Annotated in this window: 45 protein-coding genes and 1 pseudogene; 28 read left to right on the forward strand and 18 right to left on the reverse strand. The window is 44.9% G+C overall.

The window, feature by feature from the left end; translation table 11 throughout:
- Positions 1–240: 240 nt before the first annotated feature.
- Positions 241–999: a hypothetical protein gene (locus ACUVJL_RS08185; protein WP_445245388.1), complete on the reverse strand. Its 759-nt coding sequence runs from the start codon at positions 997–999 to the stop codon at positions 241–243.
- 390 nt (positions 1000–1389) lie between these two features.
- Here ACUVJL_RS08185 and ACUVJL_RS08190 point away from each other — a divergent pair, with 390 nt between their 5' ends.
- The 3 genes from ACUVJL_RS08190 (at position 1390) to ACUVJL_RS08200 (ending at position 2591) form a co-directional block, all read left to right on the forward strand.
- The gene (locus ACUVJL_RS08190) at positions 1390–1665 is read left to right on the forward strand and encodes a hypothetical protein (protein WP_445245389.1); all 276 of its coding nucleotides are present in this window, start codon (positions 1390–1392) and stop codon (positions 1663–1665) included.
- Positions 1666–1851: 186 nt separating this feature from the next.
- Positions 1852–2271: a XisH family protein gene (locus tag ACUVJL_RS08195; protein WP_445245390.1), complete on the forward strand. Its 420-nt coding sequence runs from the start codon at positions 1852–1854 to the stop codon at positions 2269–2271.
- Positions 2259–2591, forward strand: coding sequence for a XisI protein (locus ACUVJL_RS08200; protein WP_445245391.1), 333 nt, complete (start codon positions 2259–2261; stop codon positions 2589–2591). Before ACUVJL_RS08195 ends, ACUVJL_RS08200 begins: the two co-directional genes overlap by 13 nt.
- Before the next feature lie 139 nt (positions 2592–2730).
- Here the strand turns inward: ACUVJL_RS08200 and ACUVJL_RS08205 are convergent, their stop codons facing one another.
- A complete protein-coding gene (locus ACUVJL_RS08205) occupies positions 2731–3069 on the reverse strand; it encodes a hypothetical protein (protein ID WP_445245392.1) in 339 nt (112 codons plus the stop codon).
- 252 nt (positions 3070–3321) lie between these two features.
- Between ACUVJL_RS08205 and ACUVJL_RS08210 the strand changes: the two genes are divergently transcribed.
- Both ACUVJL_RS08210 and ACUVJL_RS08215 read left to right on the forward strand, forming a co-directional pair.
- Positions 3322–3696: a hypothetical protein gene (locus ACUVJL_RS08210; protein WP_445245393.1), complete on the forward strand. Its 375-nt coding sequence runs from the start codon at positions 3322–3324 to the stop codon at positions 3694–3696.
- Positions 3697–3802: 106 nt separating this feature from the next.
- Positions 3803–3967 carry a hypothetical protein gene (locus tag ACUVJL_RS08215; RefSeq protein ID WP_445245394.1) on the forward strand — a complete coding sequence of 55 codons (165 nt, stop codon included), beginning with the start codon at positions 3803–3805 and terminating at the stop codon, positions 3965–3967.
- 120 nt (positions 3968–4087) lie between these two features.
- Here ACUVJL_RS08215 and ACUVJL_RS08220 read toward each other — a convergent pair whose 3' ends face one another.
- From ACUVJL_RS08220 to ispE, 6 genes and pseudogenes are all read right to left on the reverse strand, one after another.
- Positions 4088–4852, reverse strand: coding sequence for a hypothetical protein (locus ACUVJL_RS08220; protein ID WP_445245395.1), 765 nt, complete (start codon positions 4850–4852; stop codon positions 4088–4090).
- 243 nt (positions 4853–5095) lie between these two features.
- A pseudogene (locus tag ACUVJL_RS08225) lies at positions 5096–5311 on the reverse strand (IS1 family transposase); the annotation flags it as partial.
- A gap of 258 nt (positions 5312–5569) precedes the next feature.
- The gene (locus tag ACUVJL_RS08230) at positions 5570–6304 is read right to left on the reverse strand and encodes a hypothetical protein (RefSeq protein WP_445245396.1); all 735 of its coding nucleotides are present in this window, start codon (positions 6302–6304) and stop codon (positions 5570–5572) included.
- 285 nt (positions 6305–6589) lie between these two features.
- Entirely contained in the window at positions 6590–7216 is a 627-nt protein-coding gene (locus ACUVJL_RS08235; RefSeq protein ID WP_445245397.1) for a DUF488 domain-containing protein, read from the reverse strand.
- A gap of 75 nt (positions 7217–7291) precedes the next feature.
- A complete protein-coding gene (locus ACUVJL_RS08240; RefSeq protein WP_445245398.1) occupies positions 7292–7645 on the reverse strand; it encodes a DUF3082 domain-containing protein in 354 nt (117 codons plus the stop codon).
- 183 nt (positions 7646–7828) lie between these two features.
- Positions 7829–8806 (reverse strand): 4-(cytidine 5'-diphospho)-2-C-methyl-D-erythritol kinase, encoded by a 978-nt coding sequence (gene ispE / locus ACUVJL_RS08245; RefSeq protein ID WP_445245399.1) that lies wholly within the window; start codon positions 8804–8806, stop codon positions 7829–7831.
- A 90-nt stretch (positions 8807–8896) separates the two neighbouring features.
- Here ispE and ACUVJL_RS08250 point away from each other — a divergent pair, with 90 nt between their 5' ends.
- Entirely contained in the window at positions 8897–10423 is a 1527-nt protein-coding gene (locus ACUVJL_RS08250; RefSeq protein WP_445245400.1) for a sensor histidine kinase, read from the forward strand.
- A gap of 274 nt (positions 10424–10697) precedes the next feature.
- On the opposite strand, the gene rsmA is transcribed toward ACUVJL_RS08250, so the two are convergent.
- Positions 10698–11519 carry a 16S rRNA (adenine(1518)-N(6)/adenine(1519)-N(6))-dimethyltransferase RsmA gene (rsmA, locus tag ACUVJL_RS08255; RefSeq protein WP_333133208.1) on the reverse strand — a complete coding sequence of 274 codons (822 nt, stop codon included), beginning with the start codon at positions 11517–11519 and terminating at the stop codon, positions 10698–10700.
- Between the two features lie 271 nt (positions 11520–11790).
- Here rsmA and galK point away from each other — a divergent pair, with 271 nt between their 5' ends.
- Positions 11791–12870, forward strand: coding sequence for a galactokinase (galK, locus tag ACUVJL_RS08260; RefSeq protein ID WP_445245401.1), 1080 nt, complete (start codon positions 11791–11793; stop codon positions 12868–12870).
- Here the strand turns inward: galK and ACUVJL_RS08265 are convergent.
- The 3 genes from ACUVJL_RS08265 to ACUVJL_RS08275 form a co-directional block, all read right to left on the reverse strand.
- Positions 12860–13234 carry a signal peptidase I gene (locus ACUVJL_RS08265; RefSeq protein ID WP_445245402.1) on the reverse strand — a complete coding sequence of 125 codons (375 nt, stop codon included), beginning with the start codon at positions 13232–13234 and terminating at the stop codon, positions 12860–12862. The genes galK and ACUVJL_RS08265 overlap by 11 nt on opposite strands.
- A gap of 397 nt (positions 13235–13631) precedes the next feature.
- Complete coding sequence (locus tag ACUVJL_RS08270) at positions 13632–14309, reverse strand: SRPBCC family protein (RefSeq protein WP_445245403.1); 678 nt, start codon at positions 14307–14309, stop codon at positions 13632–13634.
- Positions 14310–14798: 489 nt separating this feature from the next.
- Positions 14799–15251: a hypothetical protein gene (locus tag ACUVJL_RS08275; protein WP_445245404.1), complete on the reverse strand. Its 453-nt coding sequence runs from the start codon at positions 15249–15251 to the stop codon at positions 14799–14801.
- A 255-nt stretch (positions 15252–15506) separates the two neighbouring features.
- Between ACUVJL_RS08275 and ACUVJL_RS08280 the strand changes: the two genes are divergently transcribed.
- From ACUVJL_RS08280 to ACUVJL_RS08290, 3 genes are all read left to right on the forward strand, one after another.
- On the forward strand, positions 15507–16184 hold the full coding sequence (locus ACUVJL_RS08280) for a DUF2834 domain-containing protein (RefSeq protein WP_445245405.1): 678 nt from the start codon (positions 15507–15509) through the stop codon (positions 16182–16184).
- A gap of 113 nt (positions 16185–16297) precedes the next feature.
- The gene (locus ACUVJL_RS08285; RefSeq protein WP_445245406.1) at positions 16298–16897 is read left to right on the forward strand and encodes a class I SAM-dependent methyltransferase; all 600 of its coding nucleotides are present in this window, start codon (positions 16298–16300) and stop codon (positions 16895–16897) included.
- Positions 16898–16918: 21 nt separating this feature from the next.
- Entirely contained in the window at positions 16919–17056 is a 138-nt protein-coding gene (locus ACUVJL_RS08290) for a hypothetical protein (protein ID WP_445245407.1), read from the forward strand.
- 414 nt (positions 17057–17470) lie between these two features.
- On the opposite strand, the gene ACUVJL_RS08295 is transcribed toward ACUVJL_RS08290, so the two are convergent.
- Together ACUVJL_RS08295 and ACUVJL_RS08300 are read right to left on the reverse strand one after the other, a co-directional pair.
- Positions 17471–18199, reverse strand: a complete 729-nt coding sequence (locus tag ACUVJL_RS08295; protein WP_445245408.1) for a hypothetical protein — start codon at positions 18197–18199, stop codon at positions 17471–17473.
- Between the two features lie 237 nt (positions 18200–18436).
- Positions 18437–18700 carry a hypothetical protein gene (locus ACUVJL_RS08300; RefSeq protein ID WP_445245409.1) on the reverse strand — a complete coding sequence of 88 codons (264 nt, stop codon included), beginning with the start codon at positions 18698–18700 and terminating at the stop codon, positions 18437–18439.
- An 86-nt stretch (positions 18701–18786) separates the two neighbouring features.
- Here ACUVJL_RS08300 and ACUVJL_RS08305 point away from each other — a divergent pair, with 86 nt between their 5' ends.
- Both ACUVJL_RS08305 and ACUVJL_RS08310 read left to right on the forward strand, forming a co-directional pair.
- On the forward strand, positions 18787–19467 hold the full coding sequence (locus tag ACUVJL_RS08305; RefSeq protein ID WP_445245410.1) for an antibiotic biosynthesis monooxygenase: 681 nt from the start codon (positions 18787–18789) through the stop codon (positions 19465–19467).
- Positions 19468–19473: 6 nt separating this feature from the next.
- Positions 19474–20229: a transaldolase family protein gene (locus ACUVJL_RS08310; RefSeq protein WP_445245411.1), complete on the forward strand. Its 756-nt coding sequence runs from the start codon at positions 19474–19476 to the stop codon at positions 20227–20229.
- 313 nt (positions 20230–20542) lie between these two features.
- Here ACUVJL_RS08310 and ACUVJL_RS08315 read toward each other — a convergent pair whose 3' ends face one another.
- The 3 genes from ACUVJL_RS08315 to ACUVJL_RS08325 form a co-directional block, all read right to left on the reverse strand.
- Positions 20543–20821 (reverse strand): photosystem I reaction center subunit PsaK, encoded by a 279-nt coding sequence (locus tag ACUVJL_RS08315; RefSeq protein WP_445174417.1) that lies wholly within the window; start codon positions 20819–20821, stop codon positions 20543–20545.
- Between the two features lie 298 nt (positions 20822–21119).
- Positions 21120–21332, reverse strand: a complete 213-nt coding sequence (locus tag ACUVJL_RS08320) for a chlorophyll a/b-binding protein (RefSeq protein ID WP_006634547.1) — start codon at positions 21330–21332, stop codon at positions 21120–21122.
- A 404-nt stretch (positions 21333–21736) separates the two neighbouring features.
- Complete coding sequence (locus tag ACUVJL_RS08325) at positions 21737–21874, reverse strand: hypothetical protein (protein WP_293297880.1); 138 nt, start codon at positions 21872–21874, stop codon at positions 21737–21739.
- A gap of 37 nt (positions 21875–21911) precedes the next feature.
- On the opposite strand from ACUVJL_RS08325, the gene hflX reads away from it, so the two are divergent.
- A complete protein-coding gene (hflX, locus tag ACUVJL_RS08330) occupies positions 21912–23507 on the forward strand; it encodes a GTPase HflX (RefSeq protein ID WP_445245412.1) in 1596 nt (531 codons plus the stop codon).
- A 472-nt stretch (positions 23508–23979) separates the two neighbouring features.
- On the opposite strand, the gene ACUVJL_RS08335 is transcribed toward hflX, so the two are convergent.
- Entirely contained in the window at positions 23980–24264 is a 285-nt protein-coding gene (locus ACUVJL_RS08335; RefSeq protein WP_445245413.1) for a hypothetical protein, read from the reverse strand.
- A gap of 502 nt (positions 24265–24766) precedes the next feature.
- Between ACUVJL_RS08335 and grxC the strand changes: the two genes are divergently transcribed.
- From grxC to ACUVJL_RS08410, 15 genes are all read left to right on the forward strand, one after another.
- Positions 24767–25030 (forward strand): glutaredoxin 3, encoded by a 264-nt coding sequence (gene grxC, locus ACUVJL_RS08340; protein ID WP_445245414.1) that lies wholly within the window; start codon positions 24767–24769, stop codon positions 25028–25030.
- Positions 25031–25097: 67 nt separating this feature from the next.
- Positions 25098–26057, forward strand: a complete 960-nt coding sequence (gene gshB / locus ACUVJL_RS08345) for a glutathione synthase (protein WP_445245415.1) — start codon at positions 25098–25100, stop codon at positions 26055–26057.
- Positions 26058–26272: 215 nt separating this feature from the next.
- Complete coding sequence (locus ACUVJL_RS08350) at positions 26273–27412, forward strand: Gfo/Idh/MocA family protein (RefSeq protein WP_445245416.1); 1140 nt, start codon at positions 26273–26275, stop codon at positions 27410–27412.
- A 108-nt stretch (positions 27413–27520) separates the two neighbouring features.
- On the forward strand, positions 27521–29332 hold the full coding sequence (locus ACUVJL_RS08355; protein WP_445245417.1) for a CHAT domain-containing protein: 1812 nt from the start codon (positions 27521–27523) through the stop codon (positions 29330–29332).
- Between the two features lie 160 nt (positions 29333–29492).
- Positions 29493–30074, forward strand: a complete 582-nt coding sequence (locus ACUVJL_RS08360) for a hypothetical protein (RefSeq protein WP_445245418.1) — start codon at positions 29493–29495, stop codon at positions 30072–30074.
- Between the two features lie 592 nt (positions 30075–30666).
- Positions 30667–33168, forward strand: coding sequence for a glycosyltransferase family 2 protein (locus ACUVJL_RS08365; protein ID WP_445245419.1), 2502 nt, complete (start codon positions 30667–30669; stop codon positions 33166–33168).
- A gap of 521 nt (positions 33169–33689) precedes the next feature.
- Positions 33690–34313 (forward strand): AAA-like domain-containing protein, encoded by a 624-nt coding sequence (locus ACUVJL_RS08370; protein WP_445245420.1) that lies wholly within the window; start codon positions 33690–33692, stop codon positions 34311–34313.
- 239 nt (positions 34314–34552) lie between these two features.
- Positions 34553–36070, forward strand: coding sequence for a hypothetical protein (locus tag ACUVJL_RS08375; protein WP_445245421.1), 1518 nt, complete (start codon positions 34553–34555; stop codon positions 36068–36070).
- Between the two features lie 90 nt (positions 36071–36160).
- Complete coding sequence (locus ACUVJL_RS08380) at positions 36161–36811, forward strand: hypothetical protein (protein ID WP_445245422.1); 651 nt, start codon at positions 36161–36163, stop codon at positions 36809–36811.
- A gap of 91 nt (positions 36812–36902) precedes the next feature.
- Positions 36903–39164 carry a TOMM precursor leader peptide-binding protein gene (locus ACUVJL_RS08385; RefSeq protein ID WP_445245423.1) on the forward strand — a complete coding sequence of 754 codons (2262 nt, stop codon included), beginning with the start codon at positions 36903–36905 and terminating at the stop codon, positions 39162–39164.
- An 18-nt stretch (positions 39165–39182) separates the two neighbouring features.
- Positions 39183–40277 carry an amidohydrolase family protein gene (locus ACUVJL_RS08390; RefSeq protein WP_445245424.1) on the forward strand — a complete coding sequence of 365 codons (1095 nt, stop codon included), beginning with the start codon at positions 39183–39185 and terminating at the stop codon, positions 40275–40277.
- 124 nt (positions 40278–40401) lie between these two features.
- Positions 40402–41412: a methyltransferase gene (locus ACUVJL_RS08395; protein WP_445245425.1), complete on the forward strand. Its 1011-nt coding sequence runs from the start codon at positions 40402–40404 to the stop codon at positions 41410–41412.
- Between the two features lie 37 nt (positions 41413–41449).
- On the forward strand, positions 41450–43852 hold the full coding sequence (locus ACUVJL_RS08400; protein ID WP_445245426.1) for an ATP-binding protein: 2403 nt from the start codon (positions 41450–41452) through the stop codon (positions 43850–43852).
- On the forward strand, positions 43843–45270 hold the full coding sequence (locus tag ACUVJL_RS08405; protein ID WP_445245427.1) for a hypothetical protein: 1428 nt from the start codon (positions 43843–43845) through the stop codon (positions 45268–45270). The genes ACUVJL_RS08400 and ACUVJL_RS08405 overlap by 10 nt, the downstream gene beginning before the upstream one ends.
- A 171-nt stretch (positions 45271–45441) precedes the next feature.
- Positions 45442–46183: GAF domain-containing protein (locus ACUVJL_RS08410; protein WP_445245428.1), on the forward strand; the 742-nt coding region annotated here is incomplete at its 3' end.

Genomic DNA, 46183 nt, shown 5'->3' on the forward strand with positions numbered 1-46183 from the left:
CGAGGCTGCGGGGGGAAAACGGGCGATTCCCTGCGGGATAGCTGCGCTTCACGGCTGCGAGGGGTTTTTCCGGTTAACTGTTGAGGAGTTTTGCCAAAATGCGATCGCCACAATTAAACGAGTTATATAGCAATCCTTGCAGGAGTCGTAAATTTTTACCCCACCCCAACCCTCCCCGAACCCGCTGGGAGTCCGTAAGAAATTCACAAATGATGCGAGGATTGCTATATAACTGAAGCATTAAGATTTCTTTCTCATCCTTTTGTGGGACGCTCTTTTAGGCAGTCGCTTAATTTCACTTTCTCCTCCTTGAACTTCTACTTTTTTGATATTTTCTTCTACTTCTTCTCTAATTTCAAAATCAACCATTTCAACATCGCTATCGCTAATTTCTTCCTCTTCCTCAATCTCCTCCGAATTCTGTTGATTTGCGATTAACTGCACCGCTAACCCAGAAGCTTGAACCGACAATTCTTCGATTTTTTCATTAATTTCAACTTCTCCAATCCGATGCTCAATTTCCGCCGCCGCTAAATCTTCCTCCGAAGCCGGAAAATCATCAAGTTCTTGACTAATTTCAGTTTCTGTGATTTCCTTGTCTACTAGCTGCATTGATAACTGCTGCTTTTCCCTTGACAATTCATCAACCTTAGTCACAAGCATTCTAATCTGTTCGTTGAGAATGCGAATTTCTCGGTTTTGCTGTTGAATCATTTCTTCGGCATCAGCAAGAGTTCGATTTCTCTCTAATATCACCTCATTTTTAGTTTCTAATTCCAAAGCGCTCATAGCAGCTTTAATTACATTATAAAAATGCGGCTTAGATACATCAACTTGTTTAGCATTATGGCGGCTTTTCCCCAAAAGTCCAATCTTTTCTCCTTGCTTAACAGCCAAAACAAAACCTTGATGATTTTTAATTTTTAATTCTTTGACAAAATCAACTTGAACTAAACTGCAAATATATTTGTGACAGTCAAAATAAAATTCTGCTTTCATCAAAAAGCACCCCTTTCTGCTACAGTCCCGCAGAATTATAGCACGAACAGAGTTTTTGCGGGAAATAAAAATAAATAAATAAATAATTGATAGCCCATTTTGGTCAAAACAAAACTTCATCATGAACCAGACCTTCCGGCAACTCTATCACACCCGCAATCAACTTCCAACAAGGGTCATCTCCCTCCCAATCATTCGGCCGCCAAGGCATACTCAAACTCACTGTTACCAAACAAGGTTTTTGCGGTCGATAGCCCAACTCTAACCATTTGGGACATACTACTACTCATTCTGGAGAATGTCTTGGCTATTGCCATAAATTATATATGGTATGTATAAACATATTACTCGCTATTGCCTTAAAAAAAACAATTATCAAGACTAGATATTATGGAAACGAAAAAAATATTAATTGCCACTAAGACATATCCATCAATTAGTACAAAATACCGAGAAACCGTATGCACAGCGGGAGTTATATTCGATGAGGAAGAAAAACCACTTAAGTGGGTTCACATTTATCCTATTCGCTTCCGACAATTAGATTTCGATCGGCGCTATCCAATTTGCTCTAGTGAAATTGTCCCATCTTCTGCCCGAATTTGGTCGGCTCGATTGGTGATTGTCAGAGTGGCGAAAACTTTTCCCATTGCTTTGTTGGTTTGAGTTTGCATAGCTGTCTCATACTGGATAGTGGGACTGATTACGTCCTTTAATTATAACTTGTGTTGAGGGCGATCGCTCCAATAATGGCATTGAGAAATATTGGCGCGATCGTTGACGGGGATATCAATCTAATTTATAATTATGGAATAGATACTTTTTGTATCTAATAAAAATTAAATTTTAATCATGTCAGCCAAAGATATATTTCACAACACGGTGCGTTCGGCTTTGGAGAAAGATGGATGGACAATTACCCACGACCCTCTGTTTTTACAACCAAGTCAGCGAGCTAAAATGAAGATAGACTTAGGAGCAGAAAAGTTACTTTCGGCTCTTAAGGGCAATCGCCGGATAGCTGTGGAAGTCAAAAGTTTTGTCGGTTTATCGACAATTTCAGAATTCCATACGGCTGTCGGTCAGTTCTTGAACTATCGGATAGCGTTGGAAAAACTGGAACCAGAACGAGTCTTGTATTTGGCTGTACCTGCGGATGTTTATCGCAACTTTTTTACAGATTCGTTTATTCAAGAGGTAATTGAACGGTTGCAAATTAAGTTGTTAGTTTTTGTTGTTGAAAAGCAGGAGATATCGTTATGGACAGACTAGATTACCGCGAAGTAATTGAAAAAATAATTCAGCAACACGCTAGGGAGCAATCTGAAAAAGATTTGGAGAAAGTTGAAGTAGTTTTTGATGCAGAGCGCGATCGCTATTTGTTGTTGTATGTGGGATGGCACGATGAAGAACGAATTCATGGATGTCCGATTCATATCGATATCCAAGATGGAAAAATTTGGATACAGCAAGATTTTACTGAAGAAGGATTAGCTAATCAGTTGGTGGAACTAGGTGTACCGAAAACGGATATTGTTTTAGGATTTCGAGCGCCTTATGTTCGGCAGTTTACAGGATTTGCAGTGGCTTGAGTTTTGATTTTGAAGGGCGATCGCGTAAATTAAGAAACCGGGTTTCTGCCTAAATATTTCGGTGGGATGCAAAAGTTATCGCAGAAACCCGGTTTCTGCCAGAGGTGCGATCGCATAGATTAAGAAACCGGGTTTCTGCCTAAATATTGCGGTGAAATGCAAAAGTTATTGCAGAAACCCGGTTTCTGCCAGAGGTGTGCGATCGCAAATGCTTCTGTTTGTTGAATTTCTTGCCAAGGGCGATCGTGTAGGGTGCTGGGGGCGATCGCGACTCGCTGGTAAAAGGGAGTAAGAGTTTTTGATTTGTTGCAGGATGTTTTGAGAAGACATAATTACCTCTGAGTTTTTGATGAGATTTTCGGGGTTGGGGAAGTGCGCTCTGCGGGTAGGTTGGAGAAAGAGAGGGGGGCAATCGCCTAAGTTTTGGGAAAGGCGATCGCCATATCATCCACGCGATCGCTCTGGCAAGATAGTACAATAGAATTATTGAGTTGAAAAAAACATAAATGACCAGTACATCCAAAAATGAACCAACATTGGTAAATGAGCAACAACTCTGATCGGGACAATACCCAAGAAAACATTCATTCTGCGACCAGCCCCAAAAAATGTTTTGAGATGGAACAAAGGTATGGATGGAAACTAAAGGATATCCGTAAAACTAAAGACAGTATTCTAAAAGTAGATTGCGTTTTTTACGGGAAGCAAACCAGTTTTGAGGACGAACGATATGAGACAGACTTGGATTATTTACAAGAGTAACGATCCCGATGATTTTGGATGGGAAGAGCGCCAGCTTTTACCATCGGAAAGTTTAACAAGTATCCTTTCTGAGGAATGGCATTATTCTACCACTCCTGAAATTCCCAAAGTAGGCGATCGCGTTAGGGAATATGCCAATATTAAAGATCCAGGTAATGGGGTGACTCACGGACGAGATGGCGATTGGTTGGTGGCACGGGTTTGCCAATTCGCTAGCTTTGATACTGAGGAGCGGATTGTGGTTTGTTACTGCCAGTATCAGCCAATTGATGCCCGATGGGAGGAATTGCGGCGCGGAACTGCTGTCGATGAAATTCTGGAAGAGTCACATCAGACAGTATAAGTCAGTGCGATCGCTCGTGTCAACTGAGAGACAATTGGCGGGAAAAATGACGAATAATTGCACCTAAAAATGGGGGGCGATCGCACTTCGAGCGGGGATTGGGTAATTGGCAAATAAATCATCTTTATCTGTTGAGATAGTTGCTTGGCGATCGCAAATGCTTCTGTTTGTTGAATTTCTTGCCAAGGGCGATCGTGTAGGGTGCTGGGGGCGATCGCGACTTGCTGGTAAAAGGGAGTGGGAGTTTTTGATTTGTTACAGGATGTTTTGAGAAGACATAATTACCTCTGAGTTTTTGATGAGATTTGAGGCAGGTTGGGGAAGTGCGATCGCTCTTTGGGTAGGTTGGAGAAAGAGATGGGTTTGTGAGGAGTGTTCGCGCGATTTTTTATCAACTGCCAGTGGAAGCCAGGGTTTTTTGTTGCGGTTTGCGTTTCGTCCGCATTTTGGCAATAAAAGCACTAAACGCCAATCCACCTAATACAGTAGAAGGTTCGGGTACGGATTCGGAAACGGCTGCGGGTGTCGTTGAAATAGTGGCATCCAAACCCGTCGAGTCGGTCCAGTAAGTCTGGTTGCTGCCATAACCAACAGCAAAATCAATCGTGTCACCAGCTTGAACCGTCCCAGCCGTCGCAAATGACTTGGTACTAGAAGCACCAAAGCCGTTAATCAAGTTACTGAAAAGTACAATATTGTTATGAAGAACGTGAACATCTGTTGTAGTCGGCCCAACATGATCGAGGCCGGTAAACATTGTAGCAAGTGAGTAGGTTGCCGCTTCAGGCGCAATCCAGCGGACAATGCTATATTCTCCGTAATAACCGGGGTGAAAGTTTAATTCATTGGGTTGGTACGTTATTGTCGGATGAGAATTGTCTACAGTTGCAGTTGAGTTGTGGCTGACAGCAGGCGACCCAGTATTTGCAGAATCGTACCACGCGTCGATGGTAGGAGTCGCCTTTCCTACGTTGCTATACAGGTTGAAGTTAGACCCAAGGCTTGATGACCAGCCGTAGCGCCAAGCGCCATTGGGGTTATTGGTTGGGGAAAAGTCAGATGCGGCGTTGAAAATGGCAGAGAAACTGGGTTTAGGGGCCATACCCAAGATGAAAGCCGCCATCAACATAATTTTGGTTTTTTTGAGAAGAGACATATAAATTCCTTCAGATAAGTTTTGAACGATTATTCCTCTAATCTCTAAGTTTTGTTAAGGCGATCGCACAAGCGTAGAAATAGAGGGTTGGCGAGAGAGCGAGCGCTTACCAGGTATGTTGGCAAAAGAAAGGAATGAGCGCTCTTAGCTATTCTAACTCAGGATAATCTCATTCAGTAGGCTGGCGATCGCAAATGTTTCTGTTTGTTGAAATTCTTGCTAAGGGCGATCGTGGGTCGTGCATCAAAGAACTGTGGGGTAGAGAGCCAAGTCGTTCCAAGTCCATCTGCGCTCTGTTAATCCCGCTCTCTGCGCCGCCGTTGTTCCTAAACGATGATGAACCCAAATCCAGTTGACATAGCTGACCACCAGCCTGTTGATCACCTTTGTCTGTTCCCAAATTTTGGCAAATTTATTCTGTCGCCGATGCCATCGCCCTGTTTGTTGTCGCACAATCGCTTCCCTTATCTTTAAAGACCTTATGAACCGGGCTCTATAACTAGATTAAAAGTGCAGGGAAGTCCGCCTCCCTCTCTCATATAAATTGGATTTACAAACTTTAATAATTGTCAAATACGTGCTTTGCTTTTTTGGCATTATGCTAATATTTTAGCACACTAAGTACGGAAAAAATGAATATTTTTACTTTTATATGTAAGGTGAACAGCGCGCACCTTGCCGCTATAAGTACCGCGTCAAACTATAGAAAACATCTCCTTATTTCTTTCTCATCCTTCTCTGCGATCCTCTTTTAAGCAGTCGCTTAATTTCAGTTTCGCCTTCTTGAAATTCTACTTCTTCTCTAATTTCTAAATCGACACTTTTAACATCGCTTCCGGTCATTTCTTCCTCTTTCTCACTTCCCTGAGAATCCCGTAGATTTTCTATTAACTGCACGTCCAACCCAGGATTTTGAATCGGCAATTGTGCGATTTCTTGACTAATTTCAGATTCTCCAATTCCATTCTCAATTTCCGCCGCCACTAAATCTTCCTCCGAAGCGGGAACATCATCAATTTCTTGACTAATTTCAGTTTCTCTGATTTCCTTCTCTACTAGCTGCATGGATAACTGCTGCTTTTCCATTGACAATTGCTCAACCCGAGCCGCAAGGATTCTAATCTGTTCGTTGAGAATGCGAATTTCTCGGTTTTGCTGCTGAATGAGTTCTTCGGCATCAGCAATAGTTCGATCTCTATCTAATATCAACTCATTTCTAGTTTCTAATTCCAAAGCGCTCATTGCCGCTTTAATCACATTATAAAAATGCGACTTAGATACATCAACTTGTTTAGCATTATGGCGGCTTTTACCCAAAAGTCCAATCTTTTCTCCTTGCTTAACTGCCAAGACAAAACCTTGATGATTTTTAATTTTTAATTCTTTGACAAAATCAACTTGAACTAAACTGCAAATATATTTGTGACAGTCAAAATAAAATTCTGCTTTCATCAAAAAGCGCCCCTTTCTGCTACAGTCCCGCAGAATTATAGCACGAACAACGTTAAAACTCGAACAAAATTTATAAAAATAGGGTGGGCGCGGAGGGCTGTACCGTAATTTATAAATGTATGCGATGTCAAGAGTTGCTAAGAACGTATGCGAAAAATCGTTTGACGCGCTACTTCTAGCAGTAATAGGCCCCTTGCGCACCCTACAAAGTTAGGTTTTGCGTGCCGGAAAGTAAATATTTTAACTAAGCAAAATCCGCTACTAACAACAAATTTTATAAATTAATTAATTGCTTTTTTTGCTGATATAAGCGATTTCCAATCCGTGACGATAATAAGCTGTTTCTAAATCAACTATTTCCTGTTTAACTTGAGGCTCTAATTCAAACAAGCTTAGCTGAATTGGCTCATTATTTTTTTTTTCTTTGTTAAACTTGCTCAAAAGTCTTTCTTCTAAATGCTGGTGCGATTCTAAATTGCCATCTGACAGAATGTGATTAATTTGTAAATTAAATTCTCTGACTTTGTGGCAGACTAAAATAGTCCGATGACAAGTAATCGGGTCTTTTTCCGCACACATTAAACTGATTTTATAATTGGCTGCGTTTTTGAGCAAGCGCTGAATTCCTTGGGAAAATAGAGGAGTGGCTGCTATGCGATCGTATAAAGCTTTACCGCTAGTATCGTAACAGCTTAAATCTTCGGGTCTGGCGCCCAACTCTTTGCCTAAAAAAATATATTGAATACTGGCCCTTGACAGAGAAACTGTAATTTCCGATTTATTAAAATGAGGTAAATAGCGGCTGAAAGGATGCGATCGCACGTCCGCAACCGCCGTAATTCCGTGTTGTTGCAGCAGCAAAACAAACGCTTCAATACTCAGATTGGAGTGCCCGATCGTAAATAATTCCATTGCTTCGATCTTACTATTCAGTCTTTGCCTTGCGAAGGAGAGTTTGTGCAGTCCGATGGTTTCAACCTCTAGACTTCAACCTGTGGGTTTTTTCAGGAACTTTTGAATCACAAGTTGCAAAGCCAGCAGCATCAAACCCAAAGACGCAAAAGCAAAAACACCCGCACCCAAAGCGACAATCCCCATTACTAAAGTTCGCACAGCCCCCGCAATATTAATCGCAGTCACATTGTCAGAATGAATGGGCTTATTAGCAAAAGTTTGGACGATCGACAAAGTTAGCGCGTACAACGCCGCCGCAAACCCGCCCGCGATCAGCGAACCCATCACGCACCGCAAAATGGTCGGCGGTTCAGAAGATGCAGAGGTTGCATCTCCAGCCGAACTCAGAGGTTTAGAAGTAGAATTTGGATTAGTTAAATCAGCCATTGCGATTTTAGATTTTAGATTTTAGATTTTAGGTTTCTGGTTAATTTACCAAAACTAAAATCAGTGTTTCATGCCATTTTATCAGTTCTTTGATCTCAATAGACTCTGCGGAAAGTTAGATTAATCTTGACCATCGCCTGTGAGACGCGTTTAAGGGGCGATCGCGATCGCACCATCCGCAAGTTACACCCTCGAAATCGGCGGTTTCGTATCATTTCCCTCCGAAAAAATCCGAATTCCAGTATTGCTAAACTTTGCTACCCAAAAATCTAAATCGGGAGAAGCGATCGCACTTTTAACCCGTTCCAAAATCTGCTGAGCCTGCTCTGGAGACTCCGCCAGCGCAAACACAGTCGGCCCGGAACCCGACATCATCGTTCCCAAAACCCCCGCCGACTCAAAAGCCTGCTGCAACTGCAACACCTGCGGGTACACAGGTAAAGCAACTTTTTCTAAATCGTTGTGCAGCAATTCACCAATTTTTGATCGATCTTTTTGGGCGATCGCCCCCACCATCGGCCCCGAATGTAGCCGTTCCCGGCGGCAATCCAAATCCTGGGCTGCACAATAGGAACTACTGAACTGCTGGCGATAAGTTTGATACGCCCACGCCGTAGAAATACTGAGATTGCGGTACTTTGCCAGCACCACAGATAAACCGCCCAAATCCGGCAGTGGCGACAGTTTATCCCCGCGGCCGGTTGCCAAAGCCGTACCTCCAGTAATGCAAAAAGGCACATCCGAACCCAAAGTTCCTCCCAACTCTTGCAACTCCGACTGAGTAAGTCCCAATTGCCACAGCAAATCCATCCCGACTAAAACCGCAGCCGCATTTGCAGAACCGCCGGCGAGCCCCGCCGCCACCGGAATCTGCTTGTGAATGGCAATCTCGACTCCGCCGTATTTCGCCAAAGCATCGGGGAATTGCTTCGCCAACAAATCCGCCGCCCGGTAAGCCAGGTTATTCTTATCAGGAGGGACTTGGGGGTGATCGCAGCGCACGCGGATCGTGTCCGTACCGATCGCGCGCAAGTCAATTCGATCGGCTAAATCTATGCTTTGAAGTACCATCGCCAGTTCGTGATATCCGTCGGGGCGATCGCCTATGATTTCCAGATACAGATTGATTTTTGCTGAAGCTAGTAGAGAATATGAACGCATAGGTGATTAAGCCGCGGGTGAAAGAAACCCCTGGTTGAAATTAATTGACACCAGTCCGAGTCCATTTTCTCACAACTCAAAGGAAATATTATGCAGGAAATGTGGAAAACTTTTTTTAGTTCAGGGTCATTTATTCCTCACGGTCACTGCTATCTCTGGCATACCCCGTTAGTCTGGCTTCACGTTGCCTCAGATTCTATAATTGCACTGGCGTATTTTTCCATCCCGATTACATTGGTTTATTTTATTTCCAAACGTGAAGATTTGCCCTTTGATTGGATCTTTGCCCTGTTTGGGGCCTTTATCGTCGCCTGTGGCATCACTCACCTCTTTGAACTCTGGACACTTTGGCATCCTACCTATTGGCTTTCAGGAACAATGAAAGCAATTACTGCCCTTATTTCATTTGCTACTGCCATACTTTTGGTAGACTTAATGCCTCAAGCCTTAGCACTTCCCAGTCCCGCACAGTTAGAATCCGCCAACCGACTCCTAGAAGCTGAAATTGTTGAGCGCCAATTAGCAGAAGCTGCCCTACAAAAAGCTAAAGAAGAATTAGAAATTCGAGTTGAGGAACGCACCGCAGAGTTACAGTCTCAAACTCAACATTTAGCATTTGCCAACCGACTCCTAGCAGCGGAAATTGTCGAGCGCCAATTAGCAGAAGCTGCACTACAAAAAGCTAAAGAAGAATTAGAAATGCGAGTAGAGGAACGCACGGCAGAGTTACAGTTTCAAACTCAACAGCTAGAACAAGCATTGTCTGAATTGAAGCAGGCTCAATCCAACCTAATTCACAGCGAAAAAATGTCCTCTTTAGGGCAATTGGTCGCTGGGATTGCTCATGAAATCAACAATCCGATTAACTTTATTTACGGCAATATTACTCACACCCGCCAGTATGCAAATAGTCTGCTAGAACTGGTGAATCTCTATCAAGAGCAGTATCCGAATCCCCTACCCATAGTTCAAGAAAAAATCAATTCTGTAGATCTATATTTTATCAGTTCTGACCTGCCAAAAATATTAACTTCTATGAAAAACGGCGCCGAGCGAATTTTTGGTATTGTGAAGTCGCTGCGAATTTTTTCTCGCCATGACGAAGCAGAAATGAAAGTAGCCGACATTCATGAAGGAATTGACAGCACACTGATGATTTCGCAAAGTCGATTGAATGCTAAGCCCGGTTTGTCGAGCATTCAAGTTATCAAAGAATATGGCAATTTACCGAAAATAGAGTGCTATCCCGGACAGCTAAATCAAGTATTTATGAATATCATCGCTAATGCTATAGATGCTTTAGAAGACGACAGCCACAGCGAATCGATTGCAGCCAATGAAGCTAATCCCAGCATCATCAAAATTGCTACTAAACTTTTAGACAGTGAAGTGGTAGAAATCCGAATTAGCAACAACGGGCCAGAAATAAAAGAAGCGGCGATGAAGCAGTTATTTAATCCATTTTTTACCACTAAACCAGTAGGTAAAGGCATGGGATTGGGTTTATCGATCGGCTATCAAATTATCACAGTAAGACATCAAGGCGAATTGCAGTGTATTTCTGCACCGGGGAAAGGTGCGGAATTTATTATTAAAATTCCGATTAGGCTGCAATAAACTTTTAAAAATCCACAACAAACCTAAATGCAACAATTTGTAGTCATGCCGAAGAGTCCTTATTTATAAAAAAACAGCAGATCCAGATCCCAGACTTATTTAACAATTCGAGTATCTATAGCGGTTCTCAAGCGTGGTGAGGTATGCCCTATTTGGCCGATGCCCTATTTGGCCGATGCCCGATGCCCAATCCCCGATGCCCGATGCCCAATCCCCGATGCCCGATGCCCGATGCTTTATGTTACTGAGAAAAACTATAACAGAATCGTTAACTTCAAACCTCGCACATAATATTATTACTCAAATTTACCCATTGCTCCACGCTTAAATCTTCAGCGCGAGATTGAGGATTTATTTGTAACTCTTCTAGCAATTGAACGAGTTTATCTAAATCCACAGCCCCTTTCAAATTATTTCGCAGCATCTTGCGCTTGCTACCAAATCCCAACTTAACTAAATTCTCCAAATAGCGCGGATTAACCGCCGCAGTTTCTATCTGTCTGGGAAGCAGCCGCACCACGGCGGAATCGACTTTTGGCGGCGGAAAAAAGTCTTTAGAGGGCACATCGCAAATTAACTCGCATTCTGCTAAATACTGCACCCGCACCGACAAAGCGCCAAAAGCTGTCGAACCCGGTTTAGCGTAAAGCCTTTGGGCCACTTCTTTCTGCACTAAGAGCACGATCGAATCGAAGGGTTTAGCAGCAGGAACAGATATCGTTCCCAGCAGTTTTTGCAGGATAGGTCCGGTAATATTATAAGGAATATTGGCAACAACTTTATTGGGATTTTGGAATTTGGGAAAGGCTGTTAGTTCAGCCTCTAAGTCCATTTCCAGGAAGTCGCCTTGCAGCAGTAAAAAATTGTCGGTTTTGCCGAGTTGTTTGGCTAGCTTGAGACACAAATCTCGATCGATCTCCACAGCAACAACAGACTCAGCCGCAGGCAGCAAACGCCGAGTCAAAATCCCCGTACCCGGCCCAATTTCCAGGACGCGATCGCCATCCAAAGAAGCCGCTTTCACAATCTTATCTAAGGCTTTCTCACTTTTGAGCCAATGTTGAGCAAACTGTTTCCGGGGTCTGGTCGATCGCATTTTTTGAATTATTGGAGAAATCTTAGCCTGTCATTCTATCACAGCTCAATATCTTTTCCTAACCTACGGTCAATCGATTTGAGATTTGAGATTTTAGATTTGAGATTGAAGCATTGACCCCACGGGTGAATCCGGGGGCTTGTATCCTGGATGCATTCGGTCATGTTTATTTTTGTTAACAGGGGTTGAATTAACCAAAAAACTTGGGCACTATAAAAGGATAAACGATAAAAAATAAATTAATTTCTTCCCAATTACCAATTCCCAAAAAATGCAATTCCAACGAGTATTTGGTACATTACCCCAAACCACAGCCAGCGCACCCGGAAGAGTAAACCTGCTGGGCGAACACACAGACTACAACGATGGATTTGTACTTCCAACTGCGATTCCCCAGTGCACAACAGTAGAAATCGGCTTCAGCAGCGACCCTCTACACCATTTTTATTCAGAAGAATATGACGAACTCATAAATTATTCAGACGAGGATACCATACCGCAACAATTCGTCAGTTATATCTGTGGCTGCCTGAGACTTTTAGAAAAAGAAGGATACAAAGTACCGCCAATAAATCTCTACATTAGCTCGACTGTGCCGATCGGAGCCGGTTTGTCCAGCAGCGCCGCTTTAGAAATAGCAACCCTCAGAGGACTGCGCGCGCTGCTGGATCTCCCCCTAGAAGACGTGCGGCTAGCTCAAATCGGACAGCAAGCCGAAATCCAGTATGCCGGCTTGAACTGTGGCATCATGGATCAAATGGCGTCGAGTTTAGCAGATACCAACACCATGCTATTTATCGACACCCGCAGCCTGGAATGCCGCGCGATACCTTTTCCCCCAAGCACAGAAATTTTAATAATTGACAGTGGCGAAAGCCACAAACTAGCAGCAGGAAGCGGCTACAACCAGCGGCGCGCCGAGTGCGAGGAATCCGCCCGGATATTGGGAGTTAAGGCTCTCAGGGATATCGCCGATCCGCAAGCAGTGGAAGTATTGCCCGAACCCCTCCGGAGGCGAGCGCGCCATGTCGTTACCGAAAACAACCGCGTGCTCGAAGCGGTAAAATCTTTGCCAGCAGAGCGTTTTGGCGAGTTAATGAATGCTTCCCACGCCAGTCAGCGCGACGACTACGAAGTTTCGGTGCCGGCAGTAGACGCGCTCGCGGCCATCTTGCAGTCAATCCCCGGAGTCTTTGGCGCCAGGCTGACGGGCGGAGGTTTTGGCGGTGCTTGCGTAGCGCTGGTGGAGAGTGGGAAAGCCGATGCGATCGCATCAGAGGCGATCGAGCGCTACCAGCGCGCGGGTTATAGCGGTCGCGTTTTGGTTCCCGAAGTTAAAGTTAATTCTTAACGCCAGAACTATCTCCCGACAGGGAAGGCCAGCGCACAGTGACAATAACCGAATCCTCCTCGGCGGACCAATAATGAGGCACTCCCGGCAGCCAGAGAGCATAATCTCCTTCGCGAGACAGCAAGATTTCTTGCTCGGGAAATTGCAGGCGAAACCGCCCTTTTACCAAGATAGAAAGCGTGGTAGCCTGCGCATTTACCGCCCACTGAGTCCTACAATCTCCGGCGGGGTGAGTGCCCCATTTTACCTCTAAAACAGAAGTCGATCGCGCGTCGTCGCCCGGCGTAATAAAGTGACCCGCAAACCACCCGCCGCGACTTGCACCTTCAGCGCCCGCATTTCCAAAAACCACTTCTGAGGACATCAGTTAATCAGGTAAACAACAAATAGCTTGAGATCACAAACTCTACGTTTTTTACTCAAGGACATCCCGCTCGATCGCTCATGCCGTAGGGACACTCCCAGAGTCAATAGGTGTCAACTTAACGTACAACCGAACGTACAACCGAACGTACAACCGATAGTCCGACAGGGGTTGAAACCCCTGCCTCAAAGCTAAAGTCGTCTTCAGACGACTAATGAGTTTTTCAGTCCTCTTTGAGAGGACTTTAGCTATTAGACAGGGAATTCATTCCCTGGCGGACTAACGGGTGGGCGGGAGGACTGGTGGACAAAAAGCTTAAGTTGAAAACCTATGGGCTTGGCCTAAGTCCCTACACTCGCCGGGTCCCTACAAGGGCTTACCACCAAAAGTGCTATACTTACTTGCGGCCCGAAGGTTGACCTTCCGTAGTCGCTATTTCCCCAGCTTCCATAAACTGCTTAAAGCGGCGCAAATCATCTGCAATTTGCTGTTCGGGAGCTTCGCCAAATAGTTTAGCAGCACCAGCAGCAATTGCACCGCCGGGAGGGTTGTATTCGATGACAACTTTTACCTCTGTACCGCGTCCTGCAGGCGCCGGTTGAAAGCGCACAAAACCCGAATTGTCAACATCAGCCCCTTCCACAGACGCCCAAGCAATTAAGCGATTTTCTTCTTCGCGGACAATCTCTGCATCCCATTCCACACTATTGCCCATCGGCGCGCTGGCAATCCAGTGAGAACGTTTTTCATCTATTACCGTGACGTGTTTGAGATGCTTCATAAACCGAGGCAAATTTTCAAAATTGCGCCATAAACGGTACAATTCATCAGCCGGTTTGTCGATCGTCACCGTCTTTTCAACTTTAATGCTTTGATTCGGATCTGCCGCCGACTGCAAACCCTCCACAACCCCCAGCCCGCGCGCCGCTAAACCGCCGCCCGCAACCGCCAGCAAAGCACCTCGCAAAGAACGCTGCGACAAACCAAAAAGCACCAGCGCCCCGCCGCCAATTAAAGATGCCCAGCGTTCGGTATCGCCGCTGCTAGTTTGGTTTTGTTTGTCAGAATTTGTCATTGATGTAGATTCCATTGGTTTAAACCTGGTAAAGTGAAATACCCAAACTAAACGGAATACCGTTATAATTTGGGCTTCGTGTCTCGTCTGCCGTTGCTCTGTTGGGGATATCCATTGCTGAATATTCGTCACCCAAGACGATCCGAGTCTGACACAGCATCTCTGGGTTTTTACACCCTTTATCCCTTCATAGGGAACCCACGCAGAAGTCCTATTTCCTAAGACCAAAAACTATGTTCGTACAACAAACTTGGATTGTATTTCACATGTTTGACGTATCCCAATAACCAGCGGTCTGTTCTTTCCCCCTTTCTCTCGCAGTTGTCCGAGGCCAAGCATATAACTGCTACTGTAGCCTGTTGTTTGCAGTCGAGTGGGTGGGTCGCAACCATTTATATCTTACAGGTTTTTTTGCTAGAGAAACAGTAAATTGTCGCTCTTTTTCATAGACATTGCTTGGCTTATATCCCGACGCCCAATTGAGTACAATTACAGCGCGGGACTGTAAGCCGTACACTCAATCAGCCTCACTTCCTTTTTACTGAGAGCTAAAACATAAAATAAATTATTTCCTGTCAGCATAGGCATCAGCGGTTTGACGTGAAAATTGTCGCTCACAACCACTAATTCATCAAAATTCACCGGACAGGTATAGTAGCGGAAAAATCCCGAACCGACAAAAATCGCCAGCAGGTTGCTTTGATTTTCCCAAAAGTTTTCCTGGTCAACTTCTGCTCGGACTGGCTCTAGCAATTGGGCAGCTTCTTTTTTGTCAAATCCGTACTCTACTATTTTGTCTTCAGCCTCTCTGATTAAATTTTTGAACCGAATCGGATTTTGTTGAATTTCTGTTCCTTGAGCGACTGGCATATAAATTGATACGCACAATCCCGGAGATTGTTGTACCAGTGCTTTGAGTTCCTCTGCCGATATTAAGTTCACCGCTGAAACTCTTTTTCTAATAAGGGGTTGTGTAATGAAAACAACCGATTCTTTAAAATGTATCTCTCCTGACGCGACTCCTGCGTCTGCCTAAAGTAATGATCGGCTGCTGTAGAGCCTTTCCTCCCCGGACTAAAACGGGGTTTCCAGCCGCTGTTCCAATCGAACTGCTTATGACCTAAGATAGACGGCGCTAACTCGGCCGCTACTTTACCATAATTTACTTTAGTCGGCTTCCACTACTCGTTATATCTGATGAAAACAAAAATGTTTCTGGGGTTGCTGTGGGCAATATTTATTGCCTACACCTTGCTGCTAGCTCCTCTCGATCGGCCCGAAACGCTACCACTTATTGCAAAAATGCTCAAATTGCAGCTAGAAGGAATCAACCCCTACCTTGTCACTATATTCGCTCTCATGGGAGTGTGGCCGATGGTCTACGCTTGCCTCCTATTCATTGATGAGAGAACCCAAAATATATCCGCTGGGCCTGCTTTCATCGCTTCCAACGGCGCGGGTATCATCGGCTTAATTCCCTACTTACTCCTCCGCCAGCCCCAGCCACAATTTTCCGGCCGCAAAGATATGTTGCTCAAAATATCAGACTCCCGCTGGACAGGCATTGTACTTTTACTAACTACTATCTGGCTGTTAGCTTGGGCTTGGTTAAATGGAGATTGGGGAGATTATGTCAGGCAGTGGCAATCAATTCCTTTTGTGCATTTAATAACTTGGGATTGTTGCTTGATGGCTGTAATATTTCCCTCACTTTTGGGAGACGACATGGCACGCCGCGGACTCTCGGACGATCGCATTTTTTGGGCAGTCTCTCTACTTCCGCTGTTAGGGCCGCTAGTTTATCTTTGTCTGCGCCCCCCTCTGCCAGAATCTGCAACCGAAATCCCTACTTTCCCACTAACAGCCCGAAATTGAAACATTGAAAAATTTTATTCCCTGGGTTAAGGCTAACTGTCACTCGTTGTAGCTGTAGGGTGCGGCCGCCTGCATCATAATCTCGATTTTCCAAGGTTTTATAAGGTCACTCTATGGAGCCAAATGATACATCGGCCCGCTACGACCGAATTGCCCAATGGTGGCAAACTGAGCATCAAGATTCAACCTACGGGATTGCCCAATTAGAACGGGCGATAAAATTTACTTCTAAGCAGCACGCAGCACTTGATGTCGGGTGTGGAAGTAGCGGACGTTTTATTAACAGTTTATCCAAGCATGGATTTCAGCCTGAAGGACTTGATATTTCTAGCGAAATGATCGATTTAGCCCAGCAGCTACATCCAGAAATCACGTTTTACCGCGAAGACATTTGTGATTGGCTGCCGCCGAAACTTTACAGCCTGATTGCAGCGTGGGATAGCACGTTTCATCTGCCAATCAACAAGCAAGCGCCTGTGATACAAAAGCTATGCGATGCGCTTGAACCTAATGGAGTGATCCTGTTCACTTGTGGCGGCGGACATACAAGCAGCGAGGTTTCGGGAGCATTTCAAGGTCAAGACTTTGATTACAGCACTTTGGGTGTAGATACTTTCCTGCAAATTCTGGTTCAGCATCATTGCACCTGCCGCCATCTCGAATATGACCAGTATCCTGAAAATCATGTTTATATAATTGCCCAAAAGACCTAATTTATCATTCGCACCATTAAAGTGTGGGATGTCGCAACTGGTGGCTGTATTAGGACGTTGATGGGCGATCGCTTGTATGAAGGCATGAATATTCTAGGCGCAACGGGATTGACGATCGCTCACAAATCGACATTGAAAGCGTTAGGGGCTTTGATTTGACACTCGATCGAGATTCCGACTCATCTCCAAGGTCAGGCAGCGTTTACGAGATAACGGCAAAATGCAGCGGTGGCAAGTAAGCTTAAACTCAGCACCAAAAGTTTTTGACCCTCCGCTGCCATGACGTGTTAGACACGCCAAGCTTGGCTCTACACTCATTTAACAGGGGGAATAACGAGTAACAGGACTCATTCTACAGTGTCCTAAATTCTGCTGTCTTAGACTATAATATAGTCTGAAGATGTTATTCCACTTGCGTTTCAATAATCATATTTAAAGTTTAGCCTGCTTTACTTAGCAGGACACAGCGCAACTCCCTGACTGTCTACCACACGATACAAGTTACTTCATGGGCAGGTCCAGATGACGACCTGATAGCTCGAAAGGGTTATCAGGTTTTGGGGTTTTAAAGGGTTATAGTAAGCTCCTGAGTTTTCTAGCTGTCTCGTAATGTACGTCAGCTAAAGTCTCTTGAAGGAGAGACGCATATTCGAGGAATCGGGAATGACTTCCAAAACAACCGTGTAGTGTATTGCCATGCACAGACCAGTTTCGGAATTGGTATAAAAGGGTAGGCATATCAAGAGAGTTAGCATTTCCTGCCTGTACTGCTTGCTGGATAGCTCTTGCAGTACGCCCACGAATGTTGTTTGGCAAGTATTTCAGGTAGATAGCTTCCAGTGTTGAGACGGAATGGTTACTGGTGCTGGGCAACCGTGTTGTAATTTGTGTGTTCAGTAGCAGATGAAGTTTCTCCAAGCGTACTGTTGCATTTGGGGGTACAGCACTATTGTACAGAAGAGAAAATGCTGAGTATTCACTGCGATCAGAAGGAGTTCCGAACAAAGACAGCAAATCATTTCGAGTAAAGATTGCATTAAGAGCAAACCACGAGAAGTTAAATCGTAAAAGTTCAATAAACAAATCGTTCTTTTTCGATTTATTGAACCTCTTGCCCATGTAATGAATGTTATCCATCTCTACCGCACGTCTTACCCATTCAGTCGCAACACCTATTCCAATAACTTGGTTTGAGAGCAATGCAGTAAGCCCTTGGGCTGCAATACTTTGTTCTACTTTGTTCGCACACTGTGAATAGACTTTACGTGCATTTAAAAGAGTATCTCTGTGTGGAATTATCATAGTAATTCAATTACATATATATCTCTTATGTCGGTCTAACTTATAATTAGGTCGCCGTTGCGGTACAATACTGCATATAGTCTAAAGATACCGCCTATCGATGATGTATGTCAACCCCCTTCTTAATCCCCATCAGAATCTCCTTTCCTAGATCGATTTCGTCGCACGATTAGACTCAATCACTTAAGCCGTCACACTGAAAAAAGCTATCTTTATTATATTTGGTAAAAGTCAAATTTATGGGTGAAAGAGAGTCGATATAACACTGGGTAGATAAAAAAAAATGAGACATTCATCAGAACTTACTCCGGATTGAATTACTGTAATTATTTGCCCCATATTCGTTGTATAAATTTCAGTATTCAACCGTTCTTCCAACTCCGGTGCATTCTCGCGGCGATCGAATATCACCAACCACCCTTCATCTTGTGCCATATTGACGTCATCCAAGCCGATAATCTCATGGGTGGAGAAGAGACTCGATCGCAGGATCTCGCCCATGGCCAAGCTGCCTTACAAGCTGCTGGATCTCGCTAGTCATTTCATTTCAGGCCCAACCTTCGCGATCGCATTAGTTAATCTCCCGAATGTTTCAAGACGTGCTGCCGAAAATTGCCCAGCAATTTGGTATCTCTAGGGTGGTTGTTCTCAATAAAACTTTTCTCTCAGTTAATTCTCTAAATTCTATGTTGGAAGAACCGTTGGCCAGCAATACCAGTGAAGAAAACTATCTAGTCACCGCTGTGATCTCTCATGTAGTGAAACCGGGGCGCGAGCAAGGTTACGAAGCATGGTTTCATGGCATCGCCGCAGATGCACGAAAATTCAAGGGACATCTGGGTGTCAGCACTATTCGACCCCAGCATCACGCTCATCCTGAGTACGTGGTCATTCTCAAGTTCGATTGCTACGACAATCTCAAGACATGGCTAGAATCTGATGTTCGGCGAGAGTGGATTGAGCGATTGCAGCCATTGATTGAAAAGCCAGAAGATATTCAAACCCTCACCGGATTGGAAACCTGGTTTACGCTGCCCAATAAATCGATGAAGGCTCCACCCCCTCGCTACAAAATGGCGTTAGTTACATGGTTGGGAGTGTTTGTTACCATTTCTATTCTCAATCGTTTGCTGGTACCGCTACTATCACGGCTTCCTGCCTTGCTCACATCTCTGATGATCACAGGTCTCACTGTTATCCTGCTCACCTATTTGGTCATGCCGCGCTTAACACAATTATTTCGCAAATGGCTATATCCCATTCCCTAAAATGATATGAACTTGTGGCGCTGCGGCGACGGGGACAATCAGTTTGGCTGGATAATTTTGAGCGAAGTTGGATTACTCACATCTTGCACTATTCTCGCTGAACAGGCAAGATGCCTGTTCCACAAGAAAATCTACTCTTTGTGGAACAGGCATCTTGCGCTGAACAGGCAAGATGCCTGTTCCACAAGAAAATCTACTCTTTGTGGAACAGGCATCTTGCCTGTTCAAAAAAGGATTATTGACAATGGTGCAATATCTCAGATTACCAACAGTAAGTTGCAGCACTACATTGACGATGGACTACGAGGGGTGCTGTCAAACTTTCAAAGCTTGCAAGCTACAATTGAAGAGAAGAAATACGCGATCGACTTCAGTACACTAGCCCACCAAAATATCAGGTGGTCTCCTGGGCATAAATACGATTATTTAATCAGAGGAGACCTACAATTAGCAGCCGACTTGCTGAAACAAACCCATTCTCACACTCGCGGTCGAGATGGTTATGTTCAAGTCGATCTCCCTCCTCACTCGCTATTGCAGGCCCAAAGTGCGATCGCTGAAGCTCAAATCCTTTGGGATTCAGTCGGCTGGCGTAATTTAATGCTCAGAATCCCAGACACTCAAATCATGCTGCCGGTGATTGCACAACTAATTTGCGCTCGTATTAACGTCAATGCAGCGTTCGTGTTTTCTCAGACAACCTATGAGCAAGTAGGGGATCCTTATCTCCGAGGACTAGAAAGCCTCATTCAGCAAGGATAATCTGTGAGTGAGATTGCTTGTTTTACCAGCTTCTCGATTGCTCGTTTAGATGCAGTTATTCATCCACTTATAGATAAAATTAAAATTAGGGGTGAGTGCTTTTCACTTACCCCTGCCATTTTTTGTCGGTCTTTTAACCTACCTTTTGCACCATTCTCAAGAACAGGCAAGATGCCCGTTCCACAAAAGATAAATTTTCTTGTGGAACAGGCATCTTGCCTGTTCATCAAAGCCTAATTGAGAATGGTGCAAGATCTAAGTTTTAACCTACCGATTATAGCAATAAGTCGCCACAGAAGCGACGCAACTGCTCCTAAAAATACTTGTCGATGTGGAGGGTCAAAATCGCGAATACTCCCAGCAAATGACCAGCGCTCATGCAAGCCAGAAATGCCGGTACGCTAACATTGTTGAACAGAGAGGGGAAGGGCAAAGGCATTTTCGGCCCGACGTGGGGATACCAAATTCTGCGACTGATAACTAGCAACGCTAAGATATTGCAAACAAACATCACCAGAGGCTTTTGCCAATTTCCTGATGCTGTGTCAGTCAGAGTCGATTCTACTACTGCCAGTAAATTTGAGTTAATCATCGTGGATGCTCCTATTTTTAATAAAGTATCAGAAATGCTCGATGAGATTTCTTGCCAAAAATACAGCAGGGGCGATCGCCTTTACGCAATAAATATCTGTTGCTGTCAATATTCACCGCGCCAGCGACAGCGCCCCCACCCATAATCATCGAATCACAGCAAGAATTCTTTTAATGCCATTTAAAAGTAACGAAAGATACAAAGGGACACAACCATACTTGCTGCCATTTGTAACTTTTAGCCTGTCTGGCAGTGGCGGCATTTTCTCACGCCGCCAGACAGGAAAGACTGCTCGTCATTAGTGAGCAATGTAGGTAGGCAGAAAGTGGAGAATGTCGCGCAGAACGCTATATCCAGCAGCATCCCAGAGCAAATAAGCTAAGAAACCGATCATCGCTAAGCGACCGTTCCAAAGTTCTGCTTGCGGGTTGAAGCCAAACAGAAAGGCATTCCGATCTTTGCCGTTGTAAGCATTAGCCGTAGGAGGCAGATTAGTAGGACGAGTTTCCATGTTTTACATTCCTTAACAATGTTTCGCTTCTCATAGTAGCGACCTAATTTCTGCTTTGCTATCTGTCTCTAGGCTCAAGATACACACAAGTCTAAAGGAGGATTTTGAAACAAAAAATAAAGTGTTAAGTATTGTTGAGCGAGATTTTTTCAGCGATCGCCTGTATCTGTAAATACTAAATACAACTGCAAGTTGAGGTGGCCGCTGTGAAAGGCTCGATCGCAGCAGAGCGACAAACAACGGCGTTGGTGACTCGACAAGACTGAATCCGCGCTCTGCTAGAGGCAAGAAAATTTAGTAAATTTCAACTTAAAACCCGAACACGATCGCCCGTGAGTTAACTAAAATAGGAGATAAATAGATCGATCGGGAGAAACAGTTATCGAAACCATCTACGGCAATCTTCAGGGTTTAAAGTCCAGCCAGCTCAAGCAACTCGAAAAGCTGTACCACCAGCGACTACCGGGCGATCGCATCACCACTGCAGAATTCGCCCAGCGCGTCGCCGCCATCAGCACGGAAATAGACAAACCAATCTGCACCTACATCAACCGCCGCGGACAAGTAATTCGCGTCGGCGTGGGTACACCCCGCCAAACGCAGATTGCGCCCTTAGAATTGCCCCGCTACGGGGGAGGTCGCCTCAGCGGCATTCGCTGCATCGCCACCCACCTGAAGCCAGAAACCCCAAGCGAAGCAGCTCTCACAGCAATGGCAATTCAGCGCCTAGACGCCCTCGTTTGGCTGACACTGAGCGGCGGAGGATTTCAGCGTCGCGGCGGCGGTGCGACTGGTTACATCCAAGAAACTTATCTCGCTCACCTGATACCCCAGGGAGATCAGCCAAATTTTGAGTTCTCTGTTTTGAGCGCTCAGTTAGAACCAGATGCAACTGATGAAATAGAAGAGTCTTCAATTCCAAAGTCACTGATTCAAACTCCACACTTTCCCTGGAAAATATCAGAACCGCTGAATTTGGACGAACTCGCCGACCAAGACTTTCTGGATTTGGTGGAAGGACTCGAAGCAGAGTTTGAAGCAGAGTTTGTCGCGGGGGAGGTCGATGCAGACCAAGACAAAGTGCTGTTGGTAGGTGTAATGACTCAGCACATGACTCAGTTGGAGTTTGAGGACGGGCTCGCAGAAATCACGCGGCTGGTTGAAAGCGCCGGGGGTCAGGTACTGCAAACAGTGCGCCAAAAACGATCGCGCCCCCATCCGCAGACAGTCGTCGGGGAAGGCAAAGTTCAGGAAATTTCCCTCGCCGCTCAGACGGTTAGCGCTAACCTCGTGGTATTCGATCGCGACCTGGCCCCCGCACAAATACGGAACTTGGAAACTCAGATAGGTATCCCGGTAGTCGATCGAACAGAGGTAATTCTCGACATCTTTGCCCAAAGAGCTCGATCGAGCGAGGGTAAATTGCAAGTCGAACTCGCTCAGCTAGAGTACGCCCTGCCCCGGCTCAGAGGTCGCGGTCAGGCAATGTCGAGACAGGGTGGCGGCATCGGTACCAGAGGCCCCGGGGAAACCAAACTAGAAACCGAACGGCGGACAATCGCCAAACGCATTTCTCGATTGCAGCAAGAAGTAAATCAATTGCTGGCCCACCGCTTCCGGCTGCGGCAGAACCGACATCATCACGAGGTACCCTCAGTCGCGATCGTCGGCTACACCAACGCCGGTAAATCGACTTTGCTCAACCTGCTCACAAATTCCGAGGTCTATGCCGCCGACCAGTTATTTGCCACCCTCGACCCCACAACCCGACGGTTGACCATTCCTAACGATGTCACGGGCGAACCGCTGTCGATCGTCCTCACAGATACAGTGGGCTTTATTCGCGAACTCCCCCCCGCCTTGATCGACGCTTTTCGAGCTACCCTCGAAGAAGTGACTGACGCCGATGCTTTGCTGCACCTTGTTGATCTCTCCCATCCCGCGTGGCAGAGCCAAATTCGATCGGTCATGAATATTTTGACAGATATGCCCGTAACTCCCGGGCCAGCCCTTGTCGCTTTTAACAAAATCGATGCCGTAGATGGAGAGACTCTCGCCCTCGCCCGAGAAGAGTTTCCTCAAGCCGTATTTATTTCGGCGGCCAAAGGTCTCGGGATGGAAACTCTCCGCGACAGACTAGCTCAGCTCATTCAATACGCTCTCTACCCTCGGTAAATACTTAAGTATTCCTTTTAAGTAGTTGACATTCTGGAATACACGTAAATATACTGAGGACACACATCGTAGAACTATGAGACTATAAAAGAGTAGTCAAATCGTGCATTGCAAAGTACAATACAGTAGCTCGACTTTTCGCTCGGTTAAAGAATTAATTTCAGGAGGCGGCGGTTAAGGTAAAAACACTCTGTGTTAATAGCTGTAAGGGCTGTTGGTTCAGAGATGGCAAAAAGATGTTGCTTTACGGGAGTGCAAACCACGGTACGCGACGTCAAGGTGAAAGAGAAGAAGAATGTGATTAAAGTGTTTGGGCGATCGCCTCAAGCGCTATACTATCTTTTACAGGCGCCCGCGAGAGACAACATCAATTTATTGTAAGAACTCTAAAATCCTTGCCCGTCGTGCAGCGCTACTCTTTAGGACTATTTCTATTTTCCGATCTTACCACTGTTTAACTAAATAGTTATGTTTACGCCACTGGCAAAACTAGCAATTGGACTCTCTGCCACAATGGCAACAGCGTTTTACTATCTAGCTGCTGCCCCTCCGGCTGCTGCACAATACATCTGCGGGCCAGGAAATTTTTCCCCTGCCTGCATGAACCGCCGGCAACCATCACCATCACCATCACCATCACCATCACCATCACCATCACCATCACCAATAGCAGACCCGCTACCGGTAGAGCCGGTAGTTGAATCACCAGCACCAATAGCAGACCCAGTACCGGTAGAGCCGGTAGTTGAATCACCATCACCAGTCATAGTAGACCCAGTACCGGTAGAGCCGGTAGTTGAATCACCATCACCAGTCATAGTAGACCCAGTACCGGTAGAGCCGGTAATTGAATCACCACCAGCAATAGCAGACCCGGTACCACAGCCCACAACCGATCAACTAACGGTGTCCACGGGGGGGTTTCAAAACATATACACCAACCTCAGCGTGAGGCCACCAACAGCTATCCCAGAACCGGGTACTGTGGTAGCACTCCTGGTGACAGGCGCAGGAATCATCTGTTCCGGCCGAAAACGAAACAAGCAGGTTCGTCAGCAACGGTAGGCAGACCAAATTTGCTGCTTGTTTTGAAAATCTCTGCGTTTCTTGAAGCGTGGGTGCATTTTTACTTATGGAATAAAAACAAAGAAAATTGTATAAATAATAACTTTACAGCTTGCTGGCTGCAATTATATAAAAATTAAAATAAGATTGGTTAAGATTAAAATAAAAAAATATTGTTATTGTTTGAGCGTCCGATGACCCCTAAAGTAGAAATTTACACTTGGAGAACCTGCCCGTTTTGCATTCGTGCCAAAGCATTGCTGAAGCGAAAAGGGGTGGATTTTACAGAGTACGCGATCGACGGAGATCAAGCAGCACGAGATAAAATGACCGATCGAGCCCACGGAGGTCGCACCCTGCCCCAGATATTTATTAACGACCAACACATAGGCGGCTGCGACGACATCCACCAACTAGATACTCAAGGTATGCTCGATCCGCTGCTAGCAGCAAAATGAGGCATTCCCTGTGGAATTTTCAGTTAGCCCAAATTTTCCGGCGACCAATTCTTAATTTTAACTGACAATGAAATTTGCATTCATCATCGATCCCCTCGCGCGACTAATTCCAGGACACGATACCAGCGTAGCGCTGATGGAGGCAGCTCAAGAGTTGGGTCACGAAGTCTGGGTGACTCAAGCCAACGAATTAAGCGTCATCGGCGGGAAAACCTGGGCAATCCTCAGTCGGGTAGCACTCACCCCAGTAAAACTGGTAGATGGACGCTGGGAGGCGGCTTCGGCTTGGTACGAGGTGGAACAGTCTACTTTGCAGCCTCTCGAAGCAATGGACGCAGTATTTATGCGGACAGACCCCCCAGTCAACGTTCCTTACCTCTACGCTACTTACCTTCTAGACGGGATCAATCCGGCTAAAACTTTGGTAGTTAACAGTCCCAAAGGATTGCGGGCGGCGAATGAAAAGATGTATGCTTTGCAATTTGAGGGAGCGATCCCCGAGACAATTGTTTCTCAAAACAAGCAGGTAATTCGGCAATTTGTTGAGAAAAAAGGAGCGGCAGTTCTTAAACCCTTGGGCGGCAAAGCTGGCGAGGGGATTTTGTTTTTGGAACCGGGCGATCGCAATCTCAACTCCCTGGTCGAAATTAGCACTCAACAAGGGCAAATTCCAGTCATGGTTCAGACTTATCTGCCGGAAGCAAAAGAGGGAGACAAGCGGATTATACTGTTGGATGGCAAGCCCATCGGTGCTATCAACCGTATTCCCACCGGCAATGAATTTCGCGGCAACATGGCCGTCGGCGGCCGAGTCGCAAAAACAGAAATTACCGATCGCGAAGTGCAAATTTGCACTCAGTTAGAACCAGTTCTGCAACGGGACGGGCTGTACTTTGTTGGCATTGATATCATTGGCGGTTATCTCACGGAAGTTAATGTCACCAGCCCTACAGGGATTAGAGAAATTGATTTATTTGACGGGGTTAGTTTGGGCAAACAAGTAATTGAATGGGTGGTTAGTCAGTAGTCAGTAGTCAGTAGTCAGTAGTCAGTAGTTATTAGTTATGAGTTATTAGTCATAGATTAGTCGTTATTAGTTATTAGTTATTGGTCATCAGTTACTGGTCGCAGCTAACAAATAACAACTGCCAACGGACAACTGCCAACGGACAACTGCCAACAGCCAACAGTCAACAGCCAACAGTCAACAGTCAACAGTTAACAATTCCCCATTATTAAATTATGTCAAAAATTGGCGTGGCAGTAGTCGGTACAGGTTTCGGTCAAAAAGTGCACCTTCCCGGATTCCAGGCACATCACCGGACAGAGGTGGTGGCTGTTTACCACCGGAATTTAGACAAAGCAAAGGCGATCGCCTCTAGCCACAATATCCCCTACGCTTGCGACTCGATCGCCGATATAGTAGCCATCCCCGAAGTAGCAGGCGCCAGCATTTCCACGCCGCCATTTTTGCATTTTGAAATGGCAAAAACTGTCTTGGCAGCAGGCAAGCATTTATTATTAGAAAAACCCACAGCCCTGACAGCAAATGAAGCCAGGGAACTTTACCGATTGGCAAACAACGAATATCAAACCGATTTAAAACAGGTTGGTGCCACAGCAATTGCCACAATGGACTTTGAGTTTCGCTTCATCCCCGCATGGCAAATGCTAGCAGAATTATTGGCAGCAGGATATGTGGGAGAAAAGCGTTTAATTAAGGTTGATTGGCTGGTGTCGAGCCGTGCTGATGCTACTCGCCCTTGGAATTGGTACGCGCAAAAAGAGCGAGGCGGCGGAGTTTTGGGCGCGACAGGTTCTCACGTTTTTGATTATATTAGCTGGCTGTTCGGCGCGCCGCAGAGGCTTTCTGGGCAATTGATAACAGGAATTTCGGCGCGCCCAGATCCGAATGATTCGGGAAATTTAAAATTAGTTGATGCCGATGATTCTTGCACGTTGATGTTGGAATTAGCCGAGGGAACGCCTTGTCAAGTTTGTTTGAGTTCTGTTACTTATCAAGGGCGGGGACACTGGGTGGAAATATACGGGAGTAAGGGTACGTTGGTGTTGGGAAGCGACAACCAGCAAGATTACGTCCACGGATTTCGCTTGTGGGGTTCCCAAGGTGGAGAACCTTTAGCTGAAATAAAAATTCCTCAAAGATTGGAGTTTCCTCAAGTTTATCCAGACGGGAGGATTGCACCGTTTATTCGAGTAGTAGATAGGTGGGTAGAAGCGATAGATGCAGGTACATCGTTGATACCGTCGCTCAGAGAAGGGGTTTACTCGCAGTTGTTGATGGATTTGACCCAGGAGTCGAATGCTACGGGAACTTGGGTTGATGTACCGAATTTAGATAAGTTTTTGGGCGGCAGGTAAAAGTAAAAACTCACAAAGCAATCTCTCGCACTCGATCGCACCCTAAACCCGATAAACTACGAATAGATAAACTCAATCCAACCCTATATCCAGAGTCGGTAGTTGTGAATGGCGCGCCCTCAAAGTCCTTGCCTCAGTATAGCGATCGCTCGCCTGAGAACCGCTGGGGCAAACCATTTTGCCACTTGGGTTCTACAAGCTCCCTATCCCAGCGGGTACGTTCACCACGACTGTATGTGGCCACATACCCTATCCCAATCATGGAAAGCTTGGCAGGAAATGTTTTCGCCCTCCGGGACAATTCACGAATTGCCCCTAAATCCAGATGGCAGTTTCGTCTCGCCGGAAAACAACCAGAATATACTGGCAGAAACTGAACAACGAACACCGACGCCCTCTGTGCCGCTCCACCTCGGTCAAGGGGGGTGGGAGGACAGGGGGAAGCAGAATCCGCCGCCACCGGCCAGCTACAGCAGTCGCCTGATGCAGCATTTGGGGATTAATCTTTGGCAGTGGCTGTTTGAAGGGCCGATTCAGGGTAGTCTCCAGGAAAGTAAAGGTATCGCGATCGGGCAAAATCTACCCCTGCGAGTCCGCATAGACTTGCGCGAACCGTATTTAATTGCTTTACCTTGGGAAATTATGCAGCCTCAAGCCGGTCAACCGGCAATTTCTCTGTCGCAGCAACTGCTTTTCAGTCGCACTACCAGCAATGTTGAACCTTTGCCACCTCTGCAGCCTGCAGAGTCGCTCAACATTTTGCTAGTTTTGGGACAAGCAGAACCCGGCCGCGGTGCTAATTCTCAATTTTCCAGCAGCAATAACGGTCATTTGCAGTTGGGAGAAGAAGCACTAGCCCTAGCTGGCGTTCTCGAAACCGCTTTTCAAACCGACGACAGCGGCAAATATTCTGACATCAGCGTTCCGACTCGCGTAGATACTCTGATCGAACCTACTGCAGCGGAACTAATTTCTCGGCTGGAAACGCAAGCTTACAACATTCTGTTTTACGCCGGCCACGGGATACCGGGCCCCGACGGCGGCTTGCTGTTTTTGGGGCCGGACACCGCGATTAATGGCACTGAACTGGCTCAGGTTTTAGTTCGGTGCCGCGTGACTCTGGCGGTGTTTAATGCCTGCTGGGGAGCTCAGCCGGCGGTGGAGAGGTTGCTCTCAACAAACGGCCAGCAACAGGCGATCGCCCGCAGCAGTTTGGCTGAGGTACTGATCCATCACGGGGTGCCCGCGGTGTTGGGGATGCGGGACTCGATCGCCGATCGCGAGGCCCTGAGTTTTATCCAAAGTTTTGCTCAAGCTTTGGCCAGCCGGATGTCAATTGATCGGGCCGTCGCCGTCGCCAGACAGCAGCTACTAACCCTCTACAAGTTCAATCAACCGGCTTGGACGCTGCCGGTGCTGTATATGCACCCTGAGTTTGACGGTCAACTAACTGAGCCGGTAGATGACCTCAAAACAGAATTACCTTTAAATTCTTCTACTTGGCTGGGACGCTTGCCGTCTTGTGCTTACTTGCGGGCGCGCGATCGACCCAATGTCAAATCCACCGAATCGACCAATCAGGTTTGGCCGATTCGCGCTGGTATGGTTCGAGTCGGACGCTGGGAAGAAAACGACGTAGTGATTCGAGAACAGTGGGTTTCTCAAAAACACGCCGAGATTTTCTGCCGCAACAGTATCGGAGATAGCCAGGGCGAACCTAGCTACTTCCTGCGCGATTTTTCTCGTTATGGGACTCTAGTTTTGGGGCAGTCGGGATGGCAGAGAGTTCACCACCAAGAATTGCTGCTGCAATCGGGCACTCAGCTAAAATTTGGCAGTTCTCAAGGTCAGATTTTTGAGTTCACTATTGAGGTTCCCAAAACTTCGGGCTACAGTGAGACTGATTGCGGAACGAATTAAGGTGCGGGTGTAGCTAATGAAGGCAATCGGCGATCGGGACAGCAAAGTTCTGGGCGTTGAGTCGAAAGTCTGAAGTTAAAAGAGTTATTCACAACTCGCAACTGGCGTTTTGCTTTCGTCCCGGTTCTGTATTTTCTTTTTCCCACTTAGGTATTACATCATGGCTACCCAATCTCCTGATTCTCAATATTTTCGCGACTCGCAAACTCAGGCCCAGATGGAACTTCTCGCCACAATTGTTCAGACTGATGTTGCTTATCCCTGGAATCCCGCACAGCTTGAATCAGAATCTTATTTCACTGCGCTAGAGGAGGAATTTGCACTTTCTGATTCCTTCAGCGACAGCGATATTGCCCAGAAGTCGCAAGTTCTATTCGCGCAATTAGAACAAGTTTGGCTGACGACTGCTCTGCAAAAGTCTTTGCGTGAGAAATTTGCTCGCGTTCCTCAAGATTTTCTGGTCCGCATCGCTCAAAGCGTTCAAAACGCAACTGTTAAGTATCAATCTTTAGCTGACCAAATGGTAGAGTGCGTGTTAGATATTTTGCCTCAGTGGGCTGAGGAAGATTTGCAGGTGTTGGCGCGTCCTTTGGCTTATGCAATGCGAGAGGTTGATTCGGAAGGGGCCCAATTGGTCATGGCGACTAGAAGACCTTGGGCCCAATTGTCGGAAATAGAACAGGCGAGAGTTAGTTTGGCTGTCGCCCGCTATGCAATCTCGCAATTACCAATCTCTGATTAGTTGTTTGATGACTGGCTTTTTGTACTGCGATCGCGGTAAAAGTTTTTAATTAAAATAAAATATATCTACCTTTAGTTAGATGTGAAGTTCGTCTAATTATTAACGTATATGGATTGCTATAGTTTGATCTAGCAATCCTATTTGATTTTTGACACAATAATTTGTTGTTGAACGATGCCAACCGCGCCCGACGGTGAGGACGTTCTTAATTGCACAAATATGAGTTGTTATATTAGACAAGATTGCATACATTCGCTCTCAAGGGTTGAAATGCCTCTGCGTTGCATCTACGTTGCATCTGCGGTTTCCCTATCCATCAAAGATTTATGCAATAAATCTATTGCTTCTTCCCTCTCTCCTCAATAACTCAAGCCTTCTTCCTTCTTCCTTCAACATCTGCTATACCTTGCCGGGATTGGACAGGCTCAGCGGTTTGGCAGCAGGAAGCAAGATGAATTATCATACAATTGTCAAAATGTTAAAGAATGTAAATGTAGTGTTAATGGGGGTATGTCGGAATTTTCAACTGGATTAAAAAGCCGACAGCAGGAAACCCTGACTGTTGCAGGTACGATCGGGAATTTCACATTTTATGACAACTTCAAGATTTGACCTTCAAGAGTTAAAACGCCGCTTTTTGCGGATTTCGCGGGTGCCGGCGGCAACGCTAGTGGTGTTGGGGGCGGTTGCTTTCGCAGGTGCGATCGCCGGGGCATGGTTTGGAGGTGAAGGTCTAGTCAGCGGTATTTTTGCCACAATCAACTCTTGGCAGCAAAACCCGCCTGTGTGGCTGCAAGTGCCTGCTACGAGCAAGATGTATTTGTTAGTGCCGACTGTCCTGCTTGTCTCAGTTGCTTTAGCTGCAATTAAAATTTCGCCTCAACCGCATAAACGATCGCGCGCTGTCATAGTTGCAATAGTTCTAGCTTTAACCATTCGGTACGTTTTGTGGCGATCGCTCGCTACTCTCAATTTAAGCGACCCCCTCAACGGTATCTTTAGTTTAGGGCTGTTTTTCCTAGAAATGTTAATGGTGTTCACCAGCAGCATTCAACTGTATTTAATGCTGAGAGTGAAAGACCGGCGTCGAGAAGCCGATCGCATGGCAGTTGCAGTTGAATCTGGAAACTTTGCCCCGCCCGTCGATATTTTTATCCCAACTTACAACGAACCCGCTTTTATTTTACGGCGCACTGTCATCGGCTGTCAAGCTTTAGATTATGCCAACAAAAAAGTATATTTGCTCGACGATACCAAGCGCCCTGAAATCAAATTGCTGGCAAAAGAACTGGGATGCGAGTATATAACCAGACCCGATAATATTCACGCCAAAGCTGGAAACATCAATCACGCCACAGCCCTAACTAATGGAGAACTAATTGTAGTTTTCGATGCCGATTTTATTCCTACTAAAAACTTTTTAACCAGAACAGTGGGATTTTTTAAAAATCTCGAAATCGCCCTCGTTCAAACACCGCAAAGCTTTTACAACCACGACCCCATCGCCCGCAATTTAGGTTTAGAAAATGTACTCGCGCCGGAAGAAGAAGTCTTTTACCGGCAAATTGAAATGATCAAAGACAGCGCCGACAGCGTGATTTGTTGCGGTACATCTTTTGTAGTTAGGCGCAGTGCTTTAGAAACAGCGGGAGGCTTCGTCACAGATTCAATCTGCGAAGATTATTTTACCGGAATTCGGCTGTCAGCAACCGGGTATCGCTTAGTTTATTTAGATGAAAAATTGAGTGCTGGTTTGGCCGCTGAAAATATAGAGGCTCATCTAACTCAAAGGTTGCGCTGGGCGCGAGGCACGCTTCAGGCATTTTTTATTGATTCCAATCCTTTAACGATTCGCGGCCTCAGATTAGTACAAAGGCTGTGTCACCTCGAAGGATTGCTGCACTGGTTTACCAGTTTAACCAGGGTTTTGTTTCTGTTGATGCCTTTAGCTTATTCGTTTCTCGGCGTACTTCCTTTGCGGGCAAGTGCACAGGAATTGCTGTACTTTTTCCTGCCTTACTATTTGGTGCAAGTTACTGTGTTTTCTTGGCTGAACCGCCGATCGCGATCGGCTTTGCTTTCCGATGTTTATTCATTTGTCCAGTGTATACCTTTAGCGGTGACGGTGGTGAGTGCCATGCTGAATCCCTTTGAGAAAAGGTTTCAAGTGACGCCGAAAGGAATTGCGAGCGATCGCTTTCGTTTTAACTGGAAGTTGGGATGGCCTCTGATTGTCTTGTTCGCAGCTACAGCCTTCAGTTTGTGGCAGAATGTAAACATTCATTTAGTTAAAAAAGTTGGCAGCTTACAGGTAATATCAGAAAGTGCAGATTTGTTAAAAGGTATAAGTTTGGGATGGATTTGGAGCGCTTATAACCTGCTGATGCTGGGGATTGCACTACTAATTTTGGTGGATATTCCTAAGCCGGACATTTACGAATGGTTCAATTTACGCAGAGTTGTACAACTGAATATTGGCGGTCAAAGTTTTTGGGGTATAACTACTGTAATTTCCGAAAGTGGCGCTGAAGTTGCTCTGACACAGTGGCCAAGTTTTGCGGTGAAAAATAAAGGCAGTAAAGAGAGTTTTACCGTCGCAGAGATTTTGCCAAAATATGCCGTTCAGACAAGTTTATCGCAGGGTAAAATAAAAGCTATTTCTCCCAGAGAGGCAGTCAAAGCGAGGAAATCGATAGCGCCGTCTGTTCTTGAGTTGGGCACTGAGGGTCGTTTAGCCAAAGGTTTGATTGATTGCAATTCGGCGACTCTGGAAATTATGGAAGAGAAATGTTTTATTCCTGTGGCTAAGATTAAGTTGGTGAGCGATAAATCTCAGTTGGAGTCGAGTTTTCGGGATGCAGCCGGGTGCAGTTTGGCGGAATTTCCCACTGTGCGAATTGTGTTCGATCGCCTGAACATTAGCCAGCACCGCTGTTTGATCGAAATGCTGTACTGTCGCCCGGGCCAGTGGAAGCGGCAGGAAACTCCCGGAGAATGGCGATCGCTGTGGCTGTTGTTGAGAATTGCTTTGAAACCGAGGGCTGTTTTTGAGAGACACAGACAAGTTAGACCGATCGCAGTTTCGCAACTTTAGAGCGAATTTCCCCGAGTTGGGAATTTTTCACCGCAGAGATTAGCAGATCAAGGCTGATGGATTTTTAGCTCGCCTTACCTCATATCTTTTAAGTAATCGTGCAAAAATATTTATACACTTTATCATAAAATATTAACTCGTCAAACAGGATAAAAAGATACAGGTGTAAGTATCCGTTTTATTATATCATATCCGGTCGATTACCCTTCATCAGGTAGGGGCGGGTAAACCTGCCCATATCTGCCAATAATTGACTATCTCAAAAACCCGCCCGACCGGGATATTATGGTCAATCGATCGGACATGATATTAGAGGGTTAAGCCTGGAGACTATCAAAATACTGGAAAGGATTTATAAACAAAGTAAATATCATCAAGTAAGGCAAAGGGCGCAGTGTATTAAATGCGGTTTATTAAATATCATTGGCTGGAAATAGAGGCCTATGAAAGTTGGGATAATTTAGTTGAGGTAGCGTCAAATATCTTTCGAGACTTGGGCGAAAAAAAATATATAATAAATTTTGCTTGACTACTTAGCTTTAGACGATATCGATCGCTTATTTCTCTATCCCAACCAGGCGATCGACTTTTGCGGAGTTTTGCGAACTTCGCACGAGGAAGCAAAAAAAAATAGGGAAATTTGGCGAAAACTGCGGTTAGTCGTGATACAGTCCACTAAGCTGTATATCCCGCTGAGCGCAAATAAATCGCCGTTTAATCTGGGGTTACGGCCCTTTAACAGCCACCAAGTCCAGGATTGGGCGAAACGGCAAGGGCAGGATTGGTCAGGGGAAGATGCCCAGCAACTGACGGGTTTTGTAAACGGGAATCCCTATTTAGTACGGCTAGCTATTTATCATATCGGGCGTGGGGATGTCACTCTAGACCAAGTGTTGCAAAACTCTCCCATTTCTGCCGGAATTTATGGCGATCGCCTAAAACGACAACTGTGGAACCTACAACAGCAGCCAGAGTTGCTGGCAGCATTCGTGGGAGTTGTAAAAAGCAACACACCTGTGGAGTTGGATTTAGTGGAGGTATTTAAGTTGGAAAGTATGGGGTTGGTAAATTTACAAGCCAATCTGGCGACGGTAAGTTGCGAGTTGTATAGGCAGTATTTTGGCGATCGTTTTAGTAGCAGTTGATTCGGATTCAGAAGTTGTCAGGGTAATCAAAAGAGAGCTATGAAAATTATTCAGTTACTGAGTTTAGTGTTCCTAGTAACGATTAAGCTGTTCAGCATCTAAATTACCTATTCCGAAATCGTGAAACCTCTGTATTGTGAGCATCTTGCTCAATGTGATAGTATCGTTTCAATGCAGAACAGATTATTTCGGGTTTTTCATGGTTTTTATTCTCCTATAGTGCAGAGGCAGTATTAGATATGAGGTATAACCCCCCAGAAATAACCCTGGAAAACTTCAAACAGCCACCAGAAAAGGTTATTTTTAATGATGCTTTTGGTTTTGCCGACGTTGCTTGGAAAACATTTGTAACTTTGAATTGGCCTGCTAATGATGGCAAACCATTAGAAGAAAGTGCCTTGGGTCAAGCACCGTCCGCTCCACGGGTATGGGAGTTTTATAGAACTCCTGAAGAAGTGTTTCTTGCTAATGGTGAAAAGCCGCTAAATATATCCAAATTTTTTACCAGAACCTTAAACTTAGACCTAATCGAGGGGCAAGGAGCGTGTTCAAGAAAAGATTTTAACTTGGCACAAGATAATTTACAAAAAAGCCGCAATTGGATCAAAAAAGTTATTGATAGTGATGAATGTCCGGACAAAATTCCTGTTAGTCATGAAGAAGAAAATTTGTTACTTAACAGCATTCCTATTGTCGATCAACAAGGGAACTACATAGTAATTGAAACTCGTTTGAATCCAAATGAATTTCAGCAAATACTAGATAACAAATGGTACGATGCTGATACATTAGCTGAGTACAATGACAATAACAGGTTTCAGTTTGAATCCACCAGTTCAACTGACGCACCCATAGAAATTAAGGCAGCTTGGCGGGTTTTTGATGAAAACTCTAGCGCCGAGGAAAAAGCTCGGTACTATACCACGAAACGGGTATTAGCTATCCCCGCAAAACAATATGTTTGCACTACCGGTAATTGTATTACTGGCGATCCTGTTCTTGAGGAAGTTGAAGTGGGCCTGATCGGCTTCCATATTGCCTATAAAATACCTCAACAGCAAATCTTAACTCCTGGGTACTCAACTCCTGGATGGGTTTGGGCTACCTTTGAACAGGTGGATAATCTGAAAGTGGATAATGGGCCTCCAGGATTGAAACCAACCCTATCCAACCCAGATTGCGATCCAAACGCTCCAAATAAGGGGAATTGCCTACCTAACTATCCATACGTAGAATGGCCTTTTCTTTGGCGCGATCGAGCTCCCCATGCGGTGACGAAATCCCAGGATGGGCAAATACAGCAGCAAATTCCTACCCAGGTTGTACGACTGTCCGAACAGCGCAATTGCAGAGACAGTAACCTCACTTCTACAGTAAAGGAATCTCTCAAACAACAGAACAAAAATTGGCAGGAAGCATTTAAAAAAGTGACTCCTGATTCTGTATGGCAATACTATCAACTTGTAGGAACTCAATGGCTGCAAAATCCCAGTATTGTTACTCAGACTCCACTTTTACCAAGAGATAGTTTAATCTCAAATATTAGACTTCAACAATTGCAACCAGGAGCGCTATTCAATGTATCTATGGAGGCTTATTCGCAAACCCAGGTTAACGGTGATTCCTGTGGTGGCTGCCACGTAGTGGCAATTCTACCAAGTTCTAGGGATAATTCTCAAAAAGTCATGTCTGATTTTAGTTTTCTCTTGAAACGTGCTAAAAGTTCCAGCAATAATTTATCAAAGGAGGTAGAATAAAATTCTATAACTCGATAATGTACAAATTGTCCTGAATTATATCGACCGTAACATCATCTTTCTAAATACCATCAAAAGGAGAAGATAGTCATGTCTGAATTCAATACAATTCCCAGCTTACTCGGTGTCTATCAGGAAACGGATGCTGAAAAGCGGCTGAAGGAAAAAATGGGGTCTGAAGCAACTCAGAAAACACGGCAATTAGTCGGTCAATGGTCGCGATTAGTGGCTTGGTCTTGGCTTGAGCCTGATGATTATGAGGAACAAGAAAAGCCTAGCGCCGAGCAGGAAAGTCTCCGGAAAGCGTTTATTGAGGCAGTCAAAGATCTAGCCCGTTCCTGCATTACTGAGCATTACTCTCCGGGTACGTTTATCGATCAAATATTGATAGGGAGCGATACTCTGTCTCAATATTTGAATGGAGATATATCAGAGAGTGGCCTAACATTGCCCGCTCTTTACAAGCAGCTCACTGGGAAAGATGACTATGTTTTTGAGAAAGAGTTTACTCAAAATTTTTTGTGGGCGATAACTCTCGAGCGATTTAATGGCTGGTTGGGTGGTTACATTGAGGAGAATGGTAACATCAAGGATAAGTTTGTGTTGGTACTCGCTTATCCACCGCGCCCCGCACTCAGTCCATCGGTTTTGACAGCATCCGAGCTGCGCGATTGGAGTCAGGGCAAGGGAGATGGGAATTATACACCTCCTAATCCTTATATTCCCACCTGCAATTGCTAAGGTCTGGTTAGGTACGTTGTTGCACTTTAGCGCTAAAGCGCAACAACGTACAAAGAAATACTTAAATTAATACAATAAATTTGCTTACAGAATGTATCGCGATTACCAGCCAAAATTTAAGAATTGCTTTCGCCTCGAAACAGAAAGAACAGAAGGAGTTTTCCTTTTGTCTGAAAGGAATGCGGCTCTACTGAGCGACCCTATCTACGCCCAATTAGCTCCGTTGTTGGATGGCAATCATAGCATTGATGAAATTGTCAATCAATTGCACGATCGCCTGCCGGCATCTTATATCTACTATGGCCTAAATCAGTTAAAAAATCAGGGTTATCTGAGCAACGGTGATGAGTTTCTGTCACCATCGTTACAGATTTTTTGCCACCAACTGAATATTAGCTTGGCAGATGCTCGCGATCGCTTACAGACAACCAAAGTCGCAGTGAGGGCGATCGGTTCTATGGACGCTGCTGAATTGATTCAAACTCTCGAATCGCACCAAATCCAGGTCAGCGAAGATGCCGATTTGGAAGTCGTTCTGTGCGATGATTACCTGCAACTCGATCTAGCCGCGCTCAATCAGCTTGCCTTACAACAATCGCGTCCCTGGTTACTTGTCAAGCCCATTGGCACAATTATCTGGCTGGGCCCGCTGTTTTCTCCCAAAAAAACTGGCTGTTGGGAGTGTTTGGCGCAACGCTTGCGATACAATCGACCCATTGAAGGGTATCTTAAGAGACGCACGAACGATACAGCACCACTGACGCCACCCCTAGCGAAAATACCTGGTGTCTTGCAAACGGCTTTGGGGATGACAGCTATTGAAGTCTTAAAATGGATCGTGCAGAATCGGGAAAATAAACGATTGCAAGGCGTATTAATTACTCACGATACTTTGACTCTAGAGACTCAAAGCCATATTCTCACCAAGCGTCCTCAATGCCCAATCTGTGGATTGAGCAAAACCCAGAACAGTGCAAAACCACTGCCATTAATTCTCGGTAGCCGTAAAAAAACATTTACTGCTGAAGGCGGACACCGTTGCAGTTCCCCTGAAGCCACTCTCAGCAAATATCAGCATCACATTAGTCCCATTACAGGCGTGATTCGAGAATTACAAAAGTTACCCGATCGCCTAGATGGTTTTCATAATTATGTAGCCAAACATCATTTTATCTCCATGTTTGATGACTTGAGAGCATTGGCTCAAAACATTGGCGGTAGAAGTGGAGGAAAGGGAAGAACGGATATTCAGGCGCGAGTTAGCGGTTTTGGAGAAGCTATAGAGAGATATTCTGGCGTTTTCCAGGGAGATGAAATCAGAATTAAAAGTAGCTACCAGCAACTCGGCGATCGCGCCATTCATCCCAACGCTTGTATGAATTTCAGCCAATCCCAATATAGCGATCGCCACAAGTGGAATGCCAGTTGTCAGAGCCTTTTTCAAAGAGTCCCCGAACCATTTGATGAAACCAAGGCGATCGACTGGACGGCTGTTTGGTCTTTGACTCAGCAGGAATTCAAGTATCTCCCCACTGCTTACTGTTACTTTGGCTATCCCAAACCAGAAAAACCTGACTGTTGGGCAGATACTAACGGGTGTGCAGCGGGTAATACCCTGGAAGAGGCGATCCTCCAAGGTTTTATGGAATTGGTCGAACGAGATAGCGTGGCGCTGTGGTGGTACAACCGAATTCAAAGACCAGAGGTGGATTTGGAGAGTTTTGATGAACCTTATTTTCGCTATCTGCAAGAGTCTTACCAGTCCATCCATCGGGATCTGTGGGTTTTGGATCTTACCAGCGATTTAAATATTCCCACCTTTGTTGCCGTTAGTCGATGTGGCGATCGCGACTCAGAAGATATTCTTTTAGGATTTGGTTCTCATTTCGATGCTAAAATTGCTGTTAGTAGAGCGCTGACGGAAATCAATCAAATTTTGGGTGTTGTCTTACCAACTAACGCCGAGGGTAAAACCCAGTACGCCTCCTCAGCGGAACCCTTAGCATTAAACTGGTGGCAAACTGCAACGCTACAGAATCAGCCCTATTTAGTTCCCGACAAAAGTAGTAGCGCTAAAGTTTATGCCGATTACGCTCAAAACTCGAGTGACGACCTACTAGAAGACATCAAGCGCTGTCAACAAATCGTAGCACAAAAGGGAATGGAAATGTTAGTCCTGGACCAAACTCGTCCTGATATTGGGTTGAAGGTCGTCAAGGTAATTGTGCCTGGAATGCGCCACTTTTGGAAACGCTCAGCAGCAGGACGACTCTATGATGTACCCGTACAAATGGGGTGGTTAAACGAACCACTATCTGAAGATAATCTCAATCCAATTCCAATGTGGTTATAATTTCCCCTTACCCAAAAGATGTTTAAAAACTATAAAATTATCGATGCCGACGCTCACGTTTACGAACCCCACAGCATTTGGGAAGAATATCTAGAACCAGCTTTCAAGCACTTTGCTCCTTCGCCAGACTTGAAAATTCAAGGAGAACCAATTATCAATAAGTTCTCCGAGCAATATCTACGTCAATGGGCCAAACCGTTTTTGGAAGTCGAGCCCCTGGCTGGTGCTGACCCGCAAATTCAGGTGCAAGCGATGATGGAGATGGGGGTTGATGTGGCATTTATTTATCCCACATCCCTGCTGTTTATCACTGCGGTAAACACTATGGCACCTCAACTGGTGGGTGCTTTTGTGCGAGCTTATAATAATTGGCTGCGAGATTTTTGTAGTTTTAATCCCCAAATACTCAAAGGTGTGGGCAGCATTAATCTTCACGATCCAGAAGAGATGGTGCCAGAATTGCTCCGCATCGTTAATTTTGGCTGGAAAGCAGTCTTTTTGCGTCCCAACCCTGTCAAGGGACGCATCCTGAGCGATCGCGCCTACGAGCCATTTTGGACGAAGTGTGAGGAGTTGGCGATCGCCGTTGGCATTCACGAGGGAACTCCTAGCCGTCTGCCTACTGCTGGGGCCGATCGCTTTAATACTCGCTTTGCCTTACGTGCCTGTTCCCATCCGATGGAACAAATGATGGCTCTGCTAACATTGATTGAAGGTGGCGTTCTCGAACGCCATCCCCAACTCAAAGTTGGCTTTTTGGAGTCAGGATGCGGGTGGTTGCCCTACTGGTTGTGGCGGCTCGATCGAGAATACGAGAGTTCGCGATCGGAAGTGGCCGATAATGTGAAGATGAAGCCCTCAGAGTATTTCCGCCGTCAGTGTTTTGTTTCTATGGAGCCTTCGGAGCCACACTTATCTCAAGTTATTGAGTATATCGGCTCCGATAACATCCTCTTTGGTTCTGATTATCCTCATGGAGAATACGAATCGGATATTGTCGAGCAAGTAGTTGCTCTTGAGGGGCAACTGCCCCAGGGAACTGTAGAAAAAATTTTGTGGGAAAATCCGGCTCGTTTCTACGGGCTCGGTAGAATGGCACGAAGATCAACATGAGCCTTTACTATTCGATCTCACAATTGTAGGTTAGGTTGAGCGAAACCCAACCTAACCTACAATTTTGCTTAATTCCTGAAAGCCTTGATTCGACCCCATTCTTCTCCTAGCCCCTAGCTATAATATGTTCAACGAACCGTTTCCCATTCCAGAAGTCGATGAGCGTTTACTGTTCGATCTAAGTTGCTCTAGAATCATCGGGCCAGTAATAACATTAGCGCAAGAAATCAATCTATTCAAGCTGATAGACGAATCACCACAAACAATTGAAGACGCTGCCAAAAACCTCAGAATTACACCTATAATCTCTGAAGCTTTCATGGTAGTTCTTGCTGCATTTGGATTACTAGAAAGACAGAAAAATGGACGGTTTTGCCTGACAAAGGTGGCAAAAACATACATGATTCCAGATAGCCCATTTTACTATACGGGGTTTTGCCCTCCCCATGAATGGTATCTGGATCTGCTGCGCATCAAATTAATCGGTGGCGCTCAACCACCAATGCCGATGGCGGTGGCGATGAATCAGCACAAAATTGAGATGGTGCACAGCTTCATCGATCGGATGCACATGATAATACTGCCAACCGCAGCAAACTTAGCCAAACAACCTGTGTTCGCTCAAATATCGCATCTTCTTGATGCGGGAGGTGGTTCGGGAGCGCTGGCGATCGCGATCGCAGCATTTAATTCGCAGATTCAATGCACGGTTATGGATCTTGAGCCTGTATGCGAGATTGCACAAAAAAACATTGCCAAATATGGCTTAGAAAAACAGATTACTACCGTTGCGCGAGATATGTTTAAAGAGGCGTGGCCTGGAGAACCAGACGGTGTTCTATTTGGCAATGTTTTTCACGATTGGGATTTAGAACATTGCTATTTGTTAGCTCGACGAGCGTTCGATGTACTCAAATCTGGCGGGAAAGTGTTGTTGCATGAAATGCCTTTGCATGACACAAAAGATGGGCCGCTCACAGTCGCCTGTTTGTCAGCCATATTACTGATGTATGAGAAAGGTAAGCAGTATACATTAAAGGAAATAGAAGAAATATTATCGTCAGTAGGCTTTATTGATTTTCAGTCAACACCAACCCATACTTATTATCATCTGATTAGCGCTAAAAAACCATAATTTTTGTTTGTATTTTTAGTTGAGGGAAATCTTAAGGATGAAAATTTTTTCTAATTACCAAATTATCGCCCAAATTTTTGAAAGCTCGAATTCGCTAGTTTATCGAGCAAATCGCCGCCATGACAATCAACCTGTTATTCTCAAGGTTCTCAAGGAAGATTATCCTACCCCTGCGGAGCTAACCAGATATAAGCAAGAGTATGAAATTACTCGTTGCCTGAATATAGATGGAGTGATTAGAGCTTATGATTTGCAAAAATATCAGAATACACTAGCAATAGTTTTAGAAGACTTTGGAGGTGAATCATTAGATATTACCCTGAAATATAGAAAACTTAGCTTGCCTGAATTTCTGGCTATTGCTATTAAAATAACGAAGACTTTAGGTGAAATCCATGCTGCTAATGTTATCCACAAGGATATCAATCCTGCCAATATTGTTTGGAATTTAAAAACAGATATCCTGAAAATTATTGACTTTGGCATTTCTACAGTATTTACGCGGGAAAATCCCATAATTAAAAACCCAAATATTCTCGAAGGCACACTGGCTTATATGTCACCCGAACAAACAGGCAGGATGAATCGGGTACTCGAGTACACTACAGACTTTTACTCTCTTGGCGCGACATTTTATCGGATACTAACTGGTTATTTACCTTTCGATACAAGCGATGCTTTGGAATTAGTACACTGCCACCTTGCCAAACAGCCTCTACCGCCTCACGAACTCGATCCCAATATACCCAAAGTTGTTTCTAACCTGATTGTGAAATTGTTAGCCAAAACAGCGGAGGAACGCTACCAGAGTGCCTTTGGCATCGCTGCCGATCTGGAAGAATGCCTCAGACAGTTTCAGATATGCGGAGAAATTGCAGATTTTCCCCTAGCACAACAAGATTTTTCTGACAGGTTAAGTATACCGCAGAAACTTTACGGTAGAGATCGAGAAATTGAGACATTATTATCAAACTTTGCACGAATTCCCGAAGAAAATAGCTCAGAAGAACAGACACGAAAGTGTGTTGAGATGATACTCGTTTCCGGCTATTCTGGCATCGGTAAGTCTGTGCTGGTACAGGAACTCTACAAGCCAATTACAGCTCGGCGAGGCTATTTTATTTCTGGTAAATTCGAGCAGTTACAGCGCAATATTCCCTACTCTGCAATTGCTGCTGCTTTTCGCTCTCTCATACAGCAAATTTTAGCGGAAGATGAAGCACAGCTATTAGAATGGCGTAAAAAACTACTGGCAGCATTTGGCTCTAACGGTCAAGCCATCATTGACGTGATTCCTGAAGTACAACTAATAGTTGGGCCTCAACCTCCGATTCAACAACTGGAGCCGATGGAGGCGCAAATTCGGTTTAACTTAGTGTTTCAAAAATTTGTTCGGGTGTTTTGCCAAAGCTCACATCCACTGGTCATTTTTTTGGATGACTTACAGTGGGCAGACGCAGCTAGTTTAAAGTCTATCGAATTAATGTTGACTGACGAGCAGATGAAATATTTGCTCCTGATTGCTGCTTATCGAGACAATGAAGTTAGCCCCACCCACCCTTCAATCTTAACCCTCAATCGTTTAGAAAAAGAGGGAGTCATTCTCAATAGGATAACATTAGCCCCCTTAGCTGCTCCTCAAATCGCTCAATTGATTGCCGATACTCTTCACAGCAATATAGAATTGGTAGAGCCGCTAGCTGAGTTAATTTATCGCAAAACATCAGGCAATCCTTTCTTCGTCAATGAATTTCTCAAAACTATATATCAAGAAAATTTATTAAAGTTTGATTGGCAACAGCGTTGTTGGGTCTGGGATATCCCGCAAATCAATGCTTTAGGTATCACAGAAAATGTTGTGGATTTGCTGATAGACAAATTAAAAAAAATACCTGAGGCGCCTCAGCAGGCGTTGCTTCTGGCTGCCTGTATCGGGAATAGGTTCGATCTGAAAACGCTCTCTATAGTCTGTGAAAAATCCCTGACAGATACATTTGTAGATTTACTACCTGCTATCCAGTCCGGGCTGATTCAACCGACTTCATCGCTAGAAACTACCTTGAACAATCCCATCGATGCCTCTTTGATTATCCTGAATTATAAGTTCCAACACGATCGCGTCCAGCAAGCCGCCTATGCCTTGATTGATGACAATCACAAGCAAACCGTTCATCTTAAAATTGGCAGACTGTTACTTGCAAGTACACTTTCAGATGGACAGGAAGAAAATATTTTTGCTATAGTCGATCATCTTAATAAAGGAAAAAACTTGATTGCTAGCAAGGCAGAAAAAGTGCATCTGAGTCAATTAAATCTCAAGGCAGGTTATAAAGCAAAAGAATCTACTGCATATACGGCTGCTAGAGAATATTTTATATCGGCAAATAAATTTTTCCTGGAAATATATGGAAAGGGAAAAATAATTATAAAATGGCTATAGATTTATATAAAAATTTAGCCCAGGTTGAATATCTCACTAGCAACTTTCAAGAGTCAGAATTGCTGATTGAATTGGCTATTAATAGAGTTAAATCAGTGATAGAACGCTCAGAATTTTATTATTTGCTAATCGATTTATCTACCATGCAGGCCAAATACTGGGAGGCGATTCAAGTCTGTCGAACAGCTTTAGCGCAATTGGGGATAGACTTTCCAGATCGCGACTTTGACAAAGCTCTTGAAGCTGAATTAGGTAAGTTTAGCGAAATTTTAGGAAAACGAGAAGTTGCTTCGCTGATTGACAATCCACAAATGGAAGACCCGATCAAGCAGATTGCCTTAGAGCTACTGATAAAAATGTTCCCTCCAAGCTACTTAGGCGCTCCCGAAATTTCCGGCGTCGTAATGAGTAAATCTGCCACTCTGAGCGTTGAATACGGTCATACATCCAAATCTGCAATTAGCTACGGTATATTTGGTATGCTACACGCAATGTTAGGAAACTATCAGTTAAGTTACGAACTCACCCTGCTAGGATATCAGTTAAGTAAAAAATTCGATGATTTATACTCGATAAGTCAAACAGCTAATTTACTTGCCAATTTTTCTTTGTCATGGGTTAAGCACATCAAGCAAACTGAAAATCTTAACGCACAATCAATTGAGGCTGGGTTACAGTCTGGTATGCTTCAATATGCTGGCTTTAGCATGACTCATACTTTATTAAATGGAATTTACCAAGGTAAAAATCTATCTTTACTTCCTCAAGAGGCATCTCACATCCTCCTTTTCTGCCAAAAAACCAAAAACCAATGGTCTATTGATTGCACCTTAGGACAGAAAATAATCTTACAAAACCTACTCGGAGAAAGGCAAGATCAGCTTTATTTTAGCTGCGATGAGATTGACGAATCCGACTATCTAAATCAAGACGAAGTTAGCCGAAACCCAAACGCAATCTGCTATTATTACATTTTCAAGGCGCAAGTCCTCTATTTATATGGTGAGTTGCAACTTGCGCTAGCATCCATAGCCAAGGCGCGGGAACTATCAGCGTTTATTTCCGGCACTATTTATGCTTCTACTTACAACTTTTACTATTCCCTGATTTTAGCTGCACTCCATCCATCTGTTTCTCCAGAAGAGCAACAAGAATACTGGACTCAAATCGAGGCTAACCAAGCGCAAATGAAAAACTGGGCAAATCATTGCCCGGAAAATTTTCTGGATAAGTATCTTTTAGTCGCCGCAGAAATGACCAGAATATCGGGTAAGTGGTATGAAGCGAGCGATTTATACGATCGATCGATTAAATTGGCTAAAGAAAACGAGTTTATTCAGGATGAAGCACTCGCCAACGAACTAGCCGCCAAGTTTTGGTTTGCCCAAGAAAAACACGATTTTGCCCAAATTTATTAAAAAAAAGCATACCAACGTTATCAAATTTGGGGAGCAAAACGCAAAGTAGAAGATTTAGATGAAAAATATATCCAGTGGCTTGGTTCAACCGCCACAGATACGCAAAATACCAAGAATCCGATTACAACAACCGGTGGAAAATCAGGTAAAGAACTGGATTTTGCCGCAGTAATGAAAGCATCCCAAGCTGTCTCCGGTGAAATCGTTCTAGAACAATTATTAAACCAGGTGATGAAAACTGCGATCGAAAATGCAGGCGCCCAAAAAGGTTTTCTGATTCTGGATAAAGGCGGGAATTGGGCGATTGAAGCGGAAGCAGCATTAGAATGCGATCGCATTACCATTATGCAATCCATTCCCGTAGATTCTGTTGATCCTGCAACTGGAATTCCCCTGCTGTCAACCGCCATAGTTAACTACGTCGCTCGCAGCCACGAAAATGTAGTATTAAATAACGCCACCAAGGAAGGACAATTTACTCGCGATTCTTACATTACCACAACTCAACCCAAATCGATCCTCTGCACTCCCTTACTCAATCAAGGCAAACTCGCTGGCATTCTCTACTTAGAAAATAATTTGGCGATCGGCGCATTTACCTCGGAAAGAGTGGAAACTTTAAAAATCATTGCCGCTCAAGCTGCTATCTCTATTGAAAATGCAAATCTCTACGAACAATTAGAAGATTACAACCGAACTTTAGAGCAAAAAGTAGAAGATCGCACTGCACAATTAGCCAGAGCTAATGCAGAAATATTGGGTTTGAACGAAAGGCTAAAAGTAGAAAACCTTCGCATGAGTGCCGAACTAGACGTAACCCGCCGCCTGCAACAAATGATTTTGCCTCAACAGCAGGAATTAGAGTCAATTGCAGGGCTAGAAATTGCTGCATTCATGGAACCGGCTGAGGAAG

The organism is Microcoleus sp. OTE_8_concoct_300 (genome assembly GCF_031383065.1).
Classification (GTDB): Bacteria; Cyanobacteriota; Cyanobacteriia; order Cyanobacteriales; family Microcoleaceae; genus Microcoleus.

Excerpts from the sequence above, each read along its gene's own strand:
- ACUVJL_RS08185 (WP_445245388.1), bottom strand. The coding sequence starts at position 999 with ATGAAAGCAGAATTTTATTTTGACTGTCACAAATATATTTGCAGTTTA.
- ACUVJL_RS08190 (WP_445245389.1), top strand. The coding sequence starts at position 1,390 with ATGGAAACGAAAAAAATATTAATTGCCACTAAGACATATCCATCAATT.
- ACUVJL_RS08195 (WP_445245390.1), top strand. The coding sequence starts at position 1,852 with ATGTCAGCCAAAGATATATTTCACAACACGGTGCGTTCGGCTTTGGAG.
- ACUVJL_RS08200 (WP_445245391.1), top strand. The coding sequence starts at position 2,259 with ATGGACAGACTAGATTACCGCGAAGTAATTGAAAAAATAATTCAGCAA.
- ACUVJL_RS08210 (WP_445245393.1), top strand. The coding sequence starts at position 3,322 with ATGAGACAGACTTGGATTATTTACAAGAGTAACGATCCCGATGATTTT.
- ACUVJL_RS08220 (WP_445245395.1), bottom strand. The coding sequence starts at position 4,852 with ATGTCTCTTCTCAAAAAAACCAAAATTATGTTGATGGCGGCTTTCATC.
- ACUVJL_RS08230 (WP_445245396.1), bottom strand. The coding sequence starts at position 6,304 with ATGAAAGCAGAATTTTATTTTGACTGTCACAAATATATTTGCAGTTTA.
- ACUVJL_RS08235 (WP_445245397.1), bottom strand. The coding sequence starts at position 7,216 with ATGGAATTATTTACGATCGGGCACTCCAATCTGAGTATTGAAGCGTTT.
- ACUVJL_RS08240 (WP_445245398.1), bottom strand. The coding sequence starts at position 7,645 with ATGGCTGATTTAACTAATCCAAATTCTACTTCTAAACCTCTGAGTTCG.
- ispE (WP_445245399.1), bottom strand. The coding sequence starts at position 8,806 with ATGCGTTCATATTCTCTACTAGCTTCAGCAAAAATCAATCTGTATCTG.
- ACUVJL_RS08250 (WP_445245400.1), top strand. The coding sequence starts at position 8,897 with ATGCAGGAAATGTGGAAAACTTTTTTTAGTTCAGGGTCATTTATTCCT.
- rsmA (WP_333133208.1), bottom strand. The coding sequence starts at position 11,519 with ATGCGATCGACCAGACCCCGGAAACAGTTTGCTCAACATTGGCTCAAA.
- galK (WP_445245401.1), top strand. The coding sequence starts at position 11,791 with ATGCAATTCCAACGAGTATTTGGTACATTACCCCAAACCACAGCCAGC.
- ACUVJL_RS08265 (WP_445245402.1), bottom strand. The coding sequence starts at position 13,234 with ATGTCCTCAGAAGTGGTTTTTGGAAATGCGGGCGCTGAAGGTGCAAGT.
- ACUVJL_RS08270 (WP_445245403.1), bottom strand. The coding sequence starts at position 14,309 with ATGACAAATTCTGACAAACAAAACCAAACTAGCAGCGGCGATACCGAA.
- ACUVJL_RS08280 (WP_445245405.1), top strand. The coding sequence starts at position 15,507 with ATGAAAACAAAAATGTTTCTGGGGTTGCTGTGGGCAATATTTATTGCC.
- ACUVJL_RS08285 (WP_445245406.1), top strand. The coding sequence starts at position 16,298 with ATGGAGCCAAATGATACATCGGCCCGCTACGACCGAATTGCCCAATGG.
- ACUVJL_RS08295 (WP_445245408.1), bottom strand. The coding sequence starts at position 18,199 with ATGATAATTCCACACAGAGATACTCTTTTAAATGCACGTAAAGTCTAT.
- ACUVJL_RS08300 (WP_445245409.1), bottom strand. The coding sequence starts at position 18,700 with ATGGGCGAGATCCTGCGATCGAGTCTCTTCTCCACCCATGAGATTATC.
- ACUVJL_RS08305 (WP_445245410.1), top strand. The coding sequence starts at position 18,787 with ATGTTTCAAGACGTGCTGCCGAAAATTGCCCAGCAATTTGGTATCTCT.
- ACUVJL_RS08310 (WP_445245411.1), top strand. The coding sequence starts at position 19,474 with ATGAACTTGTGGCGCTGCGGCGACGGGGACAATCAGTTTGGCTGGATA.
- ACUVJL_RS08315 (WP_445174417.1), bottom strand. The coding sequence starts at position 20,821 with ATGATTAACTCAAATTTACTGGCAGTAGTAGAATCGACTCTGACTGAC.
- ACUVJL_RS08320 (WP_006634547.1), bottom strand. The coding sequence starts at position 21,332 with ATGGAAACTCGTCCTACTAATCTGCCTCCTACGGCTAATGCTTACAAC.
- ACUVJL_RS08335 (WP_445245413.1), bottom strand. The coding sequence starts at position 24,264 with ATGGTGATTCAACTACCGGCTCTACCGGTACTGGGTCTGCTATTGGTG.
- grxC (WP_445245414.1), top strand. The coding sequence starts at position 24,767 with ATGACCCCTAAAGTAGAAATTTACACTTGGAGAACCTGCCCGTTTTGC.
- gshB (WP_445245415.1), top strand. The coding sequence starts at position 25,098 with ATGAAATTTGCATTCATCATCGATCCCCTCGCGCGACTAATTCCAGGA.
- ACUVJL_RS08350 (WP_445245416.1), top strand. The coding sequence starts at position 26,273 with ATGTCAAAAATTGGCGTGGCAGTAGTCGGTACAGGTTTCGGTCAAAAA.
- ACUVJL_RS08355 (WP_445245417.1), top strand. The coding sequence starts at position 27,521 with ATGGCGCGCCCTCAAAGTCCTTGCCTCAGTATAGCGATCGCTCGCCTG.
- ACUVJL_RS08360 (WP_445245418.1), top strand. The coding sequence starts at position 29,493 with ATGGCTACCCAATCTCCTGATTCTCAATATTTTCGCGACTCGCAAACT.
- ACUVJL_RS08365 (WP_445245419.1), top strand. The coding sequence starts at position 30,667 with ATGACAACTTCAAGATTTGACCTTCAAGAGTTAAAACGCCGCTTTTTG.
- ACUVJL_RS08375 (WP_445245421.1), top strand. The coding sequence starts at position 34,553 with ATGAGGTATAACCCCCCAGAAATAACCCTGGAAAACTTCAAACAGCCA.
- ACUVJL_RS08380 (WP_445245422.1), top strand. The coding sequence starts at position 36,161 with ATGTCTGAATTCAATACAATTCCCAGCTTACTCGGTGTCTATCAGGAA.
- ACUVJL_RS08385 (WP_445245423.1), top strand. The coding sequence starts at position 36,903 with ATGTATCGCGATTACCAGCCAAAATTTAAGAATTGCTTTCGCCTCGAA.
- ACUVJL_RS08390 (WP_445245424.1), top strand. The coding sequence starts at position 39,183 with ATGTTTAAAAACTATAAAATTATCGATGCCGACGCTCACGTTTACGAA.
- ACUVJL_RS08395 (WP_445245425.1), top strand. The coding sequence starts at position 40,402 with ATGTTCAACGAACCGTTTCCCATTCCAGAAGTCGATGAGCGTTTACTG.
- ACUVJL_RS08400 (WP_445245426.1), top strand. The coding sequence starts at position 41,450 with ATGAAAATTTTTTCTAATTACCAAATTATCGCCCAAATTTTTGAAAGC.
- ACUVJL_RS08405 (WP_445245427.1), top strand. The coding sequence starts at position 43,843 with ATGGCTATAGATTTATATAAAAATTTAGCCCAGGTTGAATATCTCACT.